We start from the raw sequence: 55,700 nt of genomic DNA, 5'->3' as shown, positions 1-55,700 counted from the left end.
CATGGGCGCGGCGGCGTTCGGCGGGGCGGTCAAGGACGAGATCCACCCCGGCCGCAACCTGCAGGGCTCCGAGCTGCGCCAGGCCATCCTCAACCGCGCGACCTCGGTCTACCACGGCGTCGGCACCTGCCGGATGGGCGTCGACGAGCTCGCCGTCGTGACCCCCGACCTCAAGGTCCGCGGCGTCGAGGGGCTCCGCGTCGCCGACGCCTCGATCATGCCGTCGATCACCGGCGGCAACACCAACGCGCCGGCGATCATGATCGGCGAGCGCGGCGCGGACCTCGTCCTCGGGAGGGGCTGACCATGACCACCACCGCCGACCGCTCGGCCACCGCCGGACCCGGCTCGGGCTCCGGTCCGGGCGCCCCCGCGCCCCGCCTGCGCCGCCCGGCCACGCTCACCGACGCGTTCCTGCGCGACCTCGTCGCGCGCGTGCCCGGCTCGGGCGGGCAGACGTGGGACCTCACCGAGGTCTACACCGGCGAGACGCTCGTGCAGCTGCCGCAGTCGACCCCGGCCGACATCGAGCGCGCCTTCGCGGCCGCCCGCTCGGCCCAGCAGGAATGGGCCTCCTGGCCGCTGCGCAAGCGGTTGAAGGTGTTCAAGAAGGCGCACTCGCTGCTCGTCGACAACGCGCAGACCATCGCGGACCTCATCCAGGCCGAGAGCGGCAAGAACCGCAGGATGGCCATCGAGGAGACCTGCGACCCGGTGATGGTGATCAGCCACTACCTCAAGCGGGCGCCGAAGCTGCTCAAGCCGGTCACCCGCGGCGGACCGGTCCCGGTCGTCTCGAGCTCCACCGAGATCCGCCAGCCCAAGGGCGTCGTCGGGATCATCGCGCCCTGGAACTTCCCGTTCGCGACCGGCCTCTCCGACGCCATCCCGGCACTCATGGCCGGCAACGCGATCGTGCTCAAGCCCGACAACAAGACCGCGCTCTCACCTCTCCACGGCATCTCGCTGCTGGAGCGGGCCGGCCTGCCGAAGGGCCTCTTCCAAGTCGTCTGCGGCGAGGGCCCCGACGTCGGCCCGACGCTCATCGACAACGCCAACTACGTGATGTTTACCGGCTCGACCGCCACCGGCCGGGTCATCGGCGAGCGCGCCGGCCGCAACCTCATCGGCTGCTGCCTCGAGCTCGGCGGCAAGAACCCGATGATCGTCCTCGACGACGTCGACCCCGACGAGTGGGTCGCCGGCGCGCTGTTCGGCGTCTTCGGCAACACCGGCCAGATCTGCATGCACATCGAGCGCATCTACCTGCCCGAGAGCCGGTACGACGAGCTCAAGGCCCGCTTCGTCGCCGCAGCCGAGAGCCTGCGCATCGGCGCGGCGTACGACTTCGGTCCCGAGCTGGGCTCGCTGATCTCGGTCGACCACATGCGGCGGGTGCACAGCCACGTGCAGGACGCCGTCGCCAAGGGCGCCACGATCGTCACCGGCGGCAACCCGCGGCCCGACATCGGGCCGGCGTTCTTCGAGCCGACCGTGCTCGAGGGCGTCACCGGCGACATGCTGACCGGCTGCACGGAGACCTTCGGGCCGGTCGTCGCGCTGCACGAGTACCGCACCGTCGACCAGGCCGTCGCGCTCGCCAACGACACCGACTACGGCCTCAACGCCTCGGTGTGGGGCGCGGACCTCGACCGCGCCGTCGGCGTCGCCCGCCGCATCCACGCCGGCAACGTCAACGTCAACGACTCCCTCGCCACGGCGTACGCCTCGAAGGGCACGCCGTCGGGCGGCGTCAAGCAGTCCGGCGTCGGCGCCCGCCACGGAGACCAGGGCCTGCTGAAGTACACCGACGTCCAGAACCTCGCCGTCCTCAAGAAGCAGGTCATGGGCGCCCGCCCCGGCCAGGACTACGACGAGTACGTCAAGGGGATGCTCACCGGCTTGAAGATGATGCGGCGGACGCGGATCCGCTGATCGGCCGGCTCGTCGGTTGCATCGGCAGGCGTGCGAGGAACCCACGTTAACTTGGGATGCTCGCACTTCTCTGCCATCGCAATGACAGGGAAGCATCGGCATCCCAAGTGAACCTGGGATGCTGACGACACGCGTTCAGGCCACCTGCAGCGACCGCTTCGACAGCCCCATCCAGAACCCGTCGATGACCTGCAGGCCGGGCTCGTCGGGGGTGGTGGCGGCGCCGAGGGTGACGAAGAGCGGGGTGTAGTGCTCGACGGTGGGGTGGGCGTACGGCATGCCGGGCGCCTTGGAGTGGTACGCCGCGAGCGTGTCGACGTCGCCGCGGGCGAGGGCCTCGCCGGCCCAGGCGTCGAACTCCGAGGACCAGCCGGGGGCCGCGGCCTCGATGCGCCAGTCGGTGAGGAACGGCAGGCCGTGGGTGAGGAAGCCGGAGCCGATGATCAGCACACCCTCGTCGCGCAGCGGACGCAGCCGCTCGCCGAGCGCCATGAGGCGGACGGGGTCGTGGGTGGGCAGCGACATCTGCAGGACGGGGATGTCGGCGTCGGGGTACATGATCTTCAGCGGCACCCACGCGCCGTGGTCGAGCCCGCGCGAGGTGTGCTGGTGGACCGGTTCGCCGGTCGGCATCATCGCCGCGACGCGGGCGGCGAGCGCGGTGGCGTCGGGGGTCTCGTAGGTCATCCGGAAGTACTTCGGGTCGAAGCCGCCGAAGTCGTAGACGAGCGGTGCCCGGCTCGCCGAGAGCGAGACCGGCGCGGACTCCCAGTGGGCGCTGACGACGAGGATCGCCGTCGGGCGCGGCAGGTCGGCGGCCCAGGCGGCCAGCTGGCCGGACCAGGTCGGGTCGTCGAGGAGCGGGGGAGCGCCGTGGCCGATGTAGAGGGCGGGCATCCGGTCGGCGGTGGGGCTCATCATCACGTCTCCAAGTAATTGATGATTCAACCTTAGCCGACCGGGAGCCGCCAGTCCACCCCGTCGGCGCCCTGCCGGGCGAGCAGGTCGTTGACCCGGCTGAACGGCCGCGAGCCGAAGAACCCCCGGTGCGCCGAGAGGGGCGAGGGGTGCGCCGAGGCGACGTACGGCGTCCGGCCGAGCATCGGCACGAGGCCCTGCGCGTCGCGGCCCCACAGGACCGCCGCCAGCGGACCGCCCCGCGCGACGAGCGCCTCGATCGCGCAGGCGGTCACCTCCTCCCAGCCCTTGCCGCGGTGGGCGGCCGAGGCGCCCGGCTGCACGGTCAGCACCCGATTGAGCAGCATGACGCCGGCGTCGGTCCAGGCCGTCAGGTCGCCGTGCTCGGGCGTCTGGATCCCGAGGTCGCTGCGCAGCTCGGTGTAGATGTTCGCCAGCGACCGCGGCACCGGCCGCACGTGTGCGTCGACCGCGAAGCTGAGCCCGATCGGGTGGCCCGGGGTGGGGTAGGGGTCCTGGCCGACGACGAGCACGCGCACGTCGGCGAGGGGCCGCCGGAACGCGGCGAAGACCCGGTCGCCGGCCGGCAGGTAGCCGCGCCCGGCGGCCACCTCGGCCCGCAGGAACCGCCCCATCTCCGCGACCCGGTCGTCGACCGGGGCCAGTGCCGCCGCCCAGTCCGGTGCTACGAGTCCCTGGTCGACGAGTCCGGCGAGCGCGCTCACGGGCGCGACGGTAGCGGCCCGCCGGATGATCCGTTCAGGCGAAGATCATGCAGCTGGAGGTGGCGTGCGCGACCAGGCGGTCGCGGGCGTCGAAGAGCTGCGCCTCGGCGAGCGCCGTACGCCGTCCGCGGTGCACGACCTTGCCGACCGCGCGCAGCCGACCGGACTCGACGGTCGCGGGGCGCAGGAACTTCACGGTCAGGTCGAGCGAGGTGTAGCCCTCGCCGGCGGCCAGCGTGGAGTGGACCGAGCAGCCGGCGGCGGTGTCGAGCATCGTGGAGATGACGCCGCCGTGGACCGTGCCGAGCGGGTTGTAGTGCCGGTGCTCCGGCTCCAGCGCCACCGAGATCGACCCGGGCTCGCCGTCGAAGTCGACCATCCCGAGCGTCTCGGCGATGGGTGCGGGCGGGAGCGAGCCGTCGCGCATCGCCATGAGCAGCTCGAAGCCGGTCATCGACGCCGGGTCGAGCGGGGGCGTGGCGACGGCAGTCTCCTGGGTCTCGGTCATGGACTCAGCCTGGCGGCGCGGCGCTCGGTCTGTCAACAAGACCCAGCCCCGCCTACGCTGGGGCCGTGACCACCTCGCCGTCCGCCCTCGCGTGGTCGACCGACAACTGCACGGTCGGCCGGGCGATGGCCGTGCTCGGCGAGCGCTGGACCTTCGTGGTGCTGCGCGAGGTCTTCAACGGCGTGCGCCGCTTCGACGACATCCGCCGCCACAGCGGCATCCCGCGCCAGGTGCTGAGCAACCGGCTGGCGCTGCTGGTCGAGCAGGACGTGCTGCGCAAGGTGCCCTACCGCTCCGAGGGGGAGCGCGAGCGGCACGAGTACCGCCTGACGGAGAAGGGCTTCGCCCTCTACCCGGTGCTGGTCGCCGTCGCCGACTGGGGCGACCGCTACCTCGCCGACCCCGAGGGACCGCCGGTCGAGGTCGCGCACCGCGACTGCGGGGGCGTGCTCCACGCCGAGCTGGTGTGCGAGCACGGGCACCGCGTCGAGGACCTGCGCGACGCAGTTCCGCGGCCGGGGCCCGGTGCGAAGCGGGTCGACGCGGGCTGAGGCCGCGCCCGGAACCTGCCGGGAGGTCGTGTGCCTGAGCACGCGCGCCGCCGCGTCGTGAGGCACACGACCCCGCCCTCGGTCGGGCTGGGCTGCCTGGAGTGCTCAGGCGCGGGAGGGCCGGCTGAGCCGGTCGAGGAAGGTGAGGAGCAGGGCCTCGCGCATGGCGGGGGAGGCGAGGTCGAGCATGGCGTTGACCTCGGCCATCCGGTCGGGCAGGGCGAGCTCGCCCTCGGCGTTCTCGCCGACGAGGCCGGAGGCGGCCAGGAGGCCGTCGAAGTCCTCGTCCGTGAGGCCGGCCGGGTCGAGCGAGCGGATGTAGTCGGCGACGCCCTCGTCGACGGCGACCGGACCGGCGGCCACGGCGGCCGCGACGGACTCGCGCAGGGCGACGAGGAAGTCGTCGACGGCGCCGAGGGTCGCGGCGCTCACCGAGAGGTGGATGGTCGGCGGCTGGTCGCCGTAGGACATCTGCGGCTGGACGTACCACCCGCGCGCGGTCATCTCGTCGCACACCGTGAACGCGTCGCAGGTGCCGTCGGTGGCGAGGGCGACGAGGGTGGAGTCGGGCGTCACGACCAGGCGCAGCCCGGCGATGTCGGTGGCGCCTGCCACGATCCGGTCCACGGCCTCAAGGACGTCGGCCGTCAGCCGCTCGTAGCCGTCGTCGCCGAGGGTCCGCACGACCGCCCAGGCGCCCGCGGTGGGGCCGCCCGAGCGGGTGGACTGCATGGTCGGGTTGAGCATCGTGTAGCCCGGCCAGGCAGCGGAGGCGAAGAGCTGGGGACGACGCAGCGCCGGGGTCCGGTGCAGCAGGAGGGAGGTGCCCTTGGGGGCGTAGGCGTACTTGTGCAGGTCGACGCTGATGGACGTCACGCCGTCGACGGCGAAGGTCCACGCCGGCACGTCGCGGCCCAGCCGCCTGGCGTACGGGAGGACCCACCCGCCGATGCAGGCGTCGACGTGGCAGCGGATGCCCCGCGCGCTCGCGAGCGCCGCGAGCTCGGTGACGGGGTCGACGACACCGTGGGCGTACGACGGCGCGCTGGCGACGACGAGCACGGTGCTGTCGTCGATCGCGGCCTCGGTGGCGGTGGCGTCGGCGCGAAAGTCCGGGCCGACGGGGACCATGCGCGCCTCGACACCGAAGTAGTGCGCGGCCTTGTGGAAGGCGGCGTGGGCGGTGGCCGGGATGACCATGTTCGGCCGGGTGACCTGCGGGCTGCCGTCGCGGGCGGTCTGCACGGCGAGCAGCACCGACTCCGTGCCGCCGGAGGTGACGGTGCCGACCACGGTGTCGGGGGCGCCGAGCAGGCGGGCGGCGAAGGCGACCAGGTCGTTCTCCATCCGCAGCAGGCTGGGGAACGCGGTCGGGTCGAGCCCGTTGGAGCCGGCGTACGCCGCGACGGCCTCGCGGCCGACGCGGTCGACCTCGGCGAGCCCGGAGTCGTAGACGTAGGCCAGCGTGCGGCCGCCGTGGACCGGCAGGTCGGCCCCCTGGCGCGCGTGCAGCTCAGCCAGGACGTCCTGCGCGGTGGTCGGGCGGGCGGTGGTGGTCATGCGTCGACCTCTTCGGCGTCGAGGGTGTAGCGGGCGAGCCACCACAGGCTCACCAGCACGAGCAGGGCGGGGAGGAGGGAGAAGCCGAGCACGATCGCGGTCACGGCCGACCCGGGCTGCGCCGCGGCGCCGTCGGTCGAGGACTGGTAGTCGCCGAGCGCGAGCACCAGCGCGAAGACGGCCGGGCCGAGCGCGAGGCCGAGGGTCTCGCCGGCGGTCCACACGCCGGTGTAGACGCCGGCGCGGCCGCTCCCGGTCCGGCGGGCGTCGACGGCCGCCGCGTCGGGCAGCATCGCCATCGGGAAGACCTGGCAGCCGGCGTACCCCACCCCGGCGAGGCCGACCGCGGCGAAGACCACGGCGGCCGGCGCGACGTCCGCGAACGCCGCAAGGGCGGCGCCGACGGCGAGGAACAGCGAGGACGCGAGGTACCCGCGCTTCTTGCCGATCCGCTGCCCGAGCGCCGACCAGGCAGGCGTGAGCAGCAGCGCCGGCCCCACGAAGCACAGGAACAGCACGGTCGCGGCGCCGGTGCTGTCGAGGACGTCCTCGGCGAGGTAGTCGACGCCGGCGAGCATCGCGCCGGTGGCCAGCGCCTGGACCACGAAGGTGGTGAGCAGCAGCCGGAAGTCGCGGGCGGTCGCCACGATCCGCAGCTGGTCGCGCAGGCTCCCCGCCCCCGGCTGGACCGAGCCGACCGGGGCGCGGCGCGTGCCGACGTACGACGACACGACACCGACGAGGATGATCAGCGCCATCACGACACCCATGACGCGGTAGCCGTCGCGGCCGCCGACCGCGTCGCGGATCAGCGGTGCGGTGCCGCCGGCGACGAGGATCGTGAGCGCCAGGATCGCGACGCGCCAGGTCATCAGCCGGGTGCGCTCGTCGTAGGACGTCGTCATCTCGGCGGGCATGGCGACGTAGGGGACCTGGAAGAACGCGTACGCCGAGGCGCAGCCCAGGAAGCACACCAGCACCCACGCCGCCTCGAGGCCGGTGGCCATCGATGGCGCGGCGAAGATCAGCGCGAAGCTGGCTGCGAGCACCAGCCCGGCGCGGAGGAGGAACGGCCGGCGCGGCCCGCGCGGGTCGGTGCTGCGGTCGCTGATCCGCCCGGCGATCGGGTTGAGGACGACGTCCCACGCCTTCGGCAGGAACACGATGACGCCGGCCAGCACCGCGGCGATGCCGAGGGAGTCGGTGAGGAACGGCAGCAGCATGAGCCCCGGCACCGTGCCGAAGGCGCCGGTCGCGACCGAGCCCGAGCCGTAGCCGATGCGTACGCCGCGGGGCAGCGCGCCCGGGTCCACCGGCCCGTCGCCCGCGGTCGCGCCGCGGGCCGTCTCCTGCGTCGCCACCTCAGCGCGCCAACGACCGGGAGCCGCCGGAGCCGTGGCGCCGGTCGGGGTTGGTGCCGATCGCGTCCGTGCCGGTGGCCGGCTCCTCGGTCGCCGCCCCGCCGGCCTTCTTCGTCGCGGTCTTCTTCGCCGCCGCCTTCCTGGGCGCCGCCTTCTTCGCGGACTTCTGTGCTGCCTTGTGTGCTGCCTTCTTCGCGGGTTTCCTCGCCGGCTTCTTCGCAGGCCCGGCGGCCGGGCGGTCCGACCACTCGTCGAGCCACTCGTCGAGCACCTCCCAGGTGGTGCCGCGGGCCTGCCGGCCGGTGAGCATGCCGAGGTGGCCGCCCGGCACGATCTCGAACCGCACCTCCTCGGCCGAGCCGAGGTGGGGCAGCAGCGCCCGGACCGCGCCGACCGGGGCGATCCCGTCGTTGGCGCCGGCGAAGACGAGCACCGGCGCGGTGATCGAGTCGAGGGTGATCGTCCGCTCGCCGAGCACCACCTCGCCGGTCTTGAGCACGTTGCCCTTGACGAAGCGGTGGTAGAGCTGGCCGAAGGTCCGGCCGGGGTAGGCCGTCATGTTCGCGGTGAACCGGTCGACGGCCTCAAGCTGGGCGAGGAAGTCGGTGTCGTCGAGGTGCGCGGCGACGGCCAGCGGCTTGGTCACGAGCTTCTGGAACGAGCTGAGCTGGTAGGCCCAGCGCACCAACGGCGTCGGCGCGCCGCCCATCAGCTGGTAGGCGCGGGTGATCGCACCGCGGCCGTCGGTCGGGTTGAGGTTGAGCAGCGGCCGCAGCGGCGCGACCAGCGGCACCTGCGAGACGTCGAACGGCGTGCCGAGAGCAGTGACCGACGCGATCGGCAGGCTCGGGTCGTCGGCCGCGGTGAGCAGCGTGAAGATCCCCCCGAGTGACCACCCGACCACGTGCACCGGTCGGCCGCCGGCGTGCGCGGACACCTCGCGGATCGCGGCGGGCACGACCTCCTCGACCCAGTGCTCCATGCCGAGGGAGCGGTCGCGGAAGGAGACCTGACCATACTCCACGAGGTACGTCGGCCGGCCGCCCGCCAGCAGGTGCTCGACCAGCGAGCAGCCGCGCCGCAGGTCGAAGCAGATCGCCGGTGCCGCCAGCGGGGTCACCAGCAGCACCGGGTCGCCCTGCTCGTCGGCGCCCGGCTGCGGCCGGTAGTGGTACAGCGCGCGCATGTGCCCCTCGTCGACGAGCGTGCGCGGCATCGGGCGGAGGTCCGCCAGCCCGCCGTACAGCAGCTTGTGCGCCACGTTGCCGGCCGCCGAGACGACCTGGTCGGGCTTGGGGACGAGGTCCATGGGCGGCAACGTACCCGCCGATCCGGGTACCGCACAGGACATGAGCTGGTCCAAGATCGCCGCCACCGGTGCCGCCGCCCTCGCTGCGGTCGCGGCCCACGACGTCACGCAGCGCAAGCACGCCATCCTGCGCAACTTCCCCGTGGTCGGGCACCTGCGCTTCATGCTGGAGAAGTTCGGGCCCGAGCTGCGCCAGTACATCGTGACCTCGAACGACGAGGAGCGGCCGTTCTCCCGCGACCAGCGGCGCTGGATCTACGCCTCGTCGAAGGGCGAGAACACCTACTTCGGCTTCGGCACCGACAACGACGTCGAGAACAGCACCGGCTACCCCGTCATCAAGCACCGCACGTTCGCCGGCCCCGGCGCCGCGACCGCGCCGCACGCCGAGGAGGGCGTCCGGCTGCCGATGGGCAAGGTGCTCGGCGGGCCGCGCGGACGCGCGAAGGCGTTCCGTCCGGGGTCGATCGTCAACATCTCGGCGATGAGCTTCGGCTCGCTGTCGGGCAACGCCATCGAGGCGCTCAACCGCGGCGCGGCCCTGGCCGGTTGCCTGCAGAACACCGGCGAGGGCGGGATCTCGCCGGCCCACCGCCACGGCGGCGAGCTCACCTTCCAGCTGGGCACGGCGTACTTCGGCTGCCGCGACACGCAGGGCCGCTTCGACCTCGCCCGGCTCAAGGACCTCGTCGCCTCCTCGCCGGTCCGTGCGCTGGAGATCAAGCTCTCGCAGGGCGCCAAGCCGGGTCTGGGCGGCCTGCTGCCCGGCGCGAAGGTGACCGAGGAGATCGCGGAGATCCGCGGCATCCCCGTCGGGCAGGACTGCGCGTCGCCGAGCCGGCACACGGCGTTCCACGACACCGACTCGATGCTCGACTTCGTGGAGCTGCTGGCCGCCGAGACCGGGCTGCCCGTCGGCATCAAGTCCGCCGTCGGCGACCTGGCGTTCTGGGACGAGCTGGTGACGCTGATGTCCGCCCGCGACCGCGGCGTCGACTTCGTCAACATCGACGGCGGCGAGGGCGGGACCGGCGCGGCCCCGCTGGTGTTCGCCGACTCGGTGGCCTACCCGTTCCGCATCGGCTTCACCGAGGTCTACAAGCGCTTCGCCCGGGCCGGGCTGCACGACGAGGTCGCGTTCATCGGTGCCGGCAAGCTGGGGCTCACGGAGAACGCCACCGTGGCGCTGGCCCTCGGCCTCGACGGCATCAACGTCGGCCGCGAGGCGATGCTCGCCGTCGGCTGCATCCAGGCGCAGAAGTGCCACGCGGACACCTGCCCGACCGGCGTCGCGACCCAGGACCCATGGCTGGCCCGCGGCCTCGACCCGGCGCTGAAGTCGGTGCGCGCGGCGACGTACGTCAGGTCGCTGCGGCGCGACCTGCTCAAGGTCGCCGAGGCTGTCGGCGTGGTGCACCCGGCGCTCATGGGCCCCGACGACGTCGACCTCGTCGACGGCACCCGCACGGCCACGACGCTGCGGGAGGCCTACGGCTACGAGCCCGGCTGGGGCGTGCCCGGCCCCGAGCTGGCCGCCACCGTCGAGGACTTGATGCTCGGCCGGCTCCCCGACGACCCGCACCCCGCGCACGCCTGACCCCGGGTGCACCTGCCGCGCCACCTACTACGGGAGCCCCTCGCTTATCGGGGCAGATCTCCCGTGGTAAGCGCGGGGGTCACCGGTGAACCGGGGACCCCCGCACCCGCCCGGTCGGTCCCGACCTAGGACCGCTTCGCCGGCCGGACCGCCTTGCCGTGCGAGCCGGGGACCTCGGCGAGGTCGTTCATGAAGGCGTCCGCCCAGGCGGCGACGTCGTGCTGGGTGACGGTCTTGCGCATGGCCTTCATCCGACGGCGGGTCTCCTTGTCGTCGGCGCGGTAGGCCTCGAGCAGGGCGGACTTCATGCCGTTGATGTCGTAGGGATTGACCAGCCAGGCCTGCCGCAGCTCGTCGGCGGCGCCGGCGAACTCCGAGAGCACCAGCGCGCCGGTGTCCTCGAAGCGGCACGCGACGTACTCCTTCGCGACGAGGTTCATGCCGTCGCGGTACGGCGTCACCACCATGACGTCGGCGGCGCGGTAGAGCGCGGCCATCTCCTCGCGCGGGTAGGACGAGTGCAGGTAGCTGATCGCCGGGCGGCCGATGCGCCCCAGGTCGCCGTTGATCCGGCCGACGAGGCGGTCGATCTCGTCGCGGAGGATGCGGTACTGCTCGACCTGCTCGCGCGAGGGCACCGCGACCTGGACGAACACCGCGTCCTCGACGTCGAGGTGGCCGTCGGCGATGAGCTCGCTGAACGCGCGCAGGCGGGCATAGATGCCCTTGGTGTAGTCGAGCCGGTCGATGCCGAGGAACACCTTGCGCGGGTTGCCGAGGGCGGTGCGGATCTCCTCCGCGCGCTGCGCGACCGGCTCGGAGCGCGCCATCGACTCGAAGCCGGCGGCGTCGATCGAGATGGGGAACGCCGCCGCGCGGACCGTGCGCCCGTCGGGCAGGTAGACGAGGTCGCGGTGGGTCTTGTGGCCGACGCGCTGGCGGACCAGGCGCACGAAGTTCTGCGCGCCGCCGGGGAGCTGGAAGCCGATCATGTCCGCCCCGAGCAGGCCCTCGAGCAGCTGGCGGCGCCACGGCAGCTGCTGGAACAGCTCGGCCGGCGGGAACGGGATGTGCAGGTAGAAGCCGATGCGCAGGTCCGGCCGCAGCTCGCGCAGCATCTGGGGGACCAGCTGCATCTGGTAGTCGTGCACCCACACCGTGGCGCCCTCGGAGGCCAGCTCGGCGGCCTTCTCGGCGAAGCGGCGGTTGACGCCGACGTAGGCGTCCCACCACTCCCGGTGGAACTCCGGCTTGGCGACCAGGTCGTGGTAGAGCGGCCACAGCGTGCCGTTGGAGAAGCCCTCGTAGTGGCCCTCGATCTCGGCCTGGGTCATCGACATCGGCACGAGCTTCATGCCGTCGGCCTCGAACGGCGCGAGGTCGGCGTCGGTGCCGCCCGGCCAGCCGATCCAGGTGCCGTCGTTCGCGCGCATCACCGGCTCGATGGCGGTGACCAGGCCGCCCGGGGAGGTCCGCCAGCCCGGCGTCCCGTCCGGCTGCTCCACCCGGTCCACCGGCAGTCGATTGGCCACGATCACGAGGTCGGCAGACACGGTGCTCACCCTAGGGGAGTGCCCCACAAGCACTCGTCGCACTCGGCGCCCGGTCGGCGGGGTGTCGCGAGGTGTCGGGAGGAGGGTGTCGGGCTGGCCCCACCCCGGTCGTCGTGCTGGCAGGATCGTGCGAGCCCGCTCGGCCAGCCAGGCTCGGAGCCATGACCACCACCGTTGCGATGACCCCCACCGGCACCTCCCGCGCGCCCTCGCTGGTGCGTCGCGCGCTGATGGACAGCGGCTACGCGCTGAGCGCGTTCGTCCTGGCCCTGCCGGCGTTCGTGCTCGCGGTCGTGCTGCTCAGCGTCGGCGCGGCCCTGACCGTCGTCGTGTACGGCGTGCTGGTGCTGTCGCTGGCCGCGGTGGTCGCCCGCGGGTTCGCCCGCCTCGAGCGGCACCGCCTGCGCACCCTGCTCGGTCGCGACGCCCCCACCCCGTCGTACGCCCGCCCCCGCGAGGGCGACGGCCTGCTGCGCCGGACGATCACGCCGCTGCGCGACCCGCAGTCCTGGTTGGACCTGACCTGGAGCGTCGTCGGCCTGGCCACGGGCACCGTCGCCTTCGCGGTGACGGTGACCTGGTGGGCTGCGGTGCTCAACGGCGCGACCTACTGGTTCTGGCAGCAGTGGCTCCCCGACGGCCCCGACAGCCGTGGGCTGGCCGAGCTGCTCGGCCTCGGCTCCGGCGCGGTGGCGGAGTCGCTGCTCAACGCCGTCCTCGGCGTGGTCGCCCTGCTGACCCTGCCGGCCGCGGTGCGCGCCGCGGCCGGGCTGCACGCGAGCCTGGCGTGGGGGCTGCTGAGCAGCCGCGCCGAGCTGCAGCAGGAGGTACGCCGCGTCGAGACCGGTCGCAGCGCGGCGCGCCGCGCGGAAGCCGAGTCGCTGCGGCGGCTCGAGCGCGACATTCACGACGGTCCGCAGCAGCGGATGGTCCGCCTCGGCATGGACCTCGGGCGGGCGCGCCGCCAGCTCGAGTCGGACCCCACGCGGGCCGCGGTGACGATCGAGGAGGCGCTCGCGCAGGTCGGCGAGACCGTCGAGGAGCTCCGCTCCCTCTCCCGCGGGATCGCCCCGCCGCTGCTCGTCGACCGCGGCCTCCGGGTCGCCCTCGAGGACCTGGCCGCCCGCAGCGCGGTGCCGGTCGACGCCGACCTGGACGTGCCCGACGGCCTGCCGCCGCACGTCGAGACCGCGACGTACTTCGTCGTCAGCGAGGCGCTCACCAACGTCGCCAAGCACAGCGGCGCCGCCTCGGCCCGGCTGCGGGTGCGGGACACCGGCGACGCGCTGCTGGTCCGCGTCGAGGACGACGGTGTCGGTGGCGCGCACGAGGCGAAGGGGCACGGCCTGGCCGGGCTGGCCCAACGGCTGCTCGCCGTCGACGGCACGCTCGGCCTGGAGTCGCCGGCCGGTGGCCCGACCGTGGTCTCCGCGATGGTCCCGACGGGTGCGCGGTGAGGCTGCGGTGACGTCGTCGTGAGGATCGTGGTCGCGGACGACTCGTTCCTGCTGCGCGAGGGGCTGCAGTTGCTGCTCGCCGAGGCCGGCCACGAGGTGGTGGCGTCGGTGGCCGACGGGCCGTCGTTCGTGGCGGCGGTGCTCGAGCACCGGCCCGACGTCGGCATCGTCGACGTCCGGATGCCGCCGACCCACACCGACGAGGGGCTGCGCGCGGCGGTCGAGGTGCGGCGGGCGTGGCCGGAGGCGCGGCTGCTGGTGCTCTCGCAGTACGTCGAGGTCGCCTACGCCGAGGACCTGCTCGCCGCCGCCGAGGGCGGGGTCGGCTACCTGCTCAAGGACCGGGTCTCCGACCTCGACGAGCTCGCGACCGCGCTCGACACGGTCTCCCGCGGCGGCACCGCGCTGGACCCGCAGGTCGTCCGGCGGCTGATGGGCGCCCGCCGCGACCCGCTCGCCGCCCTCACCCCGCGCGAGCACGAGGTGCTGGCGCTGATGGCCGAGGGCCGCTCCAACAGCGCGATCGCCGAGGCCATGGTCGTCACCGGCGGCGCGGTCGAGAAGCACACCCAGCGGATCTTCGCCAAGCTCGGGCTCAGCCCCGACGACGACACCGCGCACCGCCGGGTCGCCGCCGTGGTGCGGTTCCTCCGGTCGGGGCGGTGAGCGGGGCGGCCGCGGAGAGCTTCATCGGCCAGCCGATGAAGTGTTGCGCCCGACCGCCCCATGACGACCGGCGTCAGCCGAACGCCACGCCGACCTGCGCGCGGATCGTGTCCATCTGCCGCATCAGCGTGAGCGTCTGGTCGTGCGGGACCCACGGGCTCTCGCGGAGGCCGGCGCGCAGGCAGCGCCCCACCTCCGCGATCTCGTTGCCGTAGCCGCGCCCGACGACCGGGTCGGCGGCGACGATCTCGACCGGCTGCCGACGCACGTCGTCGTCGTTGGTGCTGCCGTCGGCGTACGGCGTGAACGTCGCGGTGGTCGGGTGGTGGAAGTCGGGGACGTCGATCCGCCCGAGGTCGGTCGCGATTGCGGCGGCGCGGGAGGACCACGACGTCATCGAGGCGGTCATCGTGGCGAGCGCGCCGCCGGGGTAGCGGCCGCTGACCGCGACGTCGAGGTCGATCCCGCGGTCCGACAGCGCGGCGGTGGCGCTCAGCTGCTCGGCCTCGCCGAGCACGAGGTGGGCGAAGGTCAGCGGGTAGATCCCCATGTCGAGCAGCGCGCTCGCGCCGAGGGCGGGGTCGAACATGCGGTCGTCGGGCCCGGCGTCGACGCGGAACCCGAGCTCGGCGTGCAGGTGCCGCGGGGTGCCGAACCGGCCCGCGCGGACCTCGTCGACGACGGCGCGCACGAGCGGGTGGCACGCGGTCCACATCGCCTCCATGAGGAAGCGGTCGTGCTGCCGGGCCAGGCGCACCATCTCCTCGGCGTCGGCGGTGGTGAGCGTCAGCGGCTTCTCGCACAGCACGTGCTTGCCGGCCTCGAAGGCCATCCGGGCGTGCTCGAGGTGCAGGGCGTGCGGGCTGGCGACGTACACGACCTCGACGTCGGGGTCCGCGACGAGCGCCTCGTACGACGCGTGCGGCCGCCCGCCGTGCTCGGCCGCGAACGCCTCGGCGGCCTCGCCCCGCCGGGACCCGACCGCGACCAGCTCGGCGTCGGGCACGAGCGCGAGGTCGCGGGCGAAGGTGTGGGCGATCTTGCCGGTGGCGAGGATGCCCCAGCGGGTCGGTGCGGCGGGCTCGTTCACGGCAGGCTGGGTCACGGCGCAGAGACTCCCACAACACGCCCGGACGGGTCTGGCGAGCCGAATGACACCGGTGTGGTTCGTCGCCTAGAGTGAGGTCCGGACACACATCGGACACCAGCTCCCGGGAGACTGCGCATGGACGCCGCGAACGCCCTCGACGGCCACGAGGCCGGGGCCACGCCGACCCTGAGCGACCGCGACCGAGAGATCCTCGAGTTCGAGCGCCAGTGGTGGAAGTACGCAGGCGCGAAGGAGACCGCGGTCCGCGAGAAGTTCGACATGAGCTCCACCCGCTACTACCAGGTGCTCAACGCGCTCATCGACCGTCCCGAGGCGCTCGAGGCCGACCCGCTGCTGGTCCGCCGCCTGCGCCGGCTGCGGTCGCAGCGCCAGCGCCAGCGCTCGGCCCGCCGCCTCGGCTTCGAGGTCTGAGCGCCGTGGCCGCCCCGCGCACCGCCCGCCACCGCGACCAGCGCGGCTTCGTCTTCCCCTCGCCGGTCGTGATGCTCAGCATCGTCGCGGTCGCCATGGCCGCCATCGCCTTCGTCGCCACCCGCGGCGGCGAGCCGACCGAGCGGGAGATCACCACGATCTCGGTCGAGGAGACCGCGAAGCCCACGCCGACCGCCTCCGCGGAGCCCACCGGCAAGCCGAAGCCGGCCAAGCCGCCGGTGCAGCGCGCCAAGGTGTACGTCGAGGTCTACAACAACTCCGGCATCACCGGGCTCGCGGGCACCGTCGCCGACCAGGCCGGCCAGGCCGGGTGGCAGGTCGTCGGCTCCGACAACTGGGTCGGCACCATCCCGGCCACCACCGTGTACTTCCCGCCGCGCCTCGAGCGCGCCGCGAAGCTGCTCGCCCTCGACCTGGGCATCGAGCGCACGATGCCTGCCGTCGACCCGATGCGGTTCGACCGGCTCACGGTCATCCTCACCGGCCCGCTCGACTGACCGCTCGACTGATCGCTGCCGCTCCGTCCCGGCCGGCCCGTCCCAGCCGGTGAGCCGCCCCACGTGTAGGCGGGCCACTGGTCTGGGAACCTGACGGGCATGGAGTTCACCTCCGCCGAGGGAGAGCAGAAGTACGCCGCGCTGGTGCGCGCCGCCGATCGGGCCGTCATCGGCCTCGACTTCGACGGGACGCTCTCGCCGATCGTCGACGACCCGACCCAGGCGAACATCCACCCCGAGGCCGGCGACGTGCTCGTCGACCTCGCCCAGGTCGTCGCTGCCATCGCGGTCGTCACCGGCCGGCCGGCCCGGCAGGCGCTCGACCTCGGCGGGCTCGAGGAGGTCGGCAACGCGATCGGCGACGCCGGCAAGGAGCTCTACCTGTTCGGGCAGTACGGCAACGAGCGCTGGTCCTCCACCCGCCGCCGGATCGTCTCCCCGCGCCCGCCGCACGGCCTGGCGACGTTCCTCCGCGACCTCCCGCGCGCGCTGCGCCAGGCCGACGCCGCCGACGCCTGGGTCGAGGACAAGGGCCTCGCCCACGCCGTCCACACCCGCCGGCTGCCGGATCCCGCCGGCGCCTTCGAGCGGCTGCTGCCCGTGCTGCGCGACCTCGCCAGCCGCAACGGCCTGGTGCTCGAGCCGGGCCGCAACGTCATCGAGGTGCGCGCACCCGGGATGGACAAGGGCAAGGCCGTCGACGCGCTCGCCGCCGAGGTCGGCGCGGGTGCCTTCCTCTTCGCCGGCGACGACCTCGGCGACCTCGAGGCCTTCGACGCCGTCAGCGCCCTGGGCAAGGACGGCCTGCCCACCCTGCTCGTCTGCTCCGCCTCCGACGAGGTCAGCGCCCTCGTCGACCGCGCCGACGTCGTCGTCCACGGCCCGGAGGGCGTCCTCGACCTCCTCCGCCGCCTCGCCGCCGACGCCCGCGCCCGGTAGTCCTGGCCCCGGAGCGGGTGCGGGGGCCCGGAAGGGGTCGCGTACCACCTCTTGGTGGGACGCACCCCCTTCTGGGCCGATGCGTTGCCCCAGGAGGGGGTGCGTCCCACCTGAAGGTGGTACGCGCACCCCCCGCCCGTGGGCGACCACGTCCACATCGCGGGACCCGGTTTCACGTACTGGGACGAGGGACGTACTGTTCGGGGCAGCTCATCCAGAGGGACAGAGGGAACGGCCCTGTGAAGTCCCGGCAACCGCCAACGCGCCTCCGCCCCCGGTAGATCCGGGACGGTCGTCGGTAACGGTGCCAATTCCGCCCGGCACGACCGTCGTGACCCGGGGAAGATGAGAAGGAGGTCGGTCATGAGCGCTGCCGTTGTCGAGTCCCAGGATGCCCAGGGGACGGGGGTCCGCGAGGGAGCCTTCGGGAACGCCCGGGCCCTCTCCTGCCGCGAGTGCGGCCACGAGGTCGAGCTCGGCCCGCACTACGCCTGCAGCGAGTGCTTCGGGCCGCTGGAGATCGCCTACGACTTCCCGCAGGTCACCCGCGAGGAGATCGAGGCCGGCCCCCGCAACATCTGGCGCTACAAGGCGCTGCTGCCGGTGCCGGCCGACATCGAGACCAGCCCCAACACCGAGCCCGGCTTCACCCGGCTGCTGGAGGCCAAGAACCTCGCGAACGAGCTCGGGCTGACCAGGCTCTGGGTCAAGGACGACTCCACCAACCCGACGAACTCCTTCAAGGACCGGGTCGTGGCGTGCGCGCTGAGCGCGGCCCGCGAGCTGGGCAGCAAGGTGTTCGCGTGTCCGAGCACCGGCAACCTCGCCAACGCGGTCGCCGCCGCCGGCGCCCGGGCCGGCATGAAGACCGTCGTCTTCATCCCGAGCAACCTCGAGCAGCCCAAGCAGGTCAACTCCGCCGTCTTCACCGAGTCGCTGGTCGCCGTCGAGGGCAACTACGACGACGTCAACAAGCTGGCCTCCGAGATCGCGGGCGAGGAGGACGGCTGGGCGTTCGTCAACGTCAACGTCCGCCCCTACTACGCCGAGGGCTCCAAGACGCTCGGCTACGAGATCGCCGAGCAGCTCGGCTGGCGGCTGCCGGACCAGGTCGTGATCCCCGTGGCCAGCGGCTCCCAGCTGACCAAGGTGCACAAGGCGTTCCAGGAGCTGATCACCCTCGGCCTGGTCGAGGACAAGCCCTACAAGGTGTACGGCGCCCAGGCCGCCGGCTGCTCCCCGGTCTCGGTCGCCTACAAGGCCGGCGTCGACGCCATCCGCCCGGTCAAGCCGGACACCATCGCCAAGAGCCTGGCCATCGGCAACCCCGCCGACGGCATCTACGTGCTCGACGTCTGCCGGCAGACCGGCGGGGCGGTCGAGGACGTCACCGACGACGAGGTCCGCGAGGCGATCGTGCTGCTGGCCCGCACCGAGGGGATCTTCACCGAGACCGCCGGCGGCACCACGGTCGGCGTGCTGAAGAAGCTCGTGGAGTCCGGCCAGCTCGACCCGGAGCTCGAGACCGTCGTCATCAACACCGGCCACGGCCTCAAGACCCTCGACGCGGTCGCCGGCTCGGTCGGCCCGGTCGCGACCATCGCGCCGTCGTACGCCGCCTTCGCCGCCACCGGCCTGGCCTGACCGACCCCACGACACCAGGAGCACCCCCATGAGCGTCTCCGTCCGGATCCCGACGATCCTGCGCACCTACACCGACGGCGCGTCCGAGGTGACCGCCACCGGCGCCACCCTCAGCGAGGTCCTCGACGACCTCGACACCCACTACGCCGGCATCAAGGGGCGCATCCTCGACGACAACGGCGCGCTGCGCCGGTTCGTCAACGTCTACGTCGGCAACGACGACGTCCGCTTCCTCGACGACCTCGCGACGCCCACGCCCGACGGCAGCCAGGTCTCGGTCATCCCGGCCGTGGCGGGGGGCTGCTGACCGCTCCGGACCACCCCGACGGCGTCCCCGACGAGCTGGGCCGCAGGTCGGCGCGGCCCGGACCGGTCCGTCCCCTAAGGTCGGCGCCGTGACGAATTCCGCGGCCGACCTGTACCTCGACCTGATGGCGAAGATGCTCACGCGCTACGGGTTCGAGGGACGCAACGTGACGGTCAAGCTGCCGTCGCGCTCCTACGAGTCCTACCTGTGGGACCTCGTGCGGCGCGCGATGAAGGGCCGGGACGTGCGGATGGTCGAGGCGGGGGAGTTCGACGCCGGCCGCCGCGAGGAGGGCCGGGACTGGCCGGCCGACGCCGAGACGATGATCGGGATGAAGCGGCTCGCCAACGTCCGCGCCTGCGTCGAGAGCGTCGTCGCCGACGGCGTGCCGGGTGACCTCATCGAGACCGGCGCCTGGCGCGGCGGGTCGTGCATCTACATGCGCGCGGTGCTCAAGGCCCACGGCGACACCTCGCGCACGGTGTGGGTGGCGGACTCCTTCGAGGGCCTGCCCGCGCCGGACGGCCGCTTCGAGGCCGACGCCGGCGACCAGCACCACACACGCGACGAGCTGGCGATCTCGGTGGAGCAGGTGCAGGACAACTTCCGCCGCTACGACCTGCTCGACGGCCAGGTGAGGTTCCTCAAGGGCTGGTTCAGCGACACGCTGCCGACCGCCCCGATCGAGCGGCTGGCGGTGCTGCGGCTCGACGGCGACATGTACTCCTCGACCATGGACGCCCTCGACGCGCTCTACGACAAGGTCTCCCCGGGCGGCTACGTCATCGTCGACGACTACGGCGCCGTGCCGGCCTGCGCGCAGGCCATCCACGACTTCCGCGACGCCCACGGCATCACCGACCCGATCGAGACCATCGACTGGGCCGGCGTCTACTGGAGGAAGTCGTGACCGAGCAGCAGGACCGGCCCGCGGGCGACCCGGGCATCAAGCGGCTCGAGGCCGAGCTGCGGGCCGCCCGCAAGCACGGCGCCCGCGCCGCCAAGCAGATGCACGCCGCGGTCGCGGCCGACCTCGAGGCAGCCGTGCGCCGCGCCCGCCGGGCCGAACGGCGGGCGGCGGACGCCGAGGCACGGGCGACCCGCGCCGAGCGCCGCGCGCGACGACTCGAGCGCGAGCTGGCCGAGGTGCGCTCGAGCGCCACGTGGCGGGCCGGCCGTGCGGTCGTCGCGCTGCCGGCGCGGGTCAAGCGGTTGACCGGCCGGTGACGCGCGTCCTCCTGGCGACGTTCTCCCTCCTGCCGGACGGCGAGCCCGGCGGCGACCTGCTCGTGGCGGCGCTGGCCGAGCGGGGCGTCGAGGCGCGGTGGGTGGTCTGGGACGACCCGGACGTGGACTGGGCCGCCGCGGACCTCGTCGTGCTGCGGTCGACCTGGGACTACCAGCGGCGGTACGCCGAGTTCTCGGCCTGGACGCGCCGGGTCGAGGGCGTGACGCGGCTGCTGCACGGCTCCGACGTCGTCGCCTGGAACGCCGGCAAGGCCTACCTGCTCGAGCTAGCCGCTGACCACGACGGCGTGCCGGTCGTGCCGACGGCGCTGCTCGATGACCGCCGGCTGGTGCCCGGGCTGGCCGCCGCGCTCGACCGGTGGGGGACCGTCGTGGTCAAGCCGCGGATCGGTGCGGGCGGGGTCGGCGTGGTCGTGGCGTCGTCGACCGACGACCCCCGGCTCGAGGGGCTCGTGGCCGGCCCGTGGGTGGTGCAGCCGCTCGTGGCGTCGGTGCGCACCGTGGGCGAGTCGTCGATGTGGGTGCTGGCTGGCGAGGTCGTCGGCCAGGTCGACAAGCGGCCGGCGGGCGGCGAGGTCCGCGTGCACGAGCTGTACGGCGGCTCGTCGGCCGCCGTGCCCGTCGACCCGACCCGCGCGGAGGTCGCCCGGGCGGCCGTGGTCGCGGCCGCCCGCCGGCTGGGCGCGCCGCCGGCGTACGCCCGGGTGGACCTGGTGCTGCTCGAGGGCCAGGAGGGGCTCGGCGGGGGCTGGGCGGTCAGCGAGCTGGAGCTCATCGAGCCCGGCCTCTACCTCGACCTGGCGCCCGGGCTGGCCGCGCCGTTCGCGGACCTCGTCGTCTCGGTGCTGGTCGTCCCGGGGCTGGGCGAGGCCTGACCCTTCTTGCACTCGCCAGGGGCGAGTGCTAAACATGGGGTTGGCACTCTCGCCACGAGAGTGACAAACCGGATCGGTGCCAGCTGAGGTCCGTTCGCGCCGGCGAGAAAGGGTTCGCCGGGTCCGCAGGACCGTCCGTCGCGGGCAGCCCATCGAGCCGGATCCGCAACTTCCAGCGTGAGGAACCGCAGGAACATGCCCAAGCTGATTGCATTCAACGAGGAGGCCCGGCGCGGCCTCGAGCGTGGCATGAACACGCTCGCCGACGCCGTCAAGGTCACGCTCGGCCCCAAGGGTCGCAATGTCGTCCTCGAGAAGAAGTGGGGCGCGCCCACGATCACCAACGACGGCGTGTCCATCGCCAAGGAGATCGAGCTCGAGGACCCCTACGAGAAGATCGGCGCCGAGCTGGTCAAGGAGGTCGCGAAGAAGACCGACGACGTCGCCGGTGACGGCACGACGACGGCGACCGTCCTGGCCCAGGCGATGGTCCGCGAGGGTCTGCGCAACGTCGCGGCCGGCGCGAACCCGATGGGTCTCAAGCGCGGCATCGAGGCGGCCGTCGAGGCCGTGTCCGAGCAGCTCCACAGCATGGCCAAGGAGGTCGAGACCCGCGAGCAGATCGCGGCCACGGCCACCATCTCCGCCGGTGGCGACACCACCGTCGGCGACGCCATCGCCGAGGCGATGGACAAGGTCGGCAAGGAGGGCGTGATCACGGTCGAGGAGTCGAACACCTTCGGCATCGACCTCGAGCTCACCGAGGGCATGCGCTTCGACAAGGGCTACATCTCGGCCTACTTCGTGACCGACCCCGAGCGGATGGAGACGGTCCTCGAGGACCCCTACATCCTCATCGCGAACCAGAAGATCTCGAACGTCAAGGACCTGCTGCCGATCCTCGAGAAGGTCATGCAGTCGGGCAAGCCGCTCGTCATCCTCGCCGAGGACGTCGACGGCGAGGCGCTGTCGACCCTGGTCGTCAACAAGATCCGCGGCACCTTCAAGTCCGTCGCCGTCAAGGCCCCGGGCTTCGGCGACCGCCGCAAGGCCATGCTCCAGGACATCGCGATCCTGACCGGTGGCCAGGTCATCTCCGAGGAGGTCGGCCTCAAGCTCGAGACCACCGGCATCGAGCTGCTCGGCCAGGCCCGCAAGGTCGTCATCACCAAGGACGAGACCACCATCGTCGAGGGCTCCGGCGACGCCGACCAGATCGCCGGTCGCGTCAACCAGATCCGCGCCGAGATCGAGAAGTCCGACTCCGACTACGACCGCGAGAAGCTGCAGGAGCGCCTGGCCAAGCTGGCCGGCGGTGTCGCGGTGATCAAGGTCGGCGCGGCCACCGAGGTCGAGCTCAAGGAGCGCAAGCACCGCATCGAGGACGCCGTCCGCAACGCGAAGGCGGCCGTCGAGGAGGGCATCGTCGCCGGCGGTGGCGTGGCGCTCGTCCAGGCCTCGGCCACGGCGTTCGACAAGCTGGACCTGACCGGTGACGAGGCCACGGGCGTCAACATCGTCCGCGTCGCCACCTCGGCCCCGCTCAAGCAGATCGCCATCAACGCCGGCCTCGAGGGCGGCGTCGTGGCGGAGAAGGTCGCCAACCTGACCCCGGGCCAGGGCCTCAACGCCGCGAACGGCGAGTACGTCGACATGATCGCCGAGGGCATCATCGACCCGGCCAAGGTGACCCGCTCGGCGCTGCAGAACGCGGCGTCCATCGCGGCCCTGTTCCTCACCACCGAGGCCGTCGTCGCCGACAAGCCGGAGAAGGCCGCCCCCATGGGTGGCGACCCGACCGGCGGCATGGGCGGCATGGACTTCTGAGTCCCGCCACCTCGTAGCACCCCGCTCCACCAGCAGGGCCCCCGCTCCGGCGGGGGCCCTGCTGTCGTCGGGGGCGGGGCCGATCTCGCCGGGCCGGCAGCGGTCGATTCATCAAGGTATGCAGGGAAACCCACACTTCCCACGGTCAGCTCATCGAGGGAGGTGACGGTTCGTCTGCATACCTTGATGAACCTGCAGCCGGGTCCCCGCCGCGAATCCGGTGGCGCGGCCCCGGGGCGGGCCGTCAGGCTGGCTCCATGAGCCGCGTCGAGCTGGTCCGGGCACCGTCGTTGAGCGGGAGCGTGCCCTATGCGTACGCCGCGGTCGTGGACGACCTGGTCCTCACCGCGGGCGCGTGCCCGCTCGACGAGGCCGGCGATGTGGTCCACCCCGGCGACGTGGCCGGCCAGGCACGACAGGTGATGGCCAACCTCGTCGTGGCCCTCGAGGCGGCCGGCTGCGGGCTGGCCGACGTCGCGCGGACCACGGTGCACGTCGCCTCGGCGGACCGCGCCGACCTCGTCGCCGCGTGGGAGGTCGTCCGCGCGGCCTTCGGCGACCACGACCCGCCGAGCACCCTCCTCGGCGTGGCCTGCCTCGGCTACCGCGACCAGCTCGTCGAGGTCGAGGCGACCGCCGTCCGCCCCTGACCCAGCCGCCCCTGACCCGCGGGTCGTGTGCCTGGCGACGCGGGTGGGCGCGCCCTCGGGCACACGACCCCCGGGCAGGGCCCGCTGGGGAGAGCGGGCGTGCCAGGGTGGGGGCCGTGGACGGGGCGGAGCGGAGGGCGCGGTTCGAGGCGATGGCACCCGGGCTGGTCGAGCCGCTCCGGCGGTACCTCGCGCGGCGCACCGACCCCGCGACCGCCGACGACGTGCTGTCGGAGACGCTGCTGGTGTGCTGGCGGCGGCTGGACGAGGTTCCGGAGGAGCCGCTGCCGTGGGCGTACGCCGTGGCGCGCCACGCCGTCGCGAACGCCGAGCGCAGCGCCCGCCGGCAGCGCCGGGTCGCGGCCAAGGTGGCCACCCTCGACCCGCCGGCGCGGACGACGACCGACCCGACCGGCGGGCAGGACCCGGCCGGCGACGTACCCCTCGACGAGGCGCTCGCCGCGCTCCGCCCCGACGAGGCCGAGCTGCTGCGCCTGTGGGCCTGGGAGCAGCTGGGCCCGAGCGAGATCGCCACGGTGCTGGACCTGACCCCGAACGCGGTCAGCATCCGCCTCCACCGCGCCCGGCAGAAGCTGCGCGAGGAGCTGCGAAAGATCGAGGCCGCTGCCGGACATGAGGGGTCGAGAGGGAGGAGCAGGTCATGAGCGGACCCGACGAGTCGTTCGACGACCACCCGCGGCTGCGCGACCGCCTGCGTGCGGCCGACCCCGCGGCCTCCCTCGCCCCGGCCGACCCGGACCGGGTGGCCCGACTCCTGGAGGCGACGATGAGCAGCACCGACGACACCACCGGCCCCGACGCCGGCGGCACCACTCGACGTTCCTCGTCCGGCTGGATCGCCGCGGCCGCGACGGTCCTGGTGGGCGGTGGCATCGCGTTCGCGGTCATGACCGCCGGGGGCGACGACGCCGACACCCCGACCGCGGGCGGCACGGACGCCCCCGTCGTCACGACGCTGGCCGCGCCCGCCGCGCAGACCGCCCGCTGCATGGTGCCGAACGCCGAGGCCCTGGCCGGCCAGGAGGTCGCGTTCCTCGGCACGGTCGAGGAGCTCGGCGACGACACGGTGCTGCTGAGCGTGGACGAGCAGTACGCCGGCGCCGAGGCCGACCAGGTGCGCGTCGAGTCGCCGGCCGAGCAGATGGAGCTGCTCGTCGGCGCGGTCGACTTCCGCGATGGCGAGCAGTACCTCGTCTCCGCCACCGGCGGCGCGGTCACCGTCTGCGGGTTCAGCGGTCCGGCGACCGGGGAGCTCCAGTCGCTCTACGCCGAGGCGTTCGGCGGCTGAGTGGACGCCGGGGACCGCGTGCTGCACGGGATCGTCCTCGCCGCGGGCGCGGGCAGCCGGATGGGCACGCCCAAGGCGCTCGTCGACGACTGGCTGGCCCGCGCCGTGCACGTGCTGACGGCGGGTGGCTGCGACCGGGTCACGGTCGTCCTCGGCGCCCGCGCGGACGACGCGCTCGCCCTCCTGCCGCGGGGCACGGCGTACGTCGTGGCACAGGATTGGGCCAGCGGCCAGTCGGCCTCGCTGCGCGCCGGGCTCACGGCGGCCGACCCGGACGCCGACGCGGTCGTCGTGACGCTGGTCGACCTGCCCGACCTCGTGCCGGAGGTCGTCGCTCGCGTCGCCCGGCACGCTGCCCCCGACGCGCTCGCGCGAGCGGCGTACGACGGCGTCCCCGGCCACCCCGTGCTGCTCGGTCGCGACCACTGGGCGGGCGTGCTGGCCGAGACCGGCGGCGACCGCGGGGCGAAGGGCTACCTCGCGGCCCGCGACGTCGTGCTGGTCGAGTGCGGCGACCTCGCCACCGGCGCGGACGTCGACTCGCGGTGACCGGCCGGTGAGTCGAGCGGAGGTCCGCCTCCAGCCGCTGACCCGTGCGCGGGTCGCCTCGCTCGGCGAGGCGGGGGCGGCATGGGTGGCCGGCCTGCCGCGCGTGCTCGACGGGCTGGCCGAGCGGTGGGGGCTGACGTGGAGGCGGCCGCTGCGCGGCGGCAGCGCGTCGTACGTCGTCGGCGCCACGACCCGCGACGGCGAGCCGCGCGTGGTGAAGGTCCCGGTGCCGGACAGCGACCTGGCCGACGAGCCGCGGGCCCTCGTGCCCGCGGCCGGTCGGGGCTACGTGCTCCTCCACGACCACGACCCCACCACCGGGTCGCTGCTGCTCGAGGCGCTCGGCCGCTCGTTGGAGCAGACGCCGGCCAAGCCGGAGCGCAAGCTCGAGGTCCTCGCCGACACGCTCCGCGAGGCGTGGCACGTGCCGCTCGAGGTGGCCCCCGCGCCGGCTCCGGGGGAGGACAAGGCGAGCACGCTCGCCCGCCTCGTCGTCGAGCTCGACGACCGGCTCGGCCGGCCGCTGGCGCCGCGGGTGCGTGCGCACGCCCTCGACTGCGCGGAGCTGCGGGCCGCGGCGCACGACCCGGACCGGTGCGTGGTCGTGCACGGCGACCCGCACCCGGCCAACGTGCTGCGCGTGCGGGAGGAGCGGCCGGGCGCGCCCGCGGGATTCGTGCTCGTCGACCCCGACGGCTTCCGCGCGGACCCGGCGTACGACCTCGGCGTCGCCTTGCGCGAGTGGACCAGCCGGCTGCGCGGCCCCGATGCGCCGCAGGTCCTGGGCGGCTACGCCGACGTGCTCGCCGAGCGCACGGGGATCGACCGCACCGCGATCTGGGAGTGGGGCTTCCTCGAGCGGGTGTCGACCGGGCTCTACGTCAGCTCGTTCGGGGCGGAGAAGGTCGGTCGGACGTTCCTGGAGAGCGCGGAGCGGCTCGTCTGATCCGCACCGGCCCGCGGGCGGTGGGCAGGTCGACGACCTCGCCGCGCTGGGTCACCTCGACCTCCCCGGCCTCGACGAGCCGCTGGGCCGCCTGGCGGGCCGGCTCCATCAGGTCGCGCCAGCCGTCCCCGCTGCCCTGCTCGGCGCCCACAGCCCGGGCCGCGTCGGACGGGCAGATCGTCTTCCCCGCGTCGCGCTGCGCGAGCAGGTCGAGGATCGTCCGCTCGAGACGGGCGCCGACCTCGTCCGCCCGGTCGCCCGCCCCGCCACTACCACCGCCGGCCGGACCGCTCACACGGGGTAGTCAACCAACCGGCCCCCAACGGCCACGTCGTAGCCTCGAGGCATGACCGCCGTCACCTCCGAAGGGCTTCAGCCGGGCGACGTCGCGGAGCGGCTCGCGGCGACCGGCTACCTCATCGACCCCGAGCTGGCGACGGTCACGTTCCTCGCGCTGCGGATGGGGCGGCCCCTGCTGCTCGAGGGCGAGCCCGGCACCGGCAAGACGGCGCTGGCCGAGGCGATCGCGGAGTCGCTCGGCCTGCCGCTGGTGCGCCTTCAGTGCTACGAGGGCATCGACGCGACGCAGGCGCTCTACGACTGGGACTTCCCGCGGCAGGTGCTGCACCTGCGCGCGCTCGAGGCGGCCGGCGGCGGCTCGACCGGTGTCGAGGAGGCCGAGAAGAGCCTGTACGACGAGCGGTTCCTGCTCGCGCGTCCGGTACTGGCGGCGCTCCAGCAGAGCCCGGCGGTGCTGCTCGTCGACGAGGTCGACCGCGCCGACGACGAGTTCGAGGCGTTCCTGCTCGAGGTGCTCTCGACCTACCAGGTGACGATCCCGGAGCTCGGCACCGTGCGCGCCTCGACCCCGCCGATCGTCGTGCTGACCTCCAACCGCACCCGCGAGCTGCACGACGCGCTCAAGCGGCGCTGCCTCTACCACTGGATCGACCACCCGGCGCTCGAGCGCGAGGTGGCGATCGTCCGCTCCCGGGCGCCCGAGGTCGCGGAGTCGCTGGCCCGCCAGGTCGTCGAGGTCGTGCAGCGGCTGCGCGCCGACACCGGCCTGGTCAAGCCGCCGGGCGTCGCGGAGACCCTCGACTGGGCCCGCGCGCTGCACCACCTCGGCACGACCGAGCTCGACCTCGCGACCGCGGCGGCGAGCCTCGGCGCGCTGGTGAAGTACCGCGAGGACGCCGACCGCGTCCGCACCGCCCTCGACCGGATGCTGACGCCGTGACGGCCGTCCTCGAGCCGGAGACCCTGCACGACGCCGACGAGGTCCTCCTCGGCTTCACCCGAGCGCTGCGGGCGGCCGGGGTGGCGGTCACGTCGGACCGGGCGCAGCAGTACCTCGCCGCCGTCGCGCTGCTCGGCCCCTCCGAGGAGGGCACCCGCGCCGCCGGCCGCGCCACGCTGTGCGCCGGGCCTGACGACCTGACCCGCCACGAGCAGGTGTTCGCGGCGTACTTCGACCACCGCACGGGCCTCCCGCGCCCCCGGCCCGCCGCGCCGGCCACGACGTCGTACGCCTCGATGCCGCTGACCGAGGCCACCGGCGCGGCCGACGGTCCCGAGGAGGAGGACGTCGTGCGGGCGATGGCCAGCGACGCCGAGGTGCTGCGCCACCGCGACGTCGCCGGGCTGTCCCCGACCGAGCGGGCCCGGTTGACCGCGCTCTTCGCGACCCTGCGCCCGCGCGCGCCGCACCGCCGCAGCGCCCGCCAGCGCTCGTGGCACCGCGGCGAGGTCGACGCCGCCCGCACGCTCCGGGCCAGCCTGCGCCGGATGGGCGAGCCGGCCGAGGTCGTGCATCGCCGCCGGGCCACGCGCCCGCGGCGGGTGGTGCTGCTGGTGGACGTGTCCGGGTCGATGAGCGGGTACGCCGACGCGCTGCTGCGGCTGGCGCACCGGTTCACCCAGGCGGCGCCCGGCTCGGTCGAGACGTTCACCCTCGGCACCCGGCTCACCCACCTGACCCGGGCGCTGCGGCTGCGCGACCCCGAGCGGGCGATCGTCGCCGCCGGCGAGACCGTCCCGGACTGGTCGGGCGGCACACGGCTGGGGGAGAACCTGCAGACGTTCCTCGACCGCTGGGGCCGCCGCGGCATGGCGCGCGGCGCGGTGGTCGTGGTGTTCAGCGACGGCTGGGAGCGCGGCGACTGCACGCTGCTCGCGCAGCAGGCCGAGCGGCTCGGCCGCGTCGCGCACCGCCTGGTGTGGGTCAACCCGCACCGCGGGAAGGCCGGCTACGAGCCGGTCCAGCAGGGGGTCGTCGCGGTGCTGCCGCACGTCGACGACTTCGTCGCCGGGCACTCGCTGGCGACGTACGCCGAGGTCGTGGAGGTGGTCGCCGGTGCGTGAGGTGCTGCCGGAGCTGATGGCGTGGTGGGAGGCCGGCGAGGAGGTCGGCGTCGGCACGGTCGTGGCGACCTTCCGGTCCGCCCCGCGGCCGCCGGGCGCATCGATGCTGGTCGGGCCGGACGGCACGGCGGTGGGGTCGGTCTCCGGCGGGTGCGTCGAGGGCGCGGTCTACGACCGCGCGCAGTCGGTGGTGGAGTCCGGCGAGCCGGTGCTGGAGCGGTACGGCGTGTCCGACGACGACGCGTTCGCGGTCGGGCTGACCTGCGGCGGGATCCTCGACGTGTACGTCGAGAAGGTCTCGCGCGAGACGTTCCCCGAGCTCGCCGAGGTCCGCGACCACCTCGAGGCCGGCCGGCCGGTGGCGGTGGCGACGGTCATCGACCACCCGGACGCCGCGTGGGTGGGTCGGCGGGTGCTGATCCGGCCCGACGCGGAGGCGAGCGCGTCGCTCGGGTCGGCCCGGGCGGACGACGCGGTCCGCGACGACGCGCTCGGCCTGCTCGCGGCCGGCAACAGCGGCGTGCTGACCTACGGGCCGGACGGGGAGCGGCGCGGCGAGGGCATGCGGGTCTTCGTGTGGGCCTTCGCGCCGAAGCCGCGGATGCTGGTCTTCGGGGCGATCGACTTCGCCGCGGCGGTGGCGCGGGTGGGGGCCTTCCTCGGCTACCACGTCACCGTCTGCGACGCCCGGCCCGTCTTCGCGACGGCGACGCGGTTCCCGGAGGCCGACGAGGTCGTCGTGGACTGGCCGCACCGCTACCTGCGTGCCGAGCAGCAGGCCGGCCGGGTCGACGGGCGGACGGTCGTCACCGTGCTGACCCACGACCCGAAGTTCGACGTGCCGCTGCTCGAGGTGGCGCTGCGGCTGCCCGAGGTGGCCTACGTCGGCGCGATGGGCTCGCGACGCACCCACGACGACCGCCTCGAGCGGCTCCGGGACGCGGGTGTCACCGAGGCCGAGCTCGACCGGCTGCACAGCCCGATCGGCCTCGACCTCGGCGCGCGGACGCCGGAGGAGACCGCGATCAGCATCGCCGCCGAGATCATCGCCGGCCGCTGGGGCGGCTCCGGCGAGCCGCTCGCGCGGACCGAGGGCCGGATCCACCGGTGAGGCGCGTCTGATGCGGCGGGTCGTCGCCCTCGCGCTCGCGGCCGTGCTCGCCGTGCCGCTGGCCGCGTGCAGCGACGAGCCGGTGCACGACCCCGCCGGCGGACCGACCGAGACCACGCCGCCGGCGACCCCGGTGCCGTCGTCGAGCACGCCCTCGCCGAGCGACACCGGCACCACCGAGCCGGACGCCGGACCCGACGCCGTTCCCGGGGCGCTCCCGCCGGTGCGGCACCGGGTCTCGCTGCCGACGCTCATGCGCGAGGACGTCGAGGCCGGCCGGCTGCGGCGCACCGAGCCGCTGGCGAGCACCGCGCGCTGGCGCAGCTGGGCGGCGACGTACACCGTGAACGGCGCGACCGTCTCCGGCGAGCTGCTCGTGCCGCGCGGCAAGGGACCGTTCCCCGCGGTGGTGCTCAACCACGGCTACATCGACCCCGCGATCTACACGCTCGGCCGCGGGCTCTCGCGCGAGCAGGAGTGGCTGGCGGCGGCTGGCTTCGTCGTGCTGCACACCGACTACCGCGGCCACGCCGGCTCCGACCCGGTCGGCGACGTCGACCGCGAGAGCCGCCTGGCCTACACGCGCGACGCGATCGCGGCGGCCAAGGCGCTGGAGCAGGAGCCGTACGTCGACGACGACCGGCTCGCGATGCTCGGCCGCTCGATGGGCGGTGGGGTCACGCTCAACGCGCTGGTCGCCGAGCCCGGGCTGGTCGACGCCGCGGTCGTCTTCGCGTCGGTGAGCTCGCGCTTCGTCGACAACATCCGGCAGTTCACCGAGCCGAACCGGCCCGAGGAGCTGGCGCGCTACTACGACCGCTTCGGCACGCCGCAGGAGAACCCGCGCTTCTACCGCGACCTGTCCTCGCGCACCTACTTCGACCGGGTCACCGAGCCGGTGCTCGTCCTGCACGGCACCGCCGACGACACCTGCCCGCTCGCCTGGTCGCGCGAGACGCACCGGCTGCTGCGGAAGGCGGGTGCGGACTCCGAGCTCGAGGTCTACGAGGGGGAGGGGCACGCGTTCGGGCCGCGGTTCGCGGACTCGATGCGGCGGACCGTGCGGTTCCTGAGAGTTCACCTCGACCTGTGACGCGGGTCACCGGCGCGGTGTACGGTCCGGCGCATGACGGTCGGGGACCTGGAGGACCGCAGGCGCCGGGCGGTCCGCGCGTGGACGTCGTTCGTGGAGCACGGCGACGCCGCCGGCGCGGTGCGCCCGGAGATCCTCTCCAGCTGGGGCCGGTCGGCCGCGGTCGGCACCGACGTCACCGAGGCGCCGCTCGCCGACGAGGACGAGACCGCCGGGCGGTGGCGGGGCTCGCCGCTCCAGGTCGCGGTCGAGCGGGTCGAGGCCGAGCTGCGGCGTACCGCCGAGGACGGTGACCTCGTCGTCGCCGTCACCGACCCCGACACCCGCATCCTGTGGACGTACGGCGGCCGCGTGATGCGCCGCAAGGCCGAGACCGTGAACTTCGTGGCCGGCGGCCGTTGGGACGACCGGTCGGTCGGCACCAACGCCCTCGACCTGGCCAACCGGCTCGGGAAGCCGTCGATGGTGTTCAGCGCCGAGCACTACGCACCGATCGTGCACAACTGGGTCTGCTGGGCCGCGCCCGTGCACGACCCGGTCACCGGGGCGCAGCTCGGCGTCCTGGACCTCTCGACCACGTGGGAGCGCACCCACCCGATCGGGCTCGCGACCGCGCGGGTGATGGCGCGCCTCATCGAGCAGGCCATGCCCCGCTCGCACACCCACCCCGGGCTGGAGGAGACCCACGACCCGGGGCTCGTGATGACGCTGCTCGGCACCGCCGAGACCCGGCTCGACGGGCAGCGGCTGCTGCTCAACCGCCGGCAGACCGAGGTGCTGGCGCTGCTCGCGATGCACCCCGAGGGCCTCTCGCTCGAGCAGCTGCACGCGCTGGTCTACGGCGACCAGGCCGTCACGTTCTCCACGCTGAAGGCCGAGGTCTCGCACCTGCGGGCCGCGCTCGGCGGGCAGCTGTCGTCACGGCCCTACCGGCTGCTCATGCCGGTCGCCACCGACGTCGACCACGTGCTGGCGCTGCTGCGTCGGGGCGAGGTCGCGGCGGCCGTCGACGCGTACCGCGGTGACCTGCTGCCGGGCACCAACAGCCCGGCCCTCCACGAGCTCGCCGAGTACGTCGCGGTCGCCCTGCGCGAGGCGCTGCTCGCCGACCCGCAGCCCGATGCGGTGGTGCGTTACAGCGAGCTCGCGCCGTACGACGCCGAGGTGCTGGAGACCTGCCTGGCCCGCCTCGCCGGGACGCCGCACCCGGCTGTGCCGCTGCTCAAGGGGAGGCTGGCGGTCGCGCGCTCCTGAGCCGCTCGCTAACGTCCGGCGGGTGACGCCGCGCCCGCGCCTGCTGCCGCTCGCCCCCATCACCCTCGGTGCGACCGCCGTCGGGGCCGCCTTGGCCCGCGCCCGGGCGGTGCGTGAGGTGCCGCGCGCGATGCGGATCGCCCCGCTGTGGGCACCGCTCGCGCTCACCCACCCCGCCCTGCTGCCGCTCGCCCGCCGTGCCTACGGCATCCCCACGAAGCCGGTCGACGGCGTCGAGGTGACCGTGCGCGGGCTGCCCGGCGGCGCGGCCGTGCGGGTGCACGGGCCCGTCGGCCGCCAGCACCCCAGCGGTGCCCTGGTCTGGGTGCACGGCGGCGGCACGGTCATGGGCACCGCCGCCCAGGACGACCGGCTGTGCAGCGAGCTGGCCCGCGACCTCGGCGTCCTGGTGGTGAACGTCGACTACCGGCTCGCGCCCGAGCACCCGTTCCCGACGCCGCTCGACGACTGCGCCGAGGCGCTGGAGTGGCTGCGCGCTGCCGCTGCCGACCTCGGGGTCGACCCCGCACGGATCGCGGTCGGTGGCGCGAGCGCGGGCGGCCTGCTCGCCGCGGCGCTGGCGCAGCGCACCGCCGACGAGGGGTCGCCGGTGGCCTTCCAGCTGCTCGTCTACCCGATGCTCGACGACCGCACGAACCTCCGCTCCGACCACGGCGGCCGTGGACGGTTCCTCTGGACGCCGCCGTCGAACCGCTTCGCCTGGAACTCCTACCTCGGCCACGCCCCCGCCGAGGACGGCGAGGACCGGCCGTACGCCGTGCCCGCGCGCCGCGCGGACCTCGCCGGTCTGCCGCCGGCCTGGATCGGCGTCGGCGACCTCGACCTCTTCCACGACGAGGACCTGGAGTACGCCGCCCGCCTCCGCGCCGCCGGGGTCGCCTGCGACGTGCACGTCGAGCCGGGGATGTACCACGCGGCCGACGCCTTCCTCGGCGACACCGCCCCCGGCACCGCCCGCTTCCGCGCCGCGATGCGGGCCGCCGTCCGCGCCGCGATCGGCTAGCCCCGCCAGCTCCTCCGGTCGGCTGGTCGAGGAGGGCGCGCTAGCGCCCGTCTCGAAACCCGCCGGACCCCCGCAGCCGCCCCAACGCGACGTCCAACGGGTCGCTGCCGTCCCGCGCCGCTCGCGGACCCGAGCCCGTCCCCGGCGTGAGCCGGCCGGCCTCCGACCGGGTCCACTCGCGCACCGCCCACCGCTCGCGGATCCGCCACGCGCCGTCCTCGCGGACGAGGTGGTCGACGTACCGGAACCCGGTCGTGAAGTTCGACGCCGGCTCGTCCGCAGGCGTGCCCCAGTGCACGGCCTGCCCGTACGTCTCCGCGACGGCCTCGTCGCCCCGCAGCTCGACGAGGTGGTTGCCCACGAGGTGCATCGTCCCGTCCAGCGCCGGCAGCATCCGGGCCAGCCACGCGACGTACTCGTCGGCGGAGCCGTCGAACCCGGTGTGGTGGTCCACGCCGTCCCGCGCGTAGACCGCGCGTACGCCGTCGAGGTCCCTTCGGTCCACCGCCCGGCAGTAGGAGCACACCAGCTCGTAGATCGCCGCCCGGTCATCCCGCTCGCCCATCCCGTCACCCTCCCACCAGCGAGCCCTGGCGAGCGTCGGGGAGACCCCCTCCGCTGGTTGAGCAGGCGAGCGCCAGCGAGCCGTGTCGAAACCCGGTGAGGTGCGCAGGGCGTCGGGCTGGTCATCTGGTCCGCGGGTGGCGACCATCCGTGTCGCGGTCTAGGTCCGGATGTGGAAGGTGACCTGGTTGTCGGGGTGGATGGTGGTCTCGAACCTGGGGTCGTGGATGCGGGCGTGGTGCCTCGGGCAGAGCAGGCGTGCGTTCTTCAGGTCGGTCTTGCCGCCGTGGAGCCAGCTGTCGTCGTGGTGGCCGTGGCAGAGGTGGGCGGGCCAGTCACAGCCGACGGCAGTGCACTCGCGCTGGGTGATGACGAGCCCGCGGCGTTGTGCCCCGGAGAACAGACGGGCGGTGCGGCCGAGGTCGAGGAGCTCGGAGGAGCTGCCGAGGACGGCGGGGATGAGTCCTGGCTCGCAGGCCATCCGCCGGGCCATCGCCGCGGAGATCGGTTGTCCGCTCTCGAGGACGACGCGGCCGGTGTCGCTCGTCAGGCTGGTGAAGTCGATCAGGACGACGATCGAGGCGTTCAACCCGCCGAGCTTCGGCAGCTTGTCGGTTGGCAGGCGTTCGAGGAGCTCGCAGAACGCATCGCCCATCCGTTCCGGTGACGGCCGCCGCTCGACGACCTCCGTTGCGTCCTCGTCGGCCTTCTTGCTGGACTGGTGCTTCGGGGCGGCGAACGCGAGCAGCGCCTTCTTGAGCATCTCGCCGTGCAGGGTCGGGATGGAGAACTTCCCCCGGTAGCTGCCCTTCCCGTCGGGCGCCATGGTCAGCCAGGCGTGGGCGCGGGCTTCTCGTTCCTCGCGTTCGAGGGCGCGGGCGTCGCACGCCTCGCCGATCTCGGGCGCGACAACGGTGAGCACGTGCTTGGCGAGCATCGCCAGCGACTTCGGGTCCAGGTCCAGCGCCTCGTTCAGCAGGTGCTTCTCCGCGCGCTCCGGGATCGACGGGTCTTCGAGATCGTCCGGGAGTCGGTCGATGCAGTCGGTGATGACGCGGGCGTGGTCGGTGCTGATCGCGCCTTCAGCGAGCGCAGCCGCGGTGGGTGCGTGGCGGTCGAGGGACTCCGCCAGCCGCATTCGTCGCTTGGCAGCGCGCCGGTCCTGACGGATCTCGTGGCCCCACCAGGACGCTGTGTCGGTCGCGCCGACCTCGTCGCCGACCTCCCGCCGGTCGGCCTCGGCGGCCAGGCGCAGCTCGAGCGCCGCGACCTGGGCGCGGAGCCGACTGGCTTCGAGCAGGGCGGTCGAGACCTCGTCGTCGGACATCTGCCAGAACTGAGCGCTGCATGCCGAGCGGGCTTTCTTGCGGGACTTCGCGACCGCGCGGCACACCGGGTGCGCACCGTGTCGGGAGTCCTTGGCCATGGGTCTACTCAAGCATCGACCACCGACAGTGCAGGCTCCGTTTCCCCAGGTCAGACCAGCATTCGGACAACGATCTGAGCAGCCTCTCGGCGGGTTTCGAGACGGGCCTGGCAGCCCTCCTCAACCAGCCGAGAAGTCCGGCCGTCCGTGAACCGGGAGGTGGCCGCGAGCCACGGCGTACCTCTCCTCCGTGCTCAGGACTCGGCGCCTCGGCCGCGGACCAACGATCACCCAACCAGCGCCGCCTAGCGTGAGCCGGGTCACACCCGGCGTACACCCCGAGGAGAGTCATGGTCCGGATCAACCTCACCGTCGACGGCGCGAGGGTCGCCGACGACGTCGAGCCGCGCATGCTGCTCGTGCACTACCTCCGCGAGAAGCTCGGCAAGACCGGCACGGTCGTCGGCTGCGACACCAGCAACTGCGGTGCGTGCACGGTGCACCTCGACGGCACCAGCGTGAAGTCGTGCAACGTGCTGGCCGTCCAGGCCGACGGCGGCGAGGTGACGACGATCGAGGGGCTCGCCCAGGACGGGCAGCTGCACCCGGTGCAGGAAGCGTTCCGGGAGTGCCACGGCCTCCAGTGCGGCTACTGCACGCCGGGGATGATCATGCAGAGCGTCGACCTGCTCAAGGACAACCCGAACCCGTCGGAGGAGGAGATCCGCCTCGGGCTCGAGGGCAACCTGTGCCGCTGCACCGGCTACCACAACATCGTGCGCGCCGTGCAGCACGCGGCGGGCGCAGGTGCGAGCCAGGTGCCCGGCCAGACCGAGGCGGTGCAGGCATGACCGCCACCGAGGCCCGCCCGGAGGCGGAGGCGCCCGAGCGCGAGATCGGCAGGGAGCGGCGCCGCAAGGAGGACCAGCGGCTGATCACCGGCCGCACGCGCTGGACCGACAACATCCAGCTGCCCGGGATGCTGCACCTGGCGATGGTGCGCAGCCCGTTCGCGCACGCCCGCATCACCAGCATCGACACGACCGAGGCCAAGCAGAGCCCGAACGTCGTCGACGTCGTCACCGGCCAGGACCTGGCCGAGACCCAAGGCGTGCTCATCAACGCCTGGCCGATCACGCCGGACCAGAAGACGCCGACCCACCTCCCGGTGGCGATCGACCGGGTGGCCTTCGCCGGCGAGATCGTCGCGGTCGTCGTCGCCCGCAGCGCGGCCGAGGCGCGCGACGCCGCCGAGCTCGTCGACGTTGAGTACGACGAGCTGCCGGCCGCGCTCGACCTCAAGGAGGCCGCCGCTGACACGGTCCTCGCGCACCCGGACCTCGGCAGCAACAAGTCGGCGTACTGGGTCTTCGACTCCGGCGAGGCCGGCACCGGCGGCAACGTCGACGAAGCCATCGCCCAGGCGCGCGAGAGCGGGGGGATCGTGCTCGAGCGGGAGTACCGCCAGCAGCGGCTCATCCCCGCCTTCATGGAGCCCCGGTCCACCGTCGTCGACCCGACGGGCGAGCAGCTGACCGTGTGGTCGGCGACCCAGATCCCGCACATCCTCCGCTTCGCGCTCGCCGCGACCACCGGCATCCCGGAGTCCAAGCTGCGGGTCATCGCGCCGGACGTCGGCGGCGGCTTCGGCGGCAAGCTCCAGACGACGCCCGAGGAGTGGATCACCGTCGCGCTGGCCCGCCGCACGGGCAAGCCGGTGAAGTACACCGAGACCCGCAGCGAGTCCCTCATCGCCGCCCACCACGGTCGCGACCAGTGGCAGAAGCTGACGCTCGCCGCCGACCGCGAGGGCAACGTCACCGGCCTCAAGGTCGAGCTCCTCGCCGACCTCGGCGCCTACGTCTCGCTCGTCGGCGGCGGCGTGCCGGTGCTCGGCGCGTTCATGTTCAACGCGATCTACAAGTTCCCGGCCTACCACTTCGCCGTCCAGACGGTGCTGACCAACAAGACCTGGACCGACGCCTACCGCGGCGCCGGCCGGCCCGAGGCGACGTTCGCGATCGAGCGGCTCATGGACGAGCTGGCCGCGGAGGTCGGCGTGGACCCGCTGGAGATCCGCGAGCGGAACTGGATCAAGCACGAGGAGTTCCCGTTCACCACGGTGGCGGGGCTGGAGTACGACTCCGGCAACTACGAGGCGGCGACCGAGCGCGCCAAGGAGATGTTCGGGTACGACGAGCTCCGGGCCGAGCAGCGCCGGCGCCGGGAGTCCGGCGACCCGGTCCAGCTCGGCATCGGCGTCTCGACCTTCACCGAGATGTGCGGACTCGCGCCGAGCCGCGTGCTCGGCCAGCTCGACTACGGCGCGGGCGGCTGGGAGCACGCGAGCGTCCGGATGCTCGCCACCGGCAAGGTCGAGGTCGTCACCGGCGCCAGCGCCCACGGCCAGGGCCACGAGACGGCGTTCAGCCAGATCGTCGCCGACCGGCTCGGGGTGCCGTTCGAGGACGTCGAGGTGCTGCACGGCGACACCCAGGTGGCGCCGAAGGGCCTCGACACCTACGGCTCCCGGTCGCTCGTGGTCGGGGGCGAGGCGCTGGTCAAGGCCTCGGACAAGGTGGTCGAGAAGGCCAAGACGGTCGCCGCGCACCTGCTCGAGGCGTCGGCCGACGACCTCGACTTCAGCGGCGGGCGGTTCACCGTCCGCGGCACCGACCAGGGGGTGGCGATCCAGGAGATCGCGACCGCGGTCTTCGCGGCGCACAACCTCCCCGACGGGATGGAGCCGTCGCTGGACTCCGACGCGACGTTCGACCCCGTCAACTTCAACTACCCGCACGGCACCCACCTGTGCGCGATGGAGATCGACACCGAGACCGGCGCGCTGCACATGCGCAAGTACGTCTGCGTCGACGACATCGGCAACGTCATCAACCCGCTCATCGTCTCCGGGCAGGTGCACGGCGGCCTGGTGCAGGGCATCGCGCAGGCGCTGTGGGAGGAGGCGGTGTACGACGAGTCCGGGACGTTGGTGTCCGGCTCCTTCGTCGACTACCTGCTGCCGACCTCGGCGGACACGATCAGCTTCGAGGTCGACCACACGACGACCCCGTCGCTGACCAACACGCTCGGCACCAAGGGCGTCGGCGAGGCCGGCACGATCGCCTCGACCCCGGCCGTCGTCAACGCGGTCGTCGACGCGGTGCGCCACCTCGGGATCACCGACATCCGGATGCCCTGCACGCCCGAGCGGGTCTGGCGCGCCATCCAGGACGCCGGATCCGGCACGGAGGCGACCACCGGCGCGGCCGCCCCGCACTTCGACGCATCCACCGGCATGGAGGGCACCGTGGACCGCACGGCCGGCGCCCAGGACGGAGCCCAGCAGTGATCCCCGCACAGTTCGACTACCTCGCCCCGACCACCGTCGAGGAGGCGCTGGCGGCGCTCGCGCAGCACGGCGACGAGGCGAAGATCCTGGCCGGCGGGCAGAGCCTGCTGCCGGTGCTGCGGATGCGGCTCAACGCCCCGGAGATGGTGATCGACCTCGGGAAGATCACCTCGCTGCGCGGCGTGCGCGACGACGGCGACGCGATCGTCGTCGGCGCGATGACCCAGCACTCGGTCGTCGGCTCCGACCCGCTTGTGGCCGAGCACGCCGCGCTGGTGAGCAAGGCCGTCGAGCACCTGGCCGACGTGCAGATCCGGCACCGCGGGACCTTCGGCGGGGCGCTCGCGCACGCCGATCCCGCGGGCGACCTGGGGGCGCCGGCGCTCGCGCTCGGCGCGCAGTTCGTGATCCAGGGTCCGGGCGGCACCCGCACCGTGCCGGCGGAGGAGTTCTTCGTCGACCTCTTCGAGACCGCCATCGGCGAGGACGAGATCCTCACCGAGGTCCGCCTGCCCAAGCACACCGGGTGGGGCGCCCACTACGAGAAGTTCGTCCGCGTCGCCCACCAGTGGCCGATCGTCGCGGTCGCCGCAGCGGTCCGCCTCGAGGGAGGCACCATCGCCGAGGCGCGGGTCGGGCTGACCAACATGGGCAACACGCCGGTCCGCGCGCACGCGGTGGAGCAGGCGCTGGTCGGGCAGCCGGCGACGCCCGACGGCGTGCGCGACGCCGCCGCCCGTGCGGCCGAGGGCACCAACCCGCCCTCGGACCTCAACGGGGACGCCGACTACCGTCGCCACCTCGCGACGGTCCTCACCCGGCGGGCCGTCCTGACCGCGGCAGGAGCAACCGGCTGATGGACCTCCGTCACGAGTTCACCGTCCCCACCGACGTCGAGGAGACCTGGGCGCACTTCAACGACGTCGCCGCGGTCGCCGAGTGCTTCCCCGGCGCGGTCGTGACGTCGGTCGAGGACGACACCTTCACCGGCACCGTGAAGGTCAAGCTCGGACCGATCGCGCTCGTGTACGGCGGCACCGGCACGTTCGTCGAGAAGGACGAGACCGCGCACTCGTTCGTGGTCGAGGCCAAGGGCAAGGACAAGCGGGGGAACGGCACCGCCGGCGCGACGGTCACGCTGACCATGGCCCCCTCGGGCGAGAGCAGCGCGACCGACGTGGTGGTCGTGACCGACCTGTCGATCACCGGCAAGCCGGCGCAGTTCGGCCGCGGCGTCATGCAGGACGTCTCGGACAAGCTGCTCGGGCAGTTCGTCTCCTGCCTCGAGCAGCGGCTCACGGCCGGTCCGGCGGAGGCGGAGCCCGAGCCGGCCGCGGTCGACGCCCCGACGCCGGTCGAGGCCTCGGCCGCCCAGCAGGTCGCCGCCGACGAGGTGGCGCCGGTCGTGGCCGACGCCGGCCCGCCGCCGGCCGCGCCCCGACCGGCGCCGGCCGCGGGTCCGGGCCCGGCCGACGACGCGCTCGACCTGGGTGCGTCGGTGCTGCCGGTGCTGCTGAAGTCCTACGGCAGGCAGGCCGGCCTCGGCCTGCTCGTCGTGCTGGTGCTCCTGCTGCTCAGGCGCCGCCGGAGCCGCTGACCGGTCCGGCGAACGGCTCGCCGGTCGCATCCGCCAGTGCGGGCGCCGTCTCCTCCAGGGGAGCCGGCGCCCGCACGCCGTTCACCCCCGGCGGCAGCTGCCGCTCGACGCGGACGACGGCCAGCGCCGCGACGGTCAGGCAGCCGACGACCAGCAGGCCGACGTACGCGTTGCCGAGCGAGTGCCCGACCAGGAAGCCCGCCACCGGCGGCGCGATGACCTGCGCGGACTGGAACGCGGCCGAGCTGAGCGCGTTGTAGCGGCCGCGCAGGTGGTCGGGTGCGAGGTCGTTGACCAGCGCCGGGATCGTCGGCTGCAGCAGCGTCTCGCCGAGCGCGAACACCGACGCGCACGCCGCGACCAGGACGGTCGCCCCGACCGTGCCCGGGACCAGGCCGGAGCCGCCCAGCAGCAGCCACGCGCCGGCCCAGATCAGCGCCATCACCGCGATCACGCGGGTGCGCCGGCGGCCCTCGATGCGTTGGAGCACCGCCAGCTGGAGCACGACGATGACGAGGGTGTTGGCGGCGAACGCGATGCCGAGGCCCTGCGTCGACACCTCGCCGACCGCGCGGGCGTACGCCGGCATGCCGGCGTTCAGCTGCGCGTAGCCGACGAACGAGGCGCTGAAGCCGAGCACCATCAGCGAGGCCACCGCCGGGCGGCGCAGCACCGCGACGTACGACGCCGGCTCCTGCGACGCCGTCGCGTCGTGCTCGGGGCGGCCCGCGACGTGCCGCAGCGGAACCGCCAGCAGGAACAGCGCCGGCAGGTAGCTGGCCGCGTCGGCCAGGTAGATCGCCTGGAAGGTCGCCGCGCGCTCGACGTCCACCACCACGCCGCCGACGACACCGCCGATGCCGATGCCGAGGTTGAGCAGCGTGAAGTTCACCCCGAAGTACCGCTGCCGCAGCTCCCGGGGCACCACCGCGGCGATCAGGCTCTGCGAGGCAGGCCAGGAGACGCCGGCGGCGATGCCGGTCAGCGCGAGGGCCAGCCCCGCGGCCAGTGGGGTGGTCGCGAGCGCGAGCAGCACGTTGCCGATGCTCAGCAGCACCAGCGTGGCCATGAGGATCCGCCGCGCTCCGAACCGGTCGATCGCCGTGCCGCTCGGGCCGACGACGAGCAGCCCGGCGAGCGGCGGCACGGCCAGCAGCAGCCCCACGTCGCGGAGCGGGATGTCGCGGACCTCGTTGAGATAGACGACGTGGAACGGCAGCACGAGGCCGGTGCCGAGGAACTCCAGCACGACCACCGAGAGCAGCAGCTTGCCCGCGCGGGGCAGGTCGTGCCAGAAGGAGGAGAGGGTGAGGCGGGTCGTGCCGGTGGGATCTGACGGGTTGGTCGCGCTGCTCATGAGGCAGCGGAGTCTGCCACCCGCCGCCGACGCTCTGCGCGCGGGTTTCGGACGCCGTCCCGAACGGCCTCAGAACACGTTGAACGGGCGGAACTGCACCGAGACCCGCGGCCCGGCGTGCGCCACCTTCGGCACCGCGTGCTCCCAGGTGCGTTGGCAGGAGCCACCCATGACGAGCAGGTCGCCGTGGCCCATCTCGATCGAGAGGGACTCCCCGCCGCCGCGCGGGCGCAGCTGCAGCTTCCGCGGGTCCCCGACCGAGACGATCGCGACCATGGTGTCGCGGCTCGACCCGCGACCGATGGTGTCGCCGTGCCAGGCGACGCTGTCGCGGCCGTCGCGGTACCAGCAGCAGCCGGCCGTCCGGAACGGCTCGCCCAGCTCGGGCCGGTAGTGCTCGCTGAGCGCCTCGCGGGCGTCGGTGAGCACGGGGTGCGGCAGCTCCTCGCCGATGAGGTACGTGTGCAGCAGGCGCGGCACGTCGACCAACCGGTCGTACATCTGTCGCTTGTCCGCTCGCCACGGCACCTCGGAGACGAGGGTGGCGAAGACGTCGTCGGGCTGCGGCAGCCAGGTCCGGCACACGTCGACCCAGGCGCCGCGCGACAGCGGCATCCGCTCCACGTGCTCGGCCAGCGCGGCGGACATCGTGGCCCGCGCCGACTCCTCGGCCGGGGCCTCCGCCGCGAAGAGCGAGGTCTGGAAGTCCACGAGCCCAGGCTATCGAACGCGTGTTCGACGGACAAGGGGTCCCGGGGGTGGACCGGGGACATCCCGGTGGCGCGGGGTCGGTGCCGCGCGGGATCGTGTCCCCATGACCGAGCCGGCCGCGCGCGTGCGCCACCTGACGAAGACCTACGGGAGCGGGCAGGCGCTCGTCCGTGCGCTCGACGACGTGAGCCTCGACCTGGCCGCCGGCGAGTTCACGGCCGTCATGGGCCCGAGCGGGTCCGGCAAGTCGACCCTCATGCACTGCTGCGCCGGCCTCGACACCGCCGACTCAGGCCAGGTGCTCGTCGGCGAGCGGGACCTGACGGCGATGGGGGACAAGGAGGTCACCCGGCTGCGCCGCGACGAGATCGGCTTCGTCTTCCAGTCGTTCAACCTGGTGCCGACGCTGACCGCGGGGGAGAACATCACGCTGCCGCTCTCGATCGCCGGGCGCCGCCCCGACCAGGAGTGGTACGACGCCGTGGTCGCGACCGTCGGCCTGGGCGACCGGCTGCACCACAAGCCGAGCGAGCTCTCCGGCGGCCAGCAGCAGCGGGTCGCCGTCGCGCGGGCGCTGGTCAGCCGGCCGCGGATCGTCTTCGCCGACGAGCCGACCGGCAACCTCGACTCCCGCTCGGGCGCGGAGGTGCTCGAGCTGCTGCGGCGCAGCGTCGACGACCACTCCCAGACGGTGGTGATGGTGACCCACGACCCGGTCGCCGCGGCGTACACCGACCGCGTCGTCTTCCTCGCCGACGGCCGCGTGGTCGAGGAGCTGCGGCGCCCCGATCGCGAGCAGGTCCTCGAGGTCATGGCCCGGATGAGCGCGCCGGCATGATCCGCGCCGCCCTCAAGAGCCTGCTCGGGCGCAAGCTGCGCCTGCTGATGAGCACGTTCGCGATCGTGCTCGGGGTGGCGTTCGTGACCGGTTCGCTGGTCTTCTCCGACACCCTCGGACGGAGCTTCACCGCGCTCTTCGCCTCCACCGTCGGCGACGTGGTGGTGCGACCGGTCGGGGGCACCACGACGCAGGGCGCGCCGTCGACGCAGACGTTGCCGGCGGCGCTGATCGACGAGCTGGCCGACGTGCCGGGCGCGGCGCGCGCCGACGGCAACGTCACCGCGGTCGGCGTCTTCGTCGTCGACACCTACGGCAAGGTCGTGGGCGGCCTCGGGCCGCCGGCGCTCGGCGGCAACTGGAACGACGCGCCCGCCGGCCACGGCCTCACCGGCCTGACGGTCCAGGAGGGTCGCGAGCCGCGGCGGTCGGGCGAGGTGGTGCTGGACGAGCGGACCGCGGAGCGCGCCGGGTACGACGTCGGCGACAGGGTCCCCTTCGTCACCTCCACCGAACGGCTCAACCTCGACGCCGAGCTGGTCGGCATCGCCGAGTTCGCCGAGGGCGGCTCGCTCAACGGCGCGACCCTCGCGCAGTTCGACACCGCGACCGCGCAGGAGCTCTTCCTCGAGGGCCGCGACGTCTACAACGACGTGTGGGTGACCGCCGAGGACGGCGTCTCCCAGGAGGAGCTCGCCGAGCGGGTCCGCGAGGTGCTGCCCGAGGGCGTCGAGGCCGTGACCGGCGACGACGCCGCGGACGAGGCCGCCTCCGACCTGCTCGAGGCGGTGTCGTTCCTGACGACCTTCCTCTTGATCTTCGCCGGCATCTCGCTCGTCGTCGGGTCGTTCCTCATCGTCAACACGTTCTCGATCCTCGTCGCCCAGCGCAGCCGCGAGCTGGCGCTGCTGCGCGCCCTCGGTGCCTCGAAGCGGCAGGTCACCTGGTCGGTCCAGCTCGAGGCGCTCGTGCTCGGGCTGGTCGGCTCGAGCGTCGGGCTGGGCCTCGGCGTGCTGCTCGCGCAGGGCATCCGTGCGGTCACCTCCTCCTTCGGGCTCGACCTCTCCGGGCAGGGCCTGGTCTTCGAGCCGCGCACGGTCGTCGCGGCGTACGCCGTCGGCGTGCTCGTCACGATGGCGGCGGCCTGGCTCCCGGCCCGCCGCACGGCGCGGATCGCCCCCGTGCAGGCGCTGCGCGACGACGTGGCGCTGCCCGAGGGCTCGCTGCGCCGGCGGCTCTGGGCCGGCCTGGCGCTGGCCGTGGCCGGGCTCGCCGCGCTGGCGGCCGGCCTGTTCGCCGACGTGCCGCGCGCGGGCTGGTGGGTCGGACTCGGCGTGCTCGCCGTGCTGCTGGGGGTGGCCGCGGCGAGCCCGGTGCTCAGCCGGCCGTTCCTGGGCGCCGCGCGGGCGGCGTACGCCCGGGCCTTCGGCGCGGTCGGCAACCTCGCCGGCCAGAACAGCCTGCGCAACCCGCGGCGCACCACCGCCACCGCGTCCGCGCTGATGATCGGCCTGACGCTGGCCTGCACGATGGCGATCGTCGGCGACTCGGCGAAGGCGACCGTCGACGAGTCGGTGGCGGAGAGCTTCGTGGGCGACTACGTCGTGAGCAGCGCCTTCGGCGGCGAGTTCTCGCCCGCGATCGCGGACCGGATGGCCGAGGTCGACGGGGTGGCGTCGGTGCTGCGCGAGCGGTTCGCGTTCGGCGAGCGGGACGGTGACGACCAGGGCATCTCCGCCACCGACCCCGACACCGTCGACGACCTCGGCCTGACCCTCGTCGAGGGCTCCGCGGACCCGCTGCGCGACGAGACGGTCGTGGTGGAGGAGTCGTGGGCCGAGGACGAGGGCGTGGCCGTCGGCGACACGGTCACGCTCGACCTGCCGACCGGCGAGGCGCGGTGGGAGGTGGTCGGCGTCTTCGAGGACAACCCGATCGTGTTCTTCCCGCTGCTCACGACCGTCGACACGCTGCTGGCGGCCGGCTTCGCCGACCGCGACAACTACGTGGTGGTCGACGCCGAGGACGGCGCCGCCGCCGGGCTGCAGGAGCGGCTCGAGGAGGTCGTCGCCGACAGCCCGGTGGTGACGGTCAAGGACGAGGCCGGCTTCGCCGCCGAGCAGCGGGAGCCGATCGACCAGCTGGTGCTGATGATCTTCGCGCTGCTCGGGCTGGCGCTGGTCATCGCCGTGCTCGGCATCGTCAACACCCTCGCCCTCTCGGTCATTGAGCGGACCCGCGAGGTCGGGCTGCTGCGCGCGATCGGGCTCAGCCGCGCGCAGCTGCGGCTGATGATCACGCTGGAGTCGGTCGTCATCGCGGTGCTCGGCGCGGTGCTTGGCACCGTCCTCGGCACGTTCTTCGGCGTGGCGCTGATGCGGGCGCTGCGCGACGAGGGGCTCGACGTGATCAGCGTGCCGGTCGGCCAGCTGGCGGCGTTCCTCCTCGTCGCGGTCGTCGTCGGGGTGCTCGCCGCCGTGCTGCCGGCCCGGCGTGCGGCCCGCCTCGACGTGCTGCGCGCGATCGCGACCGACTGAGGCGGGCCGCGCTCCATCCCGGGCCTTCCGGGCGCCTTCCGGGGAGCTCCTGGGAAGTCGTGTGCTCGAGGACGGGCGGACCCGCGTCCGTCAGGCACACGACCCGCCCGAGCGGCCGGAGCGCCCGGTGCGAAATCCACCACGGTTCTTCACCAAACGCGGGACAGCGGTGGTCTGGTCCGCCTAGTCTCACCCTCGTGGACGAAGTGCTGGTGACTGACGGGCGTGCGCTCAAGCACGTCCAGGTGCGCGAGTACGTGCGTTCCCTGGTCACCGGGTGCGCTCCCGGATCGCCCGCTCCCTCGGAGCGAGAGCTGGTCCACCGTTTCGGCGTCGCGCGGATGACCGTGCGCCAGGCCATGGACGCGCTGGTCGTCGAGGGGCTGCTCGAGCGCATCCCCGGCCGCGGCACGTTCGTCGCCCGACCGCGCCGCACGGCCAGCAAGATCACCGGCTACACCGAGGAGATGAACCGGCGCGGCCTGCTGGCCGAGTCGCAGACCCTCCTCGCCCGCCGCGAGCAGGCCGGCCCGGGCGTCGCCCGCGCGCTGAGCCTCAGCGAGGGCGACGCGGTCATCCACTGGCGCCGCCTGCGCCGCGCGGACGCCAAGCCGATGTGCCTCGAGGACGCCTACCTCAACGAGGTGCTCCTGCCCGGCTTCCTGCAGAGCGGGATGCCGACCAGCTTGTACGACGCGCTCGAGTCGCGCGGCCTGCGCCCGACCTGGGCCGAGGACTCCATCACCGCCGACAAGGCCACCCCCGAGGAGGCCACCCTGCTCGAGGTCGAGGCGGGCGCCTCGGTGCTGCGCCACTCCCGCCGCGCCATCGCCGGCGAGAAGGTCGTCGAGGTCTCCCGCACGGTCTACCGCGCCGACCGGTTCACCCTCTGGGTGCAGCTCGGCCAGGACTCCTGACGGTCCTTGAGGGCCTGTTGGGGTCACCGGTTCACCGGTGACCCCCTCGCATCCCACGGCAGATCTGCCGTGGGATGCGCGGGACTCCCGTGGGATGTCCCGCGAGCCGCCGGCCCTGCCGCCGGCCCTGACGCCTGACGCCTGACGCCACGAGCATCGGCGGGCGCCGGCGGACGGGCGAGTGGCTACAGCCCGCCGAGCGGGGCGACCGCCTCGCCGGACTCCTCGCACACCCATACCGGGTCGGGTCCGCCGAGGTCGGGCTGGATGTAGAGGGCGTGCTCGGGGGCGTCGTCGCCGCAGCCCAGGCACAGCGGCCACCGGCCGGCGGTCTCCAGCAGGGCGTCCTGGACGTCCTGGGCGACCAGCCCGGCGACGTACACCTCTCCCTGCGGCCACTGCTCGGCCCACCACTGGCGCGAGGAGCAGGCGTCCTCGAGCACCGAGACGGCGGCGGCGGTGGCGTGGCGACGTGCCTCGAGGTCGGCCAGCACCCGGGCCCGGGCGTTCATCAGCAGCGCGTTGTCCACAGGCCCATGGTCGCTCGCGTTTCAAGCCGGGCCGGTCCCGGGCAACCCGGGAGGACCGGACGCACGGCGCGACCGGTGCCTCGGAGGTGGAGAGATGGACCTGTTCGTGACCGACTGGGACGACCTGCGGCGGCTGCCCGGCGTCCTCGACGAGACCGCCGGCCAGGCCGCCGCGATCACCGCGCACGCGGTGCGGTGGGTGGCCCGGCCGGACGGGTTCGAGCCGAGCTCGGTGTGCCTGCTGCGGCCCCTGGCCGAGGCGATGGAGGTGGTGCGAGCGGCGTTCGAGGCGGCGGGGCGCACGGCGGTCGACGCGCTCGCCGACCTCCGGCACGGCGTCGAGGTGGCCACCCGCGAGCTCGAGGCGTCCGACGCGGCCGTGCCGGGGTGCCTGCCGCGGGTGCCGGAGCTGCCGGCCTCGCCGCTCCCCGAGGCGGCGTGATGCTCGTCGACCTGCACCTCCACGACCCGGCCCCGGGTCGCCCCGAGCTGCGGCACGACGCGACCTTCGAGGCCTGGGACGGCGCGATCTCGGCGCTGCGCGACGTCGTCAACACCGGCATCCGCGCCCTCAACCAGGTCGGCGCCGGCCTGCCGCTGCTGCCCGAGGGCTCGCTCCAGGAGCTGCTGGTGCTCCCGCTCACCGGTGACTACGGCGCCATCCGGCAGAACGCCACCGCCTGTCGCCAGGTCGCCGACGCCCTCGGCACCTGGTCGGAGAACCTCGCGCACGTCGCGGCCACCGTCGACCCGCGCTGGGACGGCGCCGCCGGCACGACGTTCACGATCGACCTCGGCGTCCGGGCGGTCGCCGCGCGCGGGCTCGCTGCCGTCGTCCACGGCGGCTGGCTGCTCTTCGAGGAGGTCGCCGACGTCTCCGAGCGGCTCGGGGTGAAGGTCGAGATGCTGCTCGTCGAGCTCGGCAAGGCCATCGCCCGCCTGGCCCGCCGGCTCCTCGCCCGCGTCGGCGGACCGACCGGCTGGGCGACGTTCGCCGCGGAGCTGGCGCTGCGCGGGCTCGACGCGGTCACCGACATCATCGACGACGTACGCCGCGTGATCGACCTGGTCGACATGGTGCTCGACCTGCAGCGCGACGTCGCGGACTGGGCCGACACCCAGCGCGACCGGCTGGCGGCGTTCGCCGAGCTCGCGGCATGACCAGCTCAACCGGGGACGGCTCCCTCGACGCCGGCCTGCGGGAGTCGCTGGCCGCCGCCTGCGGCCCGGACGCGCCGGTCGAGCTCCAGGCCCTCGCAGCCCGGGTCGCCGACGGACGCACGACCTGGGACGAGGTCTGGGAGCAGCCGCCGCCGGCGCTGGTCGGGCGGGTCCTGGCCGACGTGGCGCGGCGCTGGGCGCCCGCGGGCGGGCTCGCGCCCTAGCCTGGGCCCATGGACGCAGGCGGCCGGGAGCGAGGAGTGGTGCTCGAGGTCGCCGTCGCGCACGAGCGGGACGTGCCGGGCGCCGCCGAGGGCGGGGCGGACCGGCTGCGGCTCGCCGCCCCGGGCGGGCGGTCGCCGGAGCCGGCCCTGGTCTCGGCGGTGTGCCGCGAGTCGGACCTGCCCGTGCTCGTCGAGCTCCGGCTGGAAGACACCTGGACCACCACCGGCGGCGAGCTCGCCCGGCTGGTCGGGCTGGCGGCCGACTACGCCGCGTGCGGGGCGGCCGGCTACGGCTTCGGCTTCCTCGACGCCGACCTCGAGGTGGACGTGGCGGTCTGCACGGCGCTGGCCGAGCAGCTGCCCGACGGGCTGCCGTGGGTCTTCTCCGAGGCCTTCGACGCCACCCTCGACCCGCGCCGCTCGTGGCGCCGCGTGCTCGGCCTGCCCGGCCTGGCCGGGGTGCGCTCCGCCGGGTCGCCCCAGGGCATGACCGTCGGGTACGACGACCTGCTGGTCGCCGCCGCGGACCCGGCCGTCGCCGGGCTGCTCGTCGCGGGCCGCGGCCTCCAGGCCGAGCAGGTCCCGTGGCTGCTGCGGGCCGGCGTCCGCCAGCTCGCGGTCGACACCCAGGTCCGCCCCGGCGCGTCGCACCGTTCCTACGTCGAGGCCGGTCACGTCCGCTCGTGGCGCCGGCTGCTCAGGTGAGGGGTACGGGTCAGCCGTGATCCTCGTCGACCCGCCGAACGCACCCGGCCACGGCCGGTTGTGGTCGCACGTGGCCAGCGACGCGTCCTTCGAGGAGCTGCACGCGTTCGCGCGCGGGCTCGGCATCCCCGAGCGCGGCTTCGACCGCGACCACTACGACGTCCCGGCCGAGTGGTACGAGATGGTCGTCGCCTCCGGCGCCGCGCCGGTCAGCTCGCGGGAGCTGGTCGCCCGCCTGGTCGCGGCCGGTCTCCGGCGGCGCAAGCGCGGCGGCTGAGCATCACACCCGGGCCGACGCGGTCGCCCGGGACAGCTCGTCGAGCTCGCGGGCCAGGTTGGCGCGGGCGGGTCCCTCCCAGTGCTCGCGCGCCCAGGCGGTGTGGAACAGGTGCTCCTTCTCGGCCAGCGAGCGGAGCACCTGTGCGCGGCCCCCGCGGAACGTCTCCTCGTCGAGGTGGGCGAACTCGCGGCGCACCGCCGTGACGTACTCGTCGTACCGCCCGCGCGGCGCCGCCAGGATCGCGAGGTCGGCGTCGGAGAGCGCGCAGCCGTTCGCGTCGTCGTCCTCGGGCCGGTGGGTCTCGGTGAGCCGCACCAGCCGCACGACCTCCGCGACCACGGCCTCGTCCACCGCGGGATCGACCAGGGCGGTCAGTGCGTCCTCGGCCCACGCGGCGGAGCGCTCCTCGGCGTCCCGCTCGCCGTCGTAGACCCCGTCATGGAACCAGGCCGCCAGCACCACCGCCAGCCGGTCGAAGACCGCCCCCCGCCCGGCGAGCTCCTCGAGCCGGGCGAGCACCTCGGTCAGGTGCCGGGTGTCGTGGTAGTCGCGGTCGGGCGAGCCGTACGCCGCGGCGAGCTGGTCGCGCACCTCCTCGCCGGTGGTCAGCGGCCAGGAGGCGAGCAGATGGTCGTCGTCCACCCGCCCAGTCTGGCAAACGGCTAGGTTGCGGGCCATGCCTGCGAGCAACGAAGCCGTCCGCGCCGTCGTCGAGAAGTACGTCGAGCTGGTCGCGACGGGGAGCGCCGACCAGATCGTCGACCTGTACGCCGAGGGCGCGACCGTCGAGGACCCGGTCGGCAGCGAGCCGCTGACGACGCGCGAGGCGATCCACGCCTTCTACGCCACCCTCGAGGGGCTCGAGCAGGAGACCCGGCTCGTCGACGCGCGCGTGGTCGCGGGGGAGGCGGTCTTCGCCTTCGAGGTGCGCACGCGGGCCGGCGACCAGACCTACGTGCTCGCGCCCTTCGACGTGATGACCTTCGACGACGACGCGCGGATCACCAGCATGCGCGCCTACTGGGGCGACGCGGACATGACCGTCGCCTGACCACCGGCCGGGTCGCCGCTCCTGGCGCGCCGAGCGGACACGTGCCGTGACCGGGTCCGCTCAGGCGGCGCAGGCGCCGCTCTGGCCGGGCTTGCGGGGCAGCAGCACGTCGCCGACGTCGGTCTGCTCGCTGGTCACGACCGACACGCCGCCGACCTCGGTGCGGCCGAAGCGGCACTTGCCGGCGTCGTCGGGGCCGAGGAAGTCGGTGTAGGGACCGGCCGAGGCGACGACCGTCATCCCGCGCTGGGTGAGGATCGCGCCGCTGAGCGTGAACCGTCCGGCGCCGTCGGTCGTCGTGGTGGCGACCTTCGCCCCCGACCGGTCGAAGAGCATGACCTGCGCGCCGGGGAGCACGACGTCGGGCTCGGACTCGTCCACGACGGTGCCGGTCACCCAGGCGCCGCGCTTGGTCCAGCGGAAGGTGCTGGCGAGGTCGGCGCGACCGGCCTTGACGAACGCGCCCGAGACGTTGCCCCGGCGGGCGAGCCAGATGCCGACACCGGGTGCGTCCATGACGTACTTGCCGGGATGGAGGCCCTGGAAGGTCACCGTGCCGCGCTTGGCCTTCGCGGTCCAGAACTGGCCGGTGCGCTTGCTGCTGACGGTGACGAAGAAGCTGCCGCCCATTCGGCTGCCGTCCGGCTTCTGCAGGTCGACGAGCAGGCTGCCGCCGCGCTTGCCGAGCACCACCTTCGTGTTGGCGACCTTCCCCCGCTTCAGGCCCCGCAGGTAGACGCTCGGCCCCACGAACTGGGCCTGCCGGTCGTAGCCCCACACCGAGTAGCTGCTGCTCGGCAACCCGCCGATGGCGAATTGGCCCTTGCTGTTGGCCTTGGTCTCGTAGGACTGCTCGAAGGTGTTGGCCGCGACCACCCGAGCGCCGGCCGCCGCCCGGCCGCCGGCCCGGACGGTGCCGGTGATGGCGGCCCCCCGCCGGAGGCGCACGTCCTTCTGGATGCGCTGGCCGGAGCCGAGCCGGACGGTGACGTCGGCCGGGGCGTACTTGGTGACGTCGTACGCGGGCCGCTGGTCGACGAACTGCAGGTGGTAGGTCCCGGGCGGGAGCGACAGCGAGTAGATGTCGGAGGTGACCCGGCGCTCACCGAGGTAGCGCCAGTCCTTGCTGAACCACAGCATCTTGAGGTTGACCTTGCCGCCCTGCGGGTTGATCACCTGCCCGCGCACCGTGCCGTTGGCGGCCTGGGCGGGGGCCGCAGGGCCGAGCGCGGCCAGCAGCGCGGCCAGCAGGCCGACGACGATCGCGAGCGCCGAGGCACGACGGCGGGCGGAAGGGGTCCCCATGCGAGCAGCCTAGGAACGCCGACCCCCCGAGCGCGCAAGAACGGCTCAGGGTTGGCTCAAGAAACGGCGCGTCTCAGGAGGCCGTGCGCCGGGCGGCCGGGCTCGAGGCCGTCATCGCCCACCGGATCGTGCCGACCGCGAACGAGCCGAGCACCCGCACGACCGTCCGCTCCGAGACCGGCAGCCACGGCAGCAGCAGGTGGCGGCGGGTCCAGGCCGGCATCAGCCCGACCGCGGCGGCGACGAGCACGCCGTACGGCGCGCGCGCCGGCAGCGGCAGCGGCGGCTTGAAGAGCAGGTAGCGCACGGCCTCGCGGGCTTCAGGGGTGCCGCGGAGCTCGGGGCGGTACGCCGCCAGCGCCTCGCGCAGCTCGGCCTCGGTCGTCGGCGGGTCGACGACGCCGAGCCGGCGGCCGACCTCGGCGACCTGGGCGACGTACTCGTCGCGCCCGGCCTGGTCGAGCGGCTCCGCGCCGTACGTCGTGTGGGCCAGCAGGAAGCTGTCGACCTCCGCAACGTGGACCCACTTCAGCAGGTGCGGGTCGCTGGCTGCGTACGCCGACCCGTCCGGCATCGTGCCGGTGATCCGGTCGTGGATGCGGCGCACCATGTCGACCGCCTGCTGTGCGTCGTCGGCGTGCCCGAAGGTCGTGACCGCCAGGAACGTGCTGGTGCGGGCGAGCCGGCCCCACATGTCGCCGCGGAAGCCGGAGTGCTCCGAGACGGCGCGCATCGCGGCCGGGTGGAGGGTCTGCAGCAGCAGCGCCCGGATGCCGCCGACGAACATCGACGCGTCGCCGTGCACGCGGGCGATGGGGCTGTTCGGCTCGAACCACCGCGGCCCGGGCCGGCCGTGGATGCGGGCCGCCTGCTTCGCCCCGTCCGGTCCGGCGACCCGCAGGAAGAGCGCCTGGCCGAGCCGTTCGCGCACCGTGGTCACGTGCTCGAGCCTACGGAGGGGCCGGTCAGTCGCCCTTGACGTTGACGATCTGCCGCAAGGTGTGCCGCACCTCGACCAGGTCGCGGGCGTCCTCCATCACCACGTCGATGTCCTTGTAGGCAGCCGGGATCTCGTCGATGAAGGCCGCGGTGTCGCGGTACTCGATGCCGGCCATCGCCGCCCGTAGGTCGTCCTGGGAGAACGTCTTGCGCGCCCGCGTCCGCGAGAAGTTCCGGCCCGCCCCGTGCGGCGCGGAGCGGAGCGAGTCCTCGTCGCCACGGCCGACGACGACGTACGACGCCGTCCCCATCGAGCCGGGGATGAGGCCGGGCCGGCCGGCCTCGGCGTTGATCGCGCCCTTGCGCGAGAGCCACACGTCCTCGCCGAAGTGCGTCTCGCGTTCGGTGTAGTTGTGGTGGCAGTTGATCTCCTCGGTGCGCTCGACCGGCCCGCCGGTCCACCGCTCCACCTCGGCCACGAGGCGGTCCATCATCTCCTCGCGGTTGAGCAGCGCGTAGTGCTGCGCCCACTGCATCTCGCGGATGTAGGCGTCGAACTCACGCGTGCCCTCGGCGAGCCAGGCAAGGTCGCGGTCGGGCAGGTCGACGCCCTCGCGCTCGCAGCGCTTGCGGGCGACCGCGACGTGCTTCTGCGCGATCTTGTTGCCGACGCCGCGGGAGCCGGAGTGCAGGAACAGCCAGACCCGGTCCTCCTCGTCGAGGCTGACCTCGATGAAGTGGTTGCCGCTGCCGAGGGTGCCCAGCTGGAGCTCCCAGTGCTTGGCGTACGACGCGGGGTCCAGGCCGATCTCCTCGGCCTCGCGGCGCAGCAGGGTCAGCCGCTCGCGGGTGTGGTCGCGGGTCACCGCGTCGTTGCGGGCCCCCGCCGAGAGCGGGACCGCCCGCTCGACCGCCTCGCGCAGCCGCCGCCGGTCGCCGGGGAGGTCGGCCGCGGAGTGCTGGGAGCGGACCGCGATCATCCCGCAGCCGATGTCCACGCCGACCGCGGCCGGGATGATCGCGCCGCTCGTCGGGATCACCGACCCGACGGTCGCGCCGAGCCCGAGGTGGGCGTCGGGCATCAGCGCGACGTGCGGGTGGATGAAGGGCATCGACGCGGTCGTCACGGCCTGGGCGCGGGTGCCCTCCTCGAGCACCGACGCCCAGCTGAGCAGGGTGGGGCTGATCCGTTCCACGCCTCCGCCCGTACCCCGTTGTGCTCCCGGGTTTCGGCCCCCGCTCCCTGGGCACCGAGCCGCGGTGAGGACTCGAGTGATCGGCAACGACCAGGTCGGCCGGGTGGAGGTCGGAGCGATCGGCCTCGGGCTGATGACGTTCGACCAGTCCGGCAGCCAGCCGCGCGAGCAGCTGGCCGACACGGTGCGCGCGGCGCTCGATGCCGGGGTGACGCTCTTCGACACCGCCGACGCCTACGGGCCGGGGGAGGAGAAGGGCATCGGCGCCCAGGGCGCCAACGAGGAGCTCATCGCCGGGCTGCTCGACGAGCTCGGCGTGCGCGGCCAGGTCTTCCTGGCCACCAAGGGCGGCCACGCCCGCACCGACGGCGGCGGCTGGGACACCGACAGCTCGCCCGAGCACCTGCGGGCGGCCGTCGACGCCAGCCTCCAGCGGCTCGGCGTCGAGCAGATCGCGCTCTGGCAGCACCACCGGCCCGACCCGAAGGTGCCGTACGACGAGGTCATCGGCACGCTCAAGGAGATCGCCGACAGCGGCAAGGTCCGGATGGTCGGCCTGTCCAACGCCGACCCCGACCAGATCCGCGCCGCCCACGCGGTGCTCGGCGGTGCGCTCGCGAGCGTGCAGAACCAGTTCTCCCCGACGTTCCGCTCCAGCCGGCACGAGATCGACGTGTGCGAGGAGCTCGGCGTGGCGTTCCTGCCGTGGAGCCCGCTCGGTGGGCTCGGCGACGCCAAGTCGCTCGCCGAGAAGCACCCGGCCTTCGCCGAGGTCGCCGAGGCCCGTGGCGTCAGCGCCCAGCAGGTCGCGCTGGCCTGGGAGCTCGCGCAGTCCCCGGTCGTCATCCCGATCCCCGGCGCCAAGCGGCCGCAGTCGATCACCGACTCCGCCGCGGCCGCCGACCTCGAGCTCACCGACGAGGAGCTCGCCCGGCTGGACGCGGACCAGCCCGCCTAGACGTCCCTGTGGTGGTGGACGGGTACGACGAGGGGTCGCCGCTGGTGCGGGCGGCCCCTCGTCGTCGTACCGCGCCCCGCCGGGCTGGCGCGGGTTCGCCGACCGCGCACGCGGGTACCCACCGCCCATGATCGGGCGCGTCGTGGGTGAGGGACTGCTGGCCGGCGCGGTGGGCGCCGCGGCGATGACCGTGGGGGAGAAGGTCGAGCAGCGGCTGACCGGCCGCCCGAGCTCCTACGTCCCCGCCCGCGTCCTCGAGCGGCTCACCGGCCTCCCGGAGCAGACCGGCGGACGGTCGCTCGCGACGAACTGGGCCATGCACTACGGCCAGGCCGCGCTCGTCGGGGTCCTGCGCTCGGCCATGGCGCACGCCGGCCTCCGCGGGCCGCTGGCGTCAGCGAAGTTCGGCGTCGTCCGGTTGACCACCGACCAGCTCCTCGAGAACGCCACCGGCGTCGGCGCCCCGCCCCAGAGCTGGCCGCGCGACGAGCTCGCGATCGACCTGCTGCACAAGGGCGTGTACGCCGCCGTCACCGGTCTCGTCGCGGACGCGCTGGCCGCCCGAAGCGGACCGGGCCCCGGCCAGCGGCACGCGGCCGCGCGACCCGGCCGCGCCGGCGGGGTCGGCCCGCTGCCGAGGGAGGACGTCGGAGGCCGCTGAGCGGCTCACTGGTGGACGTTGGGTGCAGACAGGAGTAGGTCTCTTGTCTGCACCCCGGGTCTGCCGGGTCACTGCCGAGCTGAGCCAGTCGCTCTTCGGGGATGACCTGCCTGAGAGTTGCAGGGCCCGGC

59 protein-coding genes and 1 riboswitch (1 of these 60 running past the window's edge) are annotated in these 55,700 nt (G+C 73.9%); of the genes, 41 read left to right on the top strand and 18 right to left on the bottom strand.

Annotation, left to right across the window (positions count from 1 at the left end; genetic code table 11):
* Both G6553_RS11690 and G6553_RS11685 read left to right on the top strand, forming a co-directional pair.
* Positions 1-304, top strand: partial view of a GMC family oxidoreductase N-terminal domain-containing protein gene (locus G6553_RS11690; RefSeq protein ID WP_166192679.1) — the final stretch only. It extends 1,322 nt beyond the left edge of the window; only the last 304 of its 1,626 coding nucleotides appear in the window; its start codon lies beyond the left edge, outside the window; the stop codon is at positions 302-304.
* 2 nt (positions 305-306) lie between these two features.
* On the top strand, positions 307-1,935 hold the full coding sequence (locus G6553_RS11685; RefSeq protein ID WP_166192677.1) for a succinic semialdehyde dehydrogenase: 1,629 nt from the start codon (positions 307-309) through the stop codon (positions 1,933-1,935).
* Between the two features lie 135 nt (positions 1,936-2,070).
* Here G6553_RS11685 and G6553_RS11680 read toward each other — a convergent pair whose 3' ends face one another.
* From G6553_RS11680 to G6553_RS11670, 3 genes are read right to left on the bottom strand one after another with little or no spacing between them, the layout of a single operon-like run.
* Complete coding sequence (locus tag G6553_RS11680) at positions 2,071-2,853, bottom strand: class III extradiol ring-cleavage dioxygenase (RefSeq protein WP_207619657.1); 783 nt, start codon at positions 2,851-2,853, stop codon at positions 2,071-2,073.
* Positions 2,854-2,885: 32 nt separating this feature from the next.
* Positions 2,886-3,578 (bottom strand): uracil-DNA glycosylase, encoded by a 693-nt coding sequence (locus tag G6553_RS11675; protein WP_166192674.1) that lies wholly within the window; start codon positions 3,576-3,578, stop codon positions 2,886-2,888.
* A 34-nt stretch (positions 3,579-3,612) separates the two neighbouring features.
* Positions 3,613-4,086 (bottom strand): PaaI family thioesterase, encoded by a 474-nt coding sequence (locus G6553_RS11670; RefSeq protein WP_166192671.1) that lies wholly within the window; start codon positions 4,084-4,086, stop codon positions 3,613-3,615.
* A 65-nt stretch (positions 4,087-4,151) separates the two neighbouring features.
* Between G6553_RS11670 and G6553_RS11665 the strand changes: the two genes are divergently transcribed.
* Positions 4,152-4,637: a helix-turn-helix domain-containing protein gene (locus tag G6553_RS11665; protein WP_347565669.1), complete on the top strand. Its 486-nt coding sequence runs from the start codon at positions 4,152-4,154 to the stop codon at positions 4,635-4,637.
* Positions 4,638-4,742: 105 nt separating this feature from the next.
* Here G6553_RS11665 and G6553_RS11660 read toward each other — a convergent pair whose 3' ends face one another.
* Genes G6553_RS11660 through G6553_RS11650 form a run of 3 tightly spaced genes read right to left on the bottom strand, consistent with a single transcriptional unit; the run spans position 4,743 to position 8,867 of the window.
* On the bottom strand, positions 4,743-6,197 hold the full coding sequence (locus G6553_RS11660) for an aminotransferase class V-fold PLP-dependent enzyme (RefSeq protein ID WP_166192669.1): 1,455 nt from the start codon (positions 6,195-6,197) through the stop codon (positions 4,743-4,745).
* Entirely contained in the window at positions 6,194-7,558 is a 1,365-nt protein-coding gene (locus G6553_RS11655) for an MFS transporter (protein ID WP_347565668.1), read from the bottom strand. Before G6553_RS11655 ends, G6553_RS11660 begins: the two co-directional genes overlap by 4 nt.
* A 1-nt stretch (position 7,559) precedes the next feature.
* Positions 7,560-8,867, bottom strand: coding sequence for an alpha/beta fold hydrolase (locus G6553_RS11650; protein WP_166192666.1), 1,308 nt, complete (start codon positions 8,865-8,867; stop codon positions 7,560-7,562).
* A gap of 40 nt (positions 8,868-8,907) precedes the next feature.
* On the opposite strand from G6553_RS11650, the gene G6553_RS11645 reads away from it, so the two are divergent.
* The gene (locus G6553_RS11645; protein ID WP_166192663.1) at positions 8,908-10,464 is read left to right on the top strand and encodes an FMN-binding glutamate synthase family protein; all 1,557 of its coding nucleotides are present in this window, start codon (positions 8,908-8,910) and stop codon (positions 10,462-10,464) included.
* Between the two features lie 125 nt (positions 10,465-10,589).
* Here G6553_RS11645 and G6553_RS11640 read toward each other — a convergent pair whose 3' ends face one another.
* Positions 10,590-12,026, bottom strand: a complete 1,437-nt coding sequence (locus tag G6553_RS11640; protein ID WP_166192660.1) for a trehalose-6-phosphate synthase — start codon at positions 12,024-12,026, stop codon at positions 10,590-10,592.
* Positions 12,027-12,178: 152 nt separating this feature from the next.
* On the opposite strand from G6553_RS11640, the gene G6553_RS11635 reads away from it, so the two are divergent.
* The gene (locus G6553_RS11635) at positions 12,179-13,474 is read left to right on the top strand and encodes a sensor histidine kinase (RefSeq protein WP_166192657.1); all 1,296 of its coding nucleotides are present in this window, start codon (positions 12,179-12,181) and stop codon (positions 13,472-13,474) included.
* Positions 13,475-13,492: 18 nt separating this feature from the next.
* Positions 13,493-14,140, top strand: coding sequence for a response regulator transcription factor (locus G6553_RS11630; RefSeq protein WP_166192654.1), 648 nt, complete (start codon positions 13,493-13,495; stop codon positions 14,138-14,140).
* A gap of 73 nt (positions 14,141-14,213) precedes the next feature.
* Here the strand turns inward: G6553_RS11630 and G6553_RS11625 are convergent, their stop codons facing one another.
* On the bottom strand, positions 14,214-15,245 hold the full coding sequence (locus tag G6553_RS11625) for a Gfo/Idh/MocA family oxidoreductase (protein ID WP_347565667.1): 1,032 nt from the start codon (positions 15,243-15,245) through the stop codon (positions 14,214-14,216).
* A 120-nt stretch (positions 15,246-15,365) separates the two neighbouring features.
* Between G6553_RS11625 and G6553_RS11620 the strand changes: the two genes are divergently transcribed.
* The 14 genes from G6553_RS11620 (at position 15,366) to G6553_RS11555 (ending at position 26,474) form a co-directional block, all read left to right on the top strand.
* Positions 15,366-15,662 (top strand): DUF3263 domain-containing protein, encoded by a 297-nt coding sequence (locus G6553_RS11620; protein WP_166192651.1) that lies wholly within the window; start codon positions 15,366-15,368, stop codon positions 15,660-15,662.
* Between the two features lie 5 nt (positions 15,663-15,667).
* Positions 15,668-16,180 carry a LytR C-terminal domain-containing protein gene (locus G6553_RS11615; protein WP_347565666.1) on the top strand — a complete coding sequence of 171 codons (513 nt, stop codon included), beginning with the start codon at positions 15,668-15,670 and terminating at the stop codon, positions 16,178-16,180.
* A 99-nt stretch (positions 16,181-16,279) separates the two neighbouring features.
* Positions 16,280-17,119: a trehalose-phosphatase gene (gene otsB / locus G6553_RS11610; RefSeq protein WP_166192648.1), complete on the top strand. Its 840-nt coding sequence runs from the start codon at positions 16,280-16,282 to the stop codon at positions 17,117-17,119.
* Between the two features lie 207 nt (positions 17,120-17,326).
* A riboswitch (SAM riboswitch) is annotated at positions 17,327-17,471 on the top strand.
* Positions 17,472-17,482: 11 nt separating this feature from the next.
* Positions 17,483-18,763 (top strand): threonine synthase, encoded by a 1,281-nt coding sequence (thrC, locus tag G6553_RS11605; protein ID WP_166192628.1) that lies wholly within the window; start codon positions 17,483-17,485, stop codon positions 18,761-18,763.
* A gap of 28 nt (positions 18,764-18,791) precedes the next feature.
* Positions 18,792-19,070 (top strand): MoaD/ThiS family protein, encoded by a 279-nt coding sequence (locus tag G6553_RS11600; RefSeq protein ID WP_166192625.1) that lies wholly within the window; start codon positions 18,792-18,794, stop codon positions 19,068-19,070.
* Positions 19,071-19,158: 88 nt separating this feature from the next.
* A complete protein-coding gene (locus G6553_RS11595; protein ID WP_347565665.1) occupies positions 19,159-19,980 on the top strand; it encodes a TylF/MycF family methyltransferase in 822 nt (273 codons plus the stop codon).
* Positions 19,977-20,297 carry a hypothetical protein gene (locus G6553_RS11590; protein ID WP_166192622.1) on the top strand — a complete coding sequence of 107 codons (321 nt, stop codon included), beginning with the start codon at positions 19,977-19,979 and terminating at the stop codon, positions 20,295-20,297. The genes G6553_RS11595 and G6553_RS11590 overlap by 4 nt, the downstream gene beginning before the upstream one ends.
* Entirely contained in the window at positions 20,294-21,193 is a 900-nt protein-coding gene (locus tag G6553_RS11585; protein ID WP_166192619.1) for a hypothetical protein, read from the top strand. Before G6553_RS11590 ends, G6553_RS11585 begins: the two co-directional genes overlap by 4 nt.
* Before the next feature lie 195 nt (positions 21,194-21,388).
* On the top strand, positions 21,389-23,020 hold the full coding sequence (groL, locus tag G6553_RS11580; RefSeq protein WP_166192616.1) for a chaperonin GroEL: 1,632 nt from the start codon (positions 21,389-21,391) through the stop codon (positions 23,018-23,020).
* Between the two features lie 257 nt (positions 23,021-23,277).
* A complete protein-coding gene (locus G6553_RS11575) occupies positions 23,278-23,670 on the top strand; it encodes a RidA family protein (protein ID WP_166192613.1) in 393 nt (130 codons plus the stop codon).
* Positions 23,671-23,786: 116 nt separating this feature from the next.
* Complete coding sequence (locus G6553_RS11570) at positions 23,787-24,335, top strand: sigma-70 family RNA polymerase sigma factor (protein ID WP_347565664.1); 549 nt, start codon at positions 23,787-23,789, stop codon at positions 24,333-24,335.
* A complete protein-coding gene (locus tag G6553_RS11565) occupies positions 24,332-24,979 on the top strand; it encodes a hypothetical protein (RefSeq protein WP_166192610.1) in 648 nt (215 codons plus the stop codon). Before G6553_RS11570 ends, G6553_RS11565 begins: the two co-directional genes overlap by 4 nt.
* Positions 24,980-25,528 carry a nucleotidyltransferase family protein gene (locus G6553_RS11560; protein ID WP_347565663.1) on the top strand — a complete coding sequence of 183 codons (549 nt, stop codon included), beginning with the start codon at positions 24,980-24,982 and terminating at the stop codon, positions 25,526-25,528.
* A 7-nt stretch (positions 25,529-25,535) separates the two neighbouring features.
* Positions 25,536-26,474 (top strand): aminoglycoside phosphotransferase family protein, encoded by a 939-nt coding sequence (locus tag G6553_RS11555; protein WP_166192607.1) that lies wholly within the window; start codon positions 25,536-25,538, stop codon positions 26,472-26,474.
* Here the strand turns inward: G6553_RS11555 and G6553_RS11550 are convergent.
* Entirely contained in the window at positions 26,410-26,769 is a 360-nt protein-coding gene (locus G6553_RS11550; RefSeq protein WP_166192604.1) for a DUF3253 domain-containing protein, read from the bottom strand. The genes G6553_RS11555 and G6553_RS11550 overlap by 65 nt on opposite strands.
* Before the next feature lie 51 nt (positions 26,770-26,820).
* Between G6553_RS11550 and G6553_RS11545 the strand changes: the two genes are divergently transcribed.
* Genes G6553_RS11545 through G6553_RS11520 form a run of 6 tightly spaced genes read left to right on the top strand, consistent with a single transcriptional unit; the run spans position 26,821 to position 33,320 of the window.
* The gene (locus tag G6553_RS11545; RefSeq protein ID WP_166192601.1) at positions 26,821-27,714 is read left to right on the top strand and encodes a MoxR family ATPase; all 894 of its coding nucleotides are present in this window, start codon (positions 26,821-26,823) and stop codon (positions 27,712-27,714) included.
* The gene (locus G6553_RS11540; protein ID WP_347565662.1) at positions 27,711-28,838 is read left to right on the top strand and encodes a VWA domain-containing protein; all 1,128 of its coding nucleotides are present in this window, start codon (positions 27,711-27,713) and stop codon (positions 28,836-28,838) included. Before G6553_RS11545 ends, G6553_RS11540 begins: the two co-directional genes overlap by 4 nt.
* Positions 28,831-29,949: an XdhC/CoxI family protein gene (locus tag G6553_RS11535; protein ID WP_166192598.1), complete on the top strand. Its 1,119-nt coding sequence runs from the start codon at positions 28,831-28,833 to the stop codon at positions 29,947-29,949. The genes G6553_RS11540 and G6553_RS11535 overlap by 8 nt, the downstream gene beginning before the upstream one ends.
* A gap of 10 nt (positions 29,950-29,959) precedes the next feature.
* Complete coding sequence (locus G6553_RS11530) at positions 29,960-31,042, top strand: alpha/beta fold hydrolase (protein WP_166192595.1); 1,083 nt, start codon at positions 29,960-29,962, stop codon at positions 31,040-31,042.
* 33 nt (positions 31,043-31,075) lie between these two features.
* Positions 31,076-32,296, top strand: a complete 1,221-nt coding sequence (locus G6553_RS11525; protein WP_166192592.1) for a transcriptional regulator — start codon at positions 31,076-31,078, stop codon at positions 32,294-32,296.
* 22 nt (positions 32,297-32,318) lie between these two features.
* Entirely contained in the window at positions 32,319-33,320 is a 1,002-nt protein-coding gene (locus tag G6553_RS11520) for an alpha/beta hydrolase (protein WP_347565661.1), read from the top strand.
* Positions 33,321-33,360: 40 nt separating this feature from the next.
* Here the strand turns inward: G6553_RS11520 and G6553_RS11515 are convergent, their stop codons facing one another.
* On the bottom strand, positions 33,361-33,885 hold the full coding sequence (locus tag G6553_RS11515) for a nuclear transport factor 2 family protein (RefSeq protein ID WP_166192589.1): 525 nt from the start codon (positions 33,883-33,885) through the stop codon (positions 33,361-33,363).
* 159 nt (positions 33,886-34,044) lie between these two features.
* Positions 34,045-35,310 carry an HNH endonuclease signature motif containing protein gene (locus G6553_RS11510; RefSeq protein ID WP_166192587.1) on the bottom strand — a complete coding sequence of 422 codons (1,266 nt, stop codon included), beginning with the start codon at positions 35,308-35,310 and terminating at the stop codon, positions 34,045-34,047.
* Between the two features lie 290 nt (positions 35,311-35,600).
* Between G6553_RS11510 and G6553_RS11505 the strand changes: the two genes are divergently transcribed.
* The 4 genes from G6553_RS11505 to G6553_RS11490 are packed head-to-tail and all read left to right on the top strand — an operon-like array spanning position 35,601 to position 40,199.
* A complete protein-coding gene (locus G6553_RS11505) occupies positions 35,601-36,101 on the top strand; it encodes a (2Fe-2S)-binding protein (protein WP_166192584.1) in 501 nt (166 codons plus the stop codon).
* Positions 36,098-38,602, top strand: a complete 2,505-nt coding sequence (locus G6553_RS11500; protein WP_166192581.1) for a xanthine dehydrogenase family protein molybdopterin-binding subunit — start codon at positions 36,098-36,100, stop codon at positions 38,600-38,602. The genes G6553_RS11505 and G6553_RS11500 overlap by 4 nt, the downstream gene beginning before the upstream one ends.
* Positions 38,599-39,459 (top strand): xanthine dehydrogenase family protein subunit M, encoded by an 861-nt coding sequence (locus tag G6553_RS22165; RefSeq protein ID WP_166192578.1) that lies wholly within the window; start codon positions 38,599-38,601, stop codon positions 39,457-39,459. The genes G6553_RS11500 and G6553_RS22165 overlap by 4 nt, the downstream gene beginning before the upstream one ends.
* Positions 39,459-40,199, top strand: a complete 741-nt coding sequence (locus G6553_RS11490; RefSeq protein ID WP_166192575.1) for an SRPBCC family protein — start codon at positions 39,459-39,461, stop codon at positions 40,197-40,199. Before G6553_RS22165 ends, G6553_RS11490 begins: the two co-directional genes overlap by 1 nt.
* Here G6553_RS11490 and G6553_RS11485 read toward each other — a convergent pair.
* Positions 40,177-41,556 carry an MFS transporter gene (locus G6553_RS11485; RefSeq protein ID WP_166192572.1) on the bottom strand — a complete coding sequence of 460 codons (1,380 nt, stop codon included), beginning with the start codon at positions 41,554-41,556 and terminating at the stop codon, positions 40,177-40,179. The genes G6553_RS11490 and G6553_RS11485 overlap by 23 nt on opposite strands.
* Before the next feature lie 69 nt (positions 41,557-41,625).
* Positions 41,626-42,267 carry an alpha-ketoglutarate-dependent dioxygenase AlkB gene (locus G6553_RS11480; RefSeq protein WP_347565660.1) on the bottom strand — a complete coding sequence of 214 codons (642 nt, stop codon included), beginning with the start codon at positions 42,265-42,267 and terminating at the stop codon, positions 41,626-41,628.
* A gap of 103 nt (positions 42,268-42,370) precedes the next feature.
* Between G6553_RS11480 and G6553_RS11475 the strand changes: the two genes are divergently transcribed.
* The 3 genes from G6553_RS11475 to G6553_RS11465 all read left to right on the top strand — a co-directional run bounded on the left by G6553_RS11475 (position 42,371) and on the right by G6553_RS11465 (position 46,559).
* Positions 42,371-43,105 (top strand): ABC transporter ATP-binding protein, encoded by a 735-nt coding sequence (locus G6553_RS11475; RefSeq protein ID WP_166192569.1) that lies wholly within the window; start codon positions 42,371-42,373, stop codon positions 43,103-43,105.
* Entirely contained in the window at positions 43,102-45,642 is a 2,541-nt protein-coding gene (locus G6553_RS11470) for an FtsX-like permease family protein (RefSeq protein ID WP_166192566.1), read from the top strand. The genes G6553_RS11475 and G6553_RS11470 overlap by 4 nt, the downstream gene beginning before the upstream one ends.
* Before the next feature lie 212 nt (positions 45,643-45,854).
* Positions 45,855-46,559, top strand: coding sequence for a GntR family transcriptional regulator (locus G6553_RS11465; protein ID WP_347565659.1), 705 nt, complete (start codon positions 45,855-45,857; stop codon positions 46,557-46,559).
* A gap of 185 nt (positions 46,560-46,744) precedes the next feature.
* Here G6553_RS11465 and G6553_RS11460 read toward each other — a convergent pair whose 3' ends face one another.
* Positions 46,745-47,089, bottom strand: a complete 345-nt coding sequence (locus G6553_RS11460; protein WP_229707115.1) for a hypothetical protein — start codon at positions 47,087-47,089, stop codon at positions 46,745-46,747.
* Between the two features lie 94 nt (positions 47,090-47,183).
* Between G6553_RS11460 and G6553_RS11455 the strand changes: the two genes are divergently transcribed.
* From G6553_RS11455 to G6553_RS11435, 5 genes are read left to right on the top strand one after another with little or no spacing between them, the layout of a single operon-like run.
* Entirely contained in the window at positions 47,184-47,531 is a 348-nt protein-coding gene (locus G6553_RS11455) for a hypothetical protein (protein WP_166192563.1), read from the top strand.
* Positions 47,531-48,250: a hypothetical protein gene (locus G6553_RS11450; protein WP_166192560.1), complete on the top strand. Its 720-nt coding sequence runs from the start codon at positions 47,531-47,533 to the stop codon at positions 48,248-48,250. The genes G6553_RS11455 and G6553_RS11450 overlap by 1 nt, the downstream gene beginning before the upstream one ends.
* Positions 48,247-48,474 (top strand): hypothetical protein, encoded by a 228-nt coding sequence (locus G6553_RS11445; RefSeq protein WP_166192557.1) that lies wholly within the window; start codon positions 48,247-48,249, stop codon positions 48,472-48,474. Before G6553_RS11450 ends, G6553_RS11445 begins: the two co-directional genes overlap by 4 nt.
* Positions 48,475-48,483: 9 nt before the next feature.
* Positions 48,484-49,179, top strand: coding sequence for a copper homeostasis protein CutC (locus G6553_RS11440; protein ID WP_166192554.1), 696 nt, complete (start codon positions 48,484-48,486; stop codon positions 49,177-49,179).
* A gap of 16 nt (positions 49,180-49,195) precedes the next feature.
* Positions 49,196-49,456: a DUF4031 domain-containing protein gene (locus G6553_RS11435; protein WP_166192551.1), complete on the top strand. Its 261-nt coding sequence runs from the start codon at positions 49,196-49,198 to the stop codon at positions 49,454-49,456.
* Between the two features lie 3 nt (positions 49,457-49,459).
* On the opposite strand, the gene G6553_RS11430 is transcribed toward G6553_RS11435, so the two are convergent.
* Complete coding sequence (locus tag G6553_RS11430) at positions 49,460-50,101, bottom strand: hypothetical protein (RefSeq protein WP_347565658.1); 642 nt, start codon at positions 50,099-50,101, stop codon at positions 49,460-49,462.
* A 34-nt stretch (positions 50,102-50,135) separates the two neighbouring features.
* Between G6553_RS11430 and G6553_RS11425 the strand changes: the two genes are divergently transcribed.
* Entirely contained in the window at positions 50,136-50,510 is a 375-nt protein-coding gene (locus tag G6553_RS11425) for a nuclear transport factor 2 family protein (protein ID WP_166192545.1), read from the top strand.
* Between the two features lie 60 nt (positions 50,511-50,570).
* Here the strand turns inward: G6553_RS11425 and G6553_RS11420 are convergent, their stop codons facing one another.
* From G6553_RS11420 to G6553_RS11410, 3 genes are all read right to left on the bottom strand, one after another.
* Positions 50,571-51,815 (bottom strand): carboxypeptidase-like regulatory domain-containing protein, encoded by a 1,245-nt coding sequence (locus tag G6553_RS11420; protein ID WP_166192542.1) that lies wholly within the window; start codon positions 51,813-51,815, stop codon positions 50,571-50,573.
* A gap of 73 nt (positions 51,816-51,888) precedes the next feature.
* Positions 51,889-52,755: an oxygenase MpaB family protein gene (locus G6553_RS11415; RefSeq protein ID WP_166192539.1), complete on the bottom strand. Its 867-nt coding sequence runs from the start codon at positions 52,753-52,755 to the stop codon at positions 51,889-51,891.
* 25 nt (positions 52,756-52,780) lie between these two features.
* Positions 52,781-53,950, bottom strand: coding sequence for an RtcB family protein (locus G6553_RS11410; RefSeq protein ID WP_166192536.1), 1,170 nt, complete (start codon positions 53,948-53,950; stop codon positions 52,781-52,783).
* Between the two features lie 64 nt (positions 53,951-54,014).
* On the opposite strand from G6553_RS11410, the gene G6553_RS11405 reads away from it, so the two are divergent.
* Both G6553_RS11405 and G6553_RS11400 read left to right on the top strand, forming a co-directional pair.
* Entirely contained in the window at positions 54,015-54,908 is an 894-nt protein-coding gene (locus G6553_RS11405) for an aldo/keto reductase (RefSeq protein ID WP_347565657.1), read from the top strand.
* 127 nt (positions 54,909-55,035) lie between these two features.
* Positions 55,036-55,569 carry a hypothetical protein gene (locus tag G6553_RS11400; protein WP_166192533.1) on the top strand — a complete coding sequence of 178 codons (534 nt, stop codon included), beginning with the start codon at positions 55,036-55,038 and terminating at the stop codon, positions 55,567-55,569.
* Positions 55,570-55,700 lie beyond the last annotated feature (131 nt).

Origin of the sequence: Nocardioides sp. IC4_145 (genome assembly GCF_011250565.1) — a bacterium.
Lineage (GTDB): Bacteria > Actinomycetota > Actinomycetes > Propionibacteriales > Nocardioidaceae > Nocardioides.
Note: the sequence above shows the minus strand (reverse complement) of the source record. Positions and strands in the feature narration are given on the sequence as shown.

Excerpts from the sequence above, each read along its gene's own strand:
- groL (WP_166192616.1), top strand. The coding sequence starts at position 21,389 with ATGCCCAAGCTGATTGCATTCAACGAGGAGGCCCGGCGCGGCCTCGAG.
- G6553_RS11455 (WP_166192563.1), top strand. The coding sequence starts at position 47,184 with ATGGACCTGTTCGTGACCGACTGGGACGACCTGCGGCGGCTGCCCGGC.
- G6553_RS11685 (WP_166192677.1), top strand. The coding sequence starts at position 307 with ATGACCACCACCGCCGACCGCTCGGCCACCGCCGGACCCGGCTCGGGC.
- G6553_RS11545 (WP_166192601.1), top strand. The coding sequence starts at position 26,821 with ATGACCGCCGTCACCTCCGAAGGGCTTCAGCCGGGCGACGTCGCGGAG.
- G6553_RS11420 (WP_166192542.1), bottom strand. The coding sequence starts at position 51,815 with ATGGGGACCCCTTCCGCCCGCCGTCGTGCCTCGGCGCTCGCGATCGTC.
- G6553_RS11485 (WP_166192572.1), bottom strand. The coding sequence starts at position 41,556 with ATGAGCAGCGCGACCAACCCGTCAGATCCCACCGGCACGACCCGCCTC.
- G6553_RS11510 (WP_166192587.1), bottom strand. The coding sequence starts at position 35,310 with ATGGCCAAGGACTCCCGACACGGTGCGCACCCGGTGTGCCGCGCGGTC.
- G6553_RS11635 (WP_166192657.1), top strand. The coding sequence starts at position 12,179 with ATGACCACCACCGTTGCGATGACCCCCACCGGCACCTCCCGCGCGCCC.
- G6553_RS11515 (WP_166192589.1), bottom strand. The coding sequence starts at position 33,885 with ATGGGCGAGCGGGATGACCGGGCGGCGATCTACGAGCTGGTGTGCTCC.
- G6553_RS11490 (WP_166192575.1), top strand. The coding sequence starts at position 39,459 with ATGGACCTCCGTCACGAGTTCACCGTCCCCACCGACGTCGAGGAGACC.
- G6553_RS11660 (WP_166192669.1), bottom strand. The coding sequence starts at position 6,197 with ATGACCACCACCGCCCGCCCGACCACCGCGCAGGACGTCCTGGCTGAG.
- G6553_RS11440 (WP_166192554.1), top strand. The coding sequence starts at position 48,484 with ATGGACGCAGGCGGCCGGGAGCGAGGAGTGGTGCTCGAGGTCGCCGTC.
- G6553_RS11565 (WP_166192610.1), top strand. The coding sequence starts at position 24,332 with ATGAGCGGACCCGACGAGTCGTTCGACGACCACCCGCGGCTGCGCGAC.
- G6553_RS11680 (WP_207619657.1), bottom strand. The coding sequence starts at position 2,853 with ATGAGCCCCACCGCCGACCGGATGCCCGCCCTCTACATCGGCCACGGC.
- G6553_RS11620 (WP_166192651.1), top strand. The coding sequence starts at position 15,366 with ATGGACGCCGCGAACGCCCTCGACGGCCACGAGGCCGGGGCCACGCCG.
- G6553_RS11470 (WP_166192566.1), top strand. The coding sequence starts at position 43,102 with ATGATCCGCGCCGCCCTCAAGAGCCTGCTCGGGCGCAAGCTGCGCCTG.
- G6553_RS11450 (WP_166192560.1), top strand. The coding sequence starts at position 47,531 with ATGCTCGTCGACCTGCACCTCCACGACCCGGCCCCGGGTCGCCCCGAG.
- otsB (WP_166192648.1), top strand. The coding sequence starts at position 16,280 with ATGGAGTTCACCTCCGCCGAGGGAGAGCAGAAGTACGCCGCGCTGGTG.
- G6553_RS11400 (WP_166192533.1), top strand. The coding sequence starts at position 55,036 with ATGATCGGGCGCGTCGTGGGTGAGGGACTGCTGGCCGGCGCGGTGGGC.
- G6553_RS11445 (WP_166192557.1), top strand. The coding sequence starts at position 48,247 with ATGACCAGCTCAACCGGGGACGGCTCCCTCGACGCCGGCCTGCGGGAG.
- G6553_RS11575 (WP_166192613.1), top strand. The coding sequence starts at position 23,278 with ATGAGCCGCGTCGAGCTGGTCCGGGCACCGTCGTTGAGCGGGAGCGTG.
- G6553_RS11650 (WP_166192666.1), bottom strand. The coding sequence starts at position 8,867 with ATGGACCTCGTCCCCAAGCCCGACCAGGTCGTCTCGGCGGCCGGCAAC.
- G6553_RS11505 (WP_166192584.1), top strand. The coding sequence starts at position 35,601 with ATGGTCCGGATCAACCTCACCGTCGACGGCGCGAGGGTCGCCGACGAC.
- G6553_RS11425 (WP_166192545.1), top strand. The coding sequence starts at position 50,136 with ATGCCTGCGAGCAACGAAGCCGTCCGCGCCGTCGTCGAGAAGTACGTC.
- G6553_RS11670 (WP_166192671.1), bottom strand. The coding sequence starts at position 4,086 with ATGACCGAGACCCAGGAGACTGCCGTCGCCACGCCCCCGCTCGACCCG.
- G6553_RS11500 (WP_166192581.1), top strand. The coding sequence starts at position 36,098 with ATGACCGCCACCGAGGCCCGCCCGGAGGCGGAGGCGCCCGAGCGCGAG.
- G6553_RS11645 (WP_166192663.1), top strand. The coding sequence starts at position 8,908 with ATGAGCTGGTCCAAGATCGCCGCCACCGGTGCCGCCGCCCTCGCTGCG.
- G6553_RS11475 (WP_166192569.1), top strand. The coding sequence starts at position 42,371 with ATGACCGAGCCGGCCGCGCGCGTGCGCCACCTGACGAAGACCTACGGG.
- thrC (WP_166192628.1), top strand. The coding sequence starts at position 17,483 with ATGAGCGCTGCCGTTGTCGAGTCCCAGGATGCCCAGGGGACGGGGGTC.
- G6553_RS11600 (WP_166192625.1), top strand. The coding sequence starts at position 18,792 with ATGAGCGTCTCCGTCCGGATCCCGACGATCCTGCGCACCTACACCGAC.
- G6553_RS11530 (WP_166192595.1), top strand. The coding sequence starts at position 29,960 with ATGCGGCGGGTCGTCGCCCTCGCGCTCGCGGCCGTGCTCGCCGTGCCG.
- G6553_RS11525 (WP_166192592.1), top strand. The coding sequence starts at position 31,076 with ATGACGGTCGGGGACCTGGAGGACCGCAGGCGCCGGGCGGTCCGCGCG.